Origin of the sequence: Flavobacterium yafengii (assembly GCF_030010375.1) — a bacterium.
GTDB classification, from domain to species: domain Bacteria; phylum Bacteroidota; class Bacteroidia; order Flavobacteriales; family Flavobacteriaceae; genus Flavobacterium; species Flavobacterium yafengii.
Genome location: NZ_JASCRY010000005.1, coordinates 57,672 through 115,342 on the forward strand (window position 1 = coordinate 57,672; position 57,671 = coordinate 115,342).

The following is a 57,671-nucleotide window of genomic DNA, read 5'->3' on the forward strand; positions in this document are numbered from 1 at the left end:
TTGAGTTTCTTCTACGGAGCAAAAATTGGTATTTTGGGATTAAATGGTTCCGGTAAATCTTCTTTATTGAAGATTATAGCTGGTGTTGATAAAAATTATCAAGGCGATGTTGTCTTTGCACCGGGTTATACAGTGGGATATTTAGAACAGGATCCTATTTTAGATGATAGTAAAACGGTTATTGAAATTGTAAGAGAAGGAGTTGCTGAAACGATGGCAGTTCTCGACGAATTCAATAAAATCAATGATAGTTTTGGTTTGCCGGAAGTCTATGAAAATGCGGATAAGATGGAGCAATTGATGGATCGTCAAGCACTTTTACAAGATAAAATTGATGCATTGGGCGCTTGGGAAATTGATACCAAACTAGAAATTGCCATGGATGCTTTGCGTACGCCGGAAGGAGATACGCCAATCAAGAATTTATCTGGAGGAGAGCGCCGTCGTGTAGCTTTATGTCGTTTGTTATTGCAACAACCTGATGTATTGCTTTTGGATGAGCCTACGAATCACTTGGATGCCGAAAGTGTACTTTGGTTGGAACAACACTTAGCACAATATGCCGGGACTGTAATTGCAGTAACGCACGATAGATACTTTTTGGATAATGTTGCGGGTTGGATTCTTGAACTGGACAGAGGAGAAGGTATTCCTTGGAAAGGGAATTATTCATCTTGGTTGGAACAAAAATCAGGACGTATGGCTCTCGAAGAAAAAGTAGCTTCGAAACGTAGAAAAAACTTAGAACGAGAGTTGGACTGGGTTCGTCAAGGTGCCAAAGGGCGTCAAACGAAACAAAAAGCGCGTTTGCAGAACTACGATAAGCTTTTGAATGAAGATCAAAAACAATTGGATGAAAAACTGGAAATTTATATTCCGAATGGTCCGCGTTTAGGAACCAATGTAATTGAAGCTAAAGGCGTTTCTAAAGCATTTGGCGACAAATTGTTATACGATAATTTAAATTTTACTTTGCCACAAGCAGGAATTGTAGGGATTATTGGACCAAACGGTGCCGGTAAATCCACTATTTTCCGAATGATTATGGGGGAAGAAAAACCAGATGCTGGAGAATTTTTAATTGGAGATACCGTAAAAATCGCTTATGTCGATCAAGCGCACTCTAATATTGATCCTAATAAGTCCATTTGGGAAAACTTCTGTGATGGTCAGGAATTGATTATGATGGGCGGACGCCAAGTGAATTCACGTGCTTATTTAAGCCGTTTCAATTTTGGCGGAAGTGATCAAAACAAAAAAGTAGCTACACTTTCTGGAGGGGAACGCAACCGTTTACACCTTGCCATGACTTTGAAAGAAGAAGGGAACGTACTGTTATTGGATGAGCCAACGAATGATTTGGACATCAATACGCTTCGTGCTTTGGAAGAAGGTTTAGATAATTTTGCAGGTTGTGCCGTAGTAATTTCGCACGACAGATGGTTCTTGGACAGAATTTGTACGCACATTCTGGCTTTCGAAGGAAACTCTGAAGTGTATTATTTTGAAGGTGGTTTCTCTGAATATGAAGAAAATAAAAAGAAACGTTTGGGTGGTGATTTAACTCCAAAACGATTGAAATACAGAAAGTTAATTAGAAGTTAAATTCTAATTAATTTAATAATAGCAAGAGGATGACCATTGGTCATCCTCTTTTTTTGCGCTATTTTTTTATTTTTTTATCGGAATTCATCATAATTAAAACTGCGGCAACCAGTCCTATGATTACTAAACCAAATACGATAATCATTATAAATGAACCGTTATCCCAAGAAAAAAGTGTAGTGTCTTTCATGATTAATTAAATTTAAGATTGTCCAAATATATTATTCTTACAAAATAAAAGCCATGATAATTATCATAATTGGGCATTTATTCTAAAAACTTACCTTGGAGCTCTTTTGTGGGAATCAGGCAAGTTTCCTTTTTTCCATACCATTTGTATCGGTTCTTAGCGATATAATCGTAAATGTAATTATTGAACGCTATGGGGAATATCGAAAATATAGCGGCAAAATAGAATAGTCCACTTAAATTTTTTGCAATCTCTAAAGCAGCTTCTGATTTGTAATAATAAGCGAAACCCGGTTGATACAGAATAATACTATCCGTTTTTTGTGTTTCAATTCCTAAATGTTTAATGATTTTTTGACCTAAATCAGATTGTAAGGCAACGAACCTGAAAACATCTTTTGAATCATGCTTAATAATCATTTGTACTGCCGAATCACACAGATTACAAACGCCATCAAAGAGGATAATTTTTTTGTCTTTAGGAATATTGAGCATAATTTAAAATTTAAAATTCAACATTTAAAATTATTAACGGAGTTGAAATTTATTTTCGTCTGAACACTCCTTACTTTTTCCCCGCTTCAACAAATTCAAGTGCTTCCAGACTCACTTTTGAAGTAAAGACACCGTAATTAACCGTTGCTTTGTTTTTTTCAATAGAATCAATTGTTCCCACCGCTTTTCCGTCAAACATTCGCACGCGATCACCTACTTTTAGGATAGGTTTTGGTTTCTCAACCACCACTTTTAATTTCTTCTCTTTCTTTTCTTTTCTGATTTCTTCAACCTGAACGGTCACTTCTTGAATGACTTCTTTTTTCTTTTCAATCAGTGCTTTTGACTCTTTGGTTGTGGCTTTTTTGCGTTTTGAATTTTCGATTTCAATGATTTTCAAAAATTCTCCAAGGAGTTCTTTCTTGTTCTTATTATTGAAATATTTCTCCGAAATGTCTTCAATTTTTTGACCAATGTAAATTGTTTTCTGGTTGCTGTCATACAATTCCTGATAGCTTTCCAGTTTTTGCTTGATTTTTACATTGATATTCTCCATTTTTTTGCCTTCTTCACGCGCTTTGGTTTCTTCTTCTTTCAGCGTTTGAGAAGTTTTTTCCATCTTGGAACGTTCTTTCTGAAGGGTTGCAATGGTTTTGTCGAAACGTACTTTTCCAACTTCAATTTTCTTTTTGGCTCGATTGATTAAGCTGAAAGGAATTCCGTTTTTTAAAGCCACTTCAAAAGTGAATGAACTTCCTGCTTGTCCCAAAGCTAATTTATACATGGGTTCCAATGATTTTTCATCAAAAAGCATGTTGGCATTGGTGGCAAAAGGCAATTCGTTAGCCAGAATTTTTAGGTTTGAATAATGGGTTGTAATAATCCCGAAAGCTTCCCGATGGTAGAATTCCTCCAAGAAAATTTCGGCTAAAGCACCTCCTAATTCAGGGTCAGAACCCGTACCAAATTCATCAATAAGGAACATTGTTTTTCTATTGCACTTCTTTAGGAAGTAGTTCATGTTCTTTAATCGGTAACTGTATGTACTTAGATGATTTTCAATAGATTGATTATCTCCAATATCTGTTAAAATTCTATCAAATAAAAACGTTTCACTACGTTCATGTACTGGAATCAACATCCCGGATTGCAGCATTAATTGCAGTAATCCAACAGTTTTTAACGAAATGGTTTTTCCTCCGGCATTAGGACCTGAAATCACTATGATTCTGTTTTCCTGACCCAATTCAATGGTTTGCGGATGTGTAATTTCGTTTTTCTGTTTGTTATTCAAATACAGAATAGGATGGTAGGCATCTCTAAAATAAAGTCGGCGTTCTTCTGTAATTGTTGGTAAAATCCCATTGATTTTATTTGCATATTTTGCTTTGGCGGCAATTACATCAATATCACTAAGGAAATCCTGGTATTTGATTAACAGCGGTAAAAAAGGACGAATCTGATTCGATAACTGTTTTAATATTCGGGTGATTTCTTCTTTTTCTTCGTATTCAAGATTACTCAGTTCTCGAGAATATTGTAAAGTAGCTTCGGGTTCAATATAGGCGATACTTCCTGTTTTTGAACTGCCCAGAATCGATCCTTTTACTTTACGGCGATACATCGCTAAAACAGCCAAAACACGTCTGTTTTGCACAAAACTTTCTTTGATGTCGTCTAAATATCCTAAAGCATTGTATTGCGTTAATGCTGAGCCGAAACTTTGGTTTACTTTCCCGCGAACCGCATTCATGCTTCTGCGGATGTTCAATAAATCCGGGGAGGCATTGTCTTTTATTTCGCCATATTTGTCGACAACTTCATCGACCATCACAATGATTTCTTTGGTCAGTTCGACTTGGTTTGCTCTTGCATTTAAATTTGGATAATAATCCTCGAATTTTCTCAAAAAACTCAATAGGAAATTTACCGTTGAAGAAATCGTGGCGATTTTTCTAAAACTGCCTACTTCTAAGAAACTGTCTTCAATGGCTAGAAATTTTATCTCATGCGTGATGGCGTCAAAACCATGATTGGGAATGGCATTGTTATTTTGGAAAGACGAAACATATTCAGATGTTTGCATTAAGGCTTGCATCAAGGTTTCCTTGTCTTTAAAAGGGGTTATTTCTAATGCTTTTTGTTTTCCAATGTCGGTATTACAAATTGTCGAAATGGTTTCGAGAACAGTTGGAAATTGTAAATCTTGTAATGTTTTTTCGGTGATGGATATCATTTTATGATCTAAGTTGTAAAGGTTCAAAGTTACAAAGATTCAAAGTGAAATGCATTAATTTTTTTAGCGGACTTTGCGAAAAACTTTGCGAACTTTACGGCAAAATAAATTACATGCAAATCAATCTCAATCCCTCTTGGCAAACCATTTTATCTGATGAAATCAAGAAACCCTATTTTCAGGATTTAATGGAAACTGTTGCGGAGGAATACAAAAATCATACCTGTTATCCTCCAAAAGAATTGATTTTTACTGCTTTTAATTATTGCAGTTTCAAAGATGTTAAAGTGGTTATCATTGGTCAAGATCCGTATCACGGCAAAGGCGAAGCGAATGGTTTGTGTTTCTCTGTGAATGATGGTGTTCGAATTCCGCCCTCGTTACGTAATATTTTTCGTGAAATGAGTGATGATTTGGGGACTATTTTCATGCCCACTTCCGGAAATTTAGAAGCTTGGGCAAAGCAGGGTGTTTTATTGTTGAATGCCTCGCTGACAGTTAGAGAAGACAATGCCAACAGTCATAAACACTTGAAATGGAATGTTTTTACTGATGCTGTAATCCAAAAAATTTCGAAAGAAAAAGAGCATGTTGTTTTCTTGCTTTGGGGAAATTTTGCCCATAAAAAAGGACTCAAAATCGACCGAAACAAACATTTGGTTTTAGAATCCGGGCATCCTTCGCCTATGAGCGCAAATCAAGGAAAATGGTTTGGGAATAAACATTTCAGTAAAACGAATACGCATTTAAAACAAAACGGATTGAAATTAATTAACTGGATTTCAGTGGATTAATCATGTGGTTTAAAGATATAAGTACTTATTTTACACTGTTTTGCGTGAGTGATGGAAGTGGAGCTCTTTTTTGAGAGGCGTTTTAGCCTCTAAAAAAAAGCGGGAACGTACAGCACGACCCGAAGTTGCGAGGAGGAACGACGAAGCAATCTGCAGGGTCACGCCCAAATTAAAATAATGTTATTGGAAGGATTTAACAATAAATAGCACTAATTACGCCTATTTTTTAATGATATCCTCTAAAACGGCTTTATCAGAGTAATTAATAACTTTCAAAGTAACCTCTTGGTTTTTGATTGTTTTTCCTTCGATTACATACAATTTTCCTTTTTTGAGTTCGATATTGCTATTGTCAAAATCTACATCACCATATTGTAATGTGTTTTTTATATCGGCAGTATCAATCCATTTTTCAGCCAAAATCTGTGATGCTTTATCCGAATAATGGAATGGTTTATTTCTCAAATCATTTAAGACTCTTGCATTTGGAAAATAATTACAACGGGTATCTTTCCCACTAAAAACTAACGCTACAAAAAACAATCCGATAACTAAACCTACTAAATAATAAGCAAAACGATGTATAAATTTCATGAATTAAATTTTTGGCAAAGGTAGAAGAAAGTTTTCTTAAAAAACAATTAAATTAATGTCGTTGTTTGGTAAATCAAACCAATCGCCAATGGCACTATTTGTGAGGATTCCGTGGTACATATAAACACCATTTTTTAATCCTTTATCACAACGAATAGCGCTTTCTATACCGCCATCTGCAGCAATTTGCATCAAATAAGGTGTTATGATATTGCTAATGGATAACGAAGCCGTTTTAGAATATCTAGAAGGAATATTGGGTACGCAATAATGCAATACATTGTTTTTGATGAACGTTGGTTTCTCGTGTGAAGTCACTTCTGAAGTTTCAAAACAACCACCGGTATCAATACTGACATCCACAATTACAGCGCCGTTTTTCATGTGCTCCACCATGGTTTCCGTAACAATAACGGGACAACGTTCTTTTCCTCGCATGGCGCCAATAGCGACATCACATCGTCTTAATGCTTTCAGTAAGGATTTTGGTTGTATGGTAGAAGTAAAAATACGCTGATTCAAATTATTCTGTAAACGGCGTAATTTGGTAATGGAATTATCAAAAACTTTGACATTGGCACCTAAGCCAATAGCGGTTTTGGCGGCAAATTCCCCAACTGTTCCCGCGCCAAGAATTACAACATCGGTAGGAGGAACGCCGGTAATGTTCCCGAATAACAATCCTTTTCCGAATTCATTGGTAATCATCAACTCGGCAGCAATTAGAATCGAGGCTATTCCGGCAATTTCGCTTAACGCTTTCACTGCAGGATACGTACCATCTTCATCTTTTATGTATTCAAAAGCCAGTGCGGTAATTTTCTTTTTGGTCAAAGCCTCAAAATAGACTTTCTTTCGGGTTTTTAACTGAATCGCTGAGAGCAGAATCGTTTGCGGATTCATCATTTCAATTTCGGCAAGTGTTGCCGGCTCTACTTTCAATATCATGGGACAACTAAAAACTTTCTTTGTGTCACTGGTAACTTCAGCACCGGCATCACAATATTCTTTATCCGTATAACTGGAATTTAATCCTGCGCCAGCCTCAATCATTACCCGATGACCATGATAGGTCAGCGAGTTTACAGCGTCTGGAGTAAGACAAATACGGCGTTCCTGATAACTGGTTTCCTTTGGGATACCTATAAAAAGCTCGCTTTTCTTTCTTGCAACTTCAAGTTTTTCCTCTTGAGGTAATAGCTGTTGTTTTGTGAATGGCGTTATAGTAATTGACATTGATGTTGTTAAATTAAGGGTACAATTTACGTAAAAACTTTTAGAAAAAGTATAATATTAGCGCGGATAAATACAAGCGGATTCGTTACAAAAATTAGTGCATGATTCTTTCCATTTTTATATCGGCTCTTTCATAAACACCACCTTCCAAAGGAACTTCTACGAAACCAAATTTTTCATACAAATGAATCGCAGGCAGTAATTTCCTGTTCGAATATAAAATCAGCTTTTCAATTCCTTTCGCCTCGGCAACAGCAAGGCAATGCAGCATCAGTTTTTTACCAACTCCCAAGCCTTGAACGCCATCCGTTACTGCCATTTTACTCAATTCAAAGGTCGTGTTGTCGATTTTTATTAGTGAAACGGTACCTACGATGGCATCATTGTATTTTGCATAAAAAATCATTCCGCCTTTATCTATAATCTGCCCTTGCGGATCCGAAAGTACGATTTCGTCTTTGGGTTCCACCTTGAAATATTTTTTCAGCCATTCCAAGTTCAAGGTTTTTATAGGCGCAGCTAATGTTGCTGAAAAAGGGATAATTTCTACAGTATTATCTAAACTCATAATTACATTTAACTTAAGGTTAAAGATCTTTTTCCATCAGGAAGCAGTGAAATAGTTATAACGGAATGTGTTTCAGGAATCAAATTTGGAATCTTCTCCGCCCATTCAATAAAACACCAATTTCCGGAATACAAATAATCATCAACACCCATATCTAAAGCCTCTTCTTCTTTGTTTAATCTATAGAAATCAAAATGATAAACTAGCTGATTGTCATTGGCTTCGTATTCATTAACTAAAGAAAAGGTTGGGCTGCTTGTTGCGCCGGTTACGCCAAGCATTTTACACAATTGCTTGATCAAAGTGGTTTTCCCAACGCCCATTTCTCCATGAAACAGAATTACTTTTTTGGGGTTTTCGGCTATGATTTTTTGCGCCACTTCTTCGAGTTGGTCGATAGAAAAAATGATATTCATTCTTTTAAAATTGTTTAAAGTTTAAAGTTTAAGGTTCTACCAAAAAACTGAAAACTGAGACTGACTACTTTTTTATTTCGGATTAAAAACTAAAAACGGAATAATCATTTCTTCCAATGAAATTCCACCGTGTTGATACGTATTTTTGTAATAACTCACATAATGATTGTAGTTGTTGACATACGCCAAAAACAAATCATTTTTTGCAAAAATATAAGAACTGCTCATATTTATGGTAGGTAAGCCAACATTTTTTGGTTCTTTTACCGCATAAACATCTTTATGTTCGTACGTCAAACTACGTCCGGTTTTGTAACGTAAATTCAAACTGGTGTTTTTATCACCCACCACTTTCGACGGGTTTTTTACGTTTATCGTTCCGTGATCGGTAGTCAAAATCAATTTGAAACCCATTTTTTGAGCCTGTTGAATGATTTCCAAAAGCGGAGAATTCTTAAACCAACTCAATGTCAGCGAGCGATACGCTTTATCATCAGAGGCTAGTTCTTTTACCACATCCATTTCTGTTTTGGCATGAGAAAGCATATCTACAAAGTTGTAAACTATCGTAACCAAATCATTATCTTTTAAGGCTTTAAAGCTTTCGGCTAATTTTTTTCCACCGGCAAGACTGGTTATTTTAAAATAATCTTCCTTGATATTCAAGCCCAAACGTTTCAATTGCGCCGTCAAAAATTCTGCTTCAAAAAGGTTTTTCCCACCTTCTTCCGGGTCATTTTTCCAATATTTCGGGAACTGTTTTTCCATTTCCAGCGGGGTCAAACCGGAGAAAATAGCATTTCTCGCATATTGCGTCGCCGTAGGAAGAATAGAGTAGTAGGGTACTTCTTTTTCCAGTTTGTAGTAATTCCCCACAACACTTTCAAAGGCTTTCCATTGGTCGTAACGCAGGTTGTCAATCACTACAAACAAAATAGGCTTGTCTTTTTTCTTAAGTTCAGGAAGTACTAATTCTTTGAATAACGTGTGCGATTGAACCGGTTTATCCGCTTTTGGTGCAAACCAATCCTCATAATTGCGCTCAATGAATTTTCCAAATTGTGAATTGGCTTCTGTTTTCTGGGATTCCAAAATTTCAACCATCCCCTGATCGTCAATATTTTCCAATTCCAGTTCCCAAAAAATCAATTTCTTATACAACTCAATCCAGTCTTCATAGGAATTCACCATCGCCATTTCCATAGTGATTTTTCTAAATTCCTTCTGATAATCCAACGTTGTTTTTTGCGAAATCAATCGGGAATGATCCAAGTTTTTCTTTAAACTCAACAAAATCTGATTCGGATTCACAGGTTTGATTAAATAATCGGCAATTTTAGAGCCAATGGCTTCCTCCATAATGTATTCTTCCTCACTTTTGGTAATCATAATCATGGGAACCGAAGACTTTTTCTCCTTCATTTCTGACAGGGTTTCTAAACCGCTCATTCCTGGCATATTTTCATCCAAGAAAACAATATCAAAATTGTTTTCCTCAAAAATTGTAATCGCATCAAGTCCGTTGTTACAGGTAGTTACCTCGTAATTTTTCTTTTCCAGAAATAAGATATGTGGTTTCAAAAGGTCGATTTCATCATCCACCCAAAGTATTTTTATTTTATCCATAATTGTATAAACAAGTGTTCTAAAGTACTAAATTAAAGTGCCAAATTACATTTTTTTGTAACGGCTACCTGCTAATATTATGATAATTTTTTAACACACTTACGCTACATTTTATAAAATTACAATTCGCTTTAGTTTTATTTTGGGTTTGGTTCTGGGCGTGTCCCATTCTCCGTAAACTCCGTCTGGGTCGGGCTGTACGCTTTATCTTTTTCGTCAGTTCGAGTTTGCATTTTCAAGCAAGTATCGAGAACACGAAAAAGGATGCCGCTTCCATCCCTCACGCACTTTCCGGAAAGATTTGATTACTTATAAAAATTAAATTAACCCAACAATAATAAAGGATTTAGGGTATGTATCTCAAGTTTATATTCATTAGACAGTAATGATTATTCTTCTATTCCTTTTTTTAATACCATTTATATTGAATAAAAAAGCTGCCCAAAATTACTTTTGGACAGCTTGTAATAAAATATATTTATTCGTTTACTTATTGGGGTTGTGTAACAGTATTCATTTGTAAAGTTACGGCAGTTTGTGCCAACATTCTTCCGTTTATTGTTGCGCCAGTTTGTAAATTAATCCCCGTCATTCCCAATATAGTTCCTTCAAAATGGCTAGTAGTTCCGCATGTAACCGCATCTGCAACTACCCAAAAAATATTTTTGGCTTGTGCACCCCCAGTTAAAGTAATTCTAACCCCGGAGCTCAATTTAAGAGTTCCTGCAACTTGGAAAATAAAAACATCTGTTGAACTACCAGAAATAGTAATATCTGTAGGTATGATTAATGCAGTTGACCATTTATATAATCCAGGAGTAAGTGTTTTTCCTCCAATATCCCCTGCACCCAAATTTAAAAAATCAGGATTAGATCTTCCAGCAGCATCTGTATATGCGGTTTCCATATCTCCAATAGCAACTGTTAATCTTGTAGCATTAGTGATACTACATGGAAGTGGTCCCGCAGCATCAACCGTATATATTGTCCCTACAACTTCGTTACATTCAACTAAAACAGCACTACCAGTAATTGGACTGGATCCAATGTCACCAGTAATAGTTGATTTGTAAACATTTGTAATTCCTGTTTTTGAAAGAATTGCAAAATCCCCTGCAATTCCAAGATTGACAGCATTCAATGAACTAACTTTTGATGGAGTATTAACTGATTTAACAACTGCAGAAAGGTTAGATGACATTTTAGGAGTTAAAGCAGCAGAAGTTCCAGAAGGAGTAACAATATCATTATTTTGATCACAACTAGACATTAAAACAACCAATAGCACTGCTATGATTGGGAATAATTTGTTTTTTTTCATTTTTTTTGTTTTATGATGTGACTTTATTGTCAAGAAACGAAGTTAACTGACTTATTATCAAATAAGTTACATGATTTTAGTTAAATGTTGTTTAATTATCATTTATAGTGAATATTAATAATTATTATTGCATAATCGCTGGGATAAGTCAACACTTTGATAGCGTAGAAATTCTTTCCGTGCCCACAAAGATTGGTTGGCAATTTGAATGCTAAATAATTATAGATGTACTTGTGTTAATGGTCACGGATTGCAAATGAGCACGATCAGACACTATTATTTACAAACAAAAACAGTAAAACTATTAACATTAAAAACAGTAGGAAATGAAAAAGAAAACAGTGTTAATTATAGGGTTTCTAATTTCATTTGGACTTGGTTTTTACATGAATATTTTGGTTTCAAATAAAAACGGCAACAACATTGTGATTAAGCAGGAGAAAGATAAAAATAACATTAAAAAAGAGGGAAATATGAAATTAGGAGCCTTTTCAATGAGTCTTAGTGTCAAGGACATTCAAGTATCACAACAGTTTTATGAGAATCTGGGGTTTTCAGTATTTGCAGGTAGTTTAGAAAAAAATTATATCATAATGAAAAATGAGAATTCACTAATCGGACTTTTTCAAGGAATGTTTAAAAATAACATTTTGACTTTCAATCCAGGCTGGGATGAAAATGCTAATAACATAGCAAAGTTTGACGACGTTAGAGTAATTCAACAGGAACTAAAAAGCAAAGGTCTCAAAATAGATCCTGAAGTGGATGAGAAAACTTCTGGCCCCGCTGGTTTTATGGTAACCGATCCAGATGGAAATGTTATTTTAATTGACCAACACCGCTAATTTATTTTTACAATTGTATAGTTAGAGTATATCTTTCGATTCTAGAAATGCGGCTTGTGTTTCTAAATATGACGGATTCTAAACAAAAAAAAACACAATTAAATTCTAATGTTAGATAAAAAATACTATGTAAACGGACAAATAGCCCATGAGTTAGTTGGGGACCAATTGACTTATTTTTTCAAAAACGGAAAAGTAAAAGCAAAAGGCACTTTTATTAATGGATTGATGGAAGGAGAGTGGCTGTTTTATAGGGAGACCGGACAGCTTTGGCAAATTGGGAACTTCAAAAACAGCAAGAAAAATGGCTCTTTTATTCGGTATGACAGAAACGATCAAGTAGAATATCAAGAGACTTTTGAAAACGATACGATTATTAAAAACAAAAAATGAACACTATAATTCTCAAAACGGAACGATTAATTCTAAGGCCAATTTCACTATTGGATTTGGATTATATTCACGAATTGCATTCTTTGAAAGAAACAGATGAATTCAATACGTTAGGAATTCCTGCAGCTATTGAAGAAACAAAACTACTATTAGAAAAGTGGATTTTTGAAAACAATAAAGAGCTTATGACCAATTTTACTTTTGCGGTCGAATTAAATACTGGAAACCAAATTATAGGATTAATTGGAATCAATTTAGGAAAGGTAAAATATAAAAATGCAGAAGTTTGGTTCAAATTTCATAAAGATCATTGGAACAAAGGCTACGCTACAGAATCTTTGAAAAAAATTCTCCGTTTTGGTTTTAATGAACTTCATCTTCATCGGATTGAAGCAGGTTGTGCGGTTGGAAATATAGGTTCTATCAGCGTTTTGGAAAAAACAGGAATGACAAGGGAAGCCCACACCCGTAAATTATTACCCTTACCATCCGGCTGGTCCGATAATTACGGTTATGCTATTTTAGCGACTGATTAACAAAAATAAAAACTACAATATGAAATTTACAACAATCAATCTTGGAGACAATAAGATAGAAGTTTTTAATTCTTTTATGGCAAAAGAAACTATAGTATTAAACGAAAAAATAGTTTCGGAGAAACGTTCCATAACAGGAGCAACACATCATTTTAAAATGATTGAAAATGATCAAAAAGTAGCGTGCAAATTTATTTTGGGATATGGTTTAAACGGAGTGGTAATGAGTTTATATAAAGACAACAAACCAGTAATTGAGTCCCAAAGTAGTATGTTCTTTGGATTCGTATTAATTACGCTTCTTACGTTTGGATTTGTATTTATTTACAACCTGATTCTTAACTAAGAAATTTAAAAATAACATTTATAAGATTTTTAGATTAAATGACAAAACCACTGCCGATATAATAAGCAGTGGTTTTGAACAAACAGGAATCAATAATAAATGGGTAAAGTATTTAAATTAACTATTGCCAGCCACCACCAAGGGCTCTGTACAATTGAATTATCGCTTTATATTGTTGAAATTTATTGTCTATCAAGCTTAGTTCAGCATTCAAAGCATTGTCTTTTACAGTCAAAACTTCTAAATAATTAGCTAAACCGTAAGTCAACAATTCATCTGAATAATCGGTGGCTTTATTCAACGCATCGACTTGTTTTTCTCTAACGGTGAGTTTGTACGTTTCATTATTGTATTGTGCCAAAGCATCCGATACTTCTTTTCCGGCGGTCAATAACGACTGCTCAAACTGAAGATAGGCTTTTTCCTGATTGGCTTTTGCAATTTCAAACCTTGTTTTAATTTGTCTTTGGTTGAAAATAGGTTGTGTCAATCCCGTAATTACATTTGCAAAAATCGAATTGGCACTAAACCATTCTTTCAAATCAATACTTTGAAGTCCGCCGTTTGCAGTAAGTTTTAATGTTGGATAAAAATTACTTTTGGCTACATTAGTCTGTTCAAAATTTGAAATCAAGTTGTATTCTGCAGCGATTACATCAGGTCTGTTTCTCAACAATGTTGCAGGAACCCCAAGCGTAATTGTTGGTTGCATCGATTGCGTTTCAAAAGTATTCCTTTCAATTTTAGCGGAACCTTGACCCATAAGAATACTCATGGTGTTTTCAAGAATGATGATACTATTCTTTAAATCGGCAAGGATAATTTCGGTAGCATATTTCTGCGCTTCGGTTTGCTTCACGCCAACTTCGGTTACATTACCGGCATCTTTTAAAGCTATAATAGTTTCGATACTTTGGTTTCTGTTTACCAATGTTTTCTCCGCTAATTTTATTTGGGCATCAACCGAAAGCAATTGATAATAGGTCGCCGCAATGTTAGCAATCAATTGGGTTTTTACGGCTTGGTTTGCCGCAGTTGTTTGCAGATACGTAGCATTTACAGCACGCTTGTTGCTTCTTATTTTTCCCCAAATATCAGCTTCCCACGAAAGACTTCCTGTCAACTGATACTGATCCGTACTTCTGTTTTGCAACAAAGCACCAAACTGACTGTTCTTAGAAAGTTCTTGGTGCGTCCAATCTGTACTTGCAGAAAGAGTAGGAAAGTACCCCGCTTTTCCTTGTTTCATAGTTGCCTCTGCCGCTGCAATATTTTGCATGGCAATTTTGATATCCAAATTATTTTCTAACCCTTTCTTGATATATCCCTGTAAAAGCGGATCCGTGAAAACTTTGTCCCAAGCAACATTAGCCAGTGAAATGGTATCGGTTGAAACGATTTCGTTTCGGTATAAATTTTCCGTTTTTAATTCGGGTCTGTCGTATTCTTTGGCTACAAAGCACGATTGCATTACTGTTGCTGTCACTCCTAAGAGTACTATTTTATATATATTATTTTTCATCTTTTTCATCTAAAAGTGCAACATCTGATTCCTGATTTTCTATAGGAAGTGGTTTTGTAGAAATTTTTTCCTGTAGGGTTTGGAAAACAATAAACAATACCGGTATAACAAATACCCCCAAAATGGTTCCTATTAACATTCCGCCAATTGCTCCAGTTCCAATAGCATTATTTCCAATAGCTCCAGCTCCTTTGGCTAACATTAAAGGCAATAATCCGAAGATAAATGCAAATGATGTCATCAAAATAGGACGTAAACGAGCAACAGCACCATGGATAGCAGCTTGCGTAATACTCATTCCTTTTTTTCTAGAATCTACAGAAAACTCGACTATCAAAATGGCGTTTTTAGCGAGCAATCCAATAAGCATAATAAGTGTTATTTGTAAGTAAATGTTATTACTTACATCGAATAAATAAGCAAATAGGTACGCTCCTGCTAAACCAATTGGTAATGAAATTAATACGGCAAAAGGCAACATATAACTTTCATATTGAGCTGCTAACAAGAAATATACAAAAACCAAGCACAATAAGAAAATATACAATGTTTGACCGCCTGCACTAATTTCTTCACGAGTCATTCCTGAAAACTCATAACCATAACCAACAGGTAAGCTTTGACTTGCCACTTCTTCAACGGCTTTAATGGCATCACCAGAACTGAAACCTTCATTTGGAGCACCTGTGATTTTTACAGAGGTAAATAAATTGAAACGCTCAATTGCCTGTGGACCAAATACTTTTACTAAAGTCACAAATTCTGAAATAGGAGCCATCTGACCGTTATTATTTCTAACCAATACTTTATTTAATGATTCAGGATTACTTCTAAACTCTGGATCAGATTGATAAACTACTCGATATTGTTTTCCAAATTTGTTAAAATTAGATGCATAAACTCCACCATAATATCCTTGCATAGTTCCTAAAACATCAGTAACTGTTAAACCTGATTTTTTTATAGCAGCAACATTCAAATCAATTCGGTATTGTGGGTAATTTGGAGAAAAAGAAGTAGCCGCATATTTGATTTCGGGACGGCTGTTTAAAGCAGCCAAAAATTTATTATTTACTTCACTTAATTCTTGAATACTACCTCCTTTTTGATCTTGTAATTGAAATTCAAAACCATTGGTAAAACCAAAACCAACAAGTGTAGGACGAGCAAAATAGAGTACTTTTGCATCTTTAATTGTAGCTGTACGCTTAAATAATTCAGCTACAACAACTGTTATTTCCTGATTGGCATCTTTACGTTCTGCCCAGGTTTTTAATTTTACAATGACCATTCCGTAGTTACTACCAGTACCACTTATTAAACTACGACCTGAAATTCGAAGAACTTCTTGTATTTCAGGAATGTCTTTTACTTTATTTTCAATTTGCAATAATACTTCCTCTGTTCTTTCTAATGAAGTACCTGGTGGAAGTGAAACATCCGAAAGAATGGCACCTGTATCTTCACCAGGAACAAAAGCCTTTGGTGTAATATTTAATAACAAGATAAAAATTCCTGCAAAAACTGCAATTCCTAAAAATGCTAACCATTTGCGTTTTATAAAAAATTCAACTGATCTTTTGTACTTAGCGGTTGTTGTTTCAAATCCAGCATTAAATGCTGTATAAAAACGCTCCATAAAACCCTTTTTCTTTGAACTTTTATCGTGTTCCTTCAAGAAAATAGCACATAATGCAGGAGAAAGCGTTAGCGCGTTAATTGCTGATAATACAATTGAAACGGCTAAAGTTAATCCAAACTGTTTGTAGAAAACTCCTGCTGAACCACTGATAAACGAAACAGGAATAAATACAGCCGACATAACAAGTGTGATAGAAATAATCGCACTACTGATATCTTGCATGGCACTGTGAGCCGCTTTTTTTGGATTGTGTTCCCCAGCTTCCATTTTGGCATGGACGGCTTCAACCACTACAATGGCATCATCAACCACAATTCCGACGGCAAGCACTAAGGCAAAAAGTGTTAATAAGTTAATGGTAAAGCCAAATAGACTTAGGAAAAAGAAAGTTCCCAAAATAGCCACAGGTACTGAAATTGCAGGTATAAGGGTTGATCTCCAATCTTGTAAAAAGATAAAAACGACAATAAATACTAATAAAAAGGCTTCGATTAATGTATGAATAACTTTTGTGATAGATTCATCTAAGAAGTCATTTGCATTAATTAATGTAGCATATTTTACCCCTTTAGGAAAATTTACTTCGGCTTGATCTAATACTTTTAGAGATCCTTCAATTACTTCTTGTGCATTAGATCCTGCAGTTTGTGCAATTGCAATTGCAATAGATTTGTTTCCGTTTGTATATGCATTACTAGCATAATTTACAGCTCCTAATTCGATTTTTGCTACATCACCTAACTTAAGGATTTCTCCATTTTCGGTTGAACGAACAATAATTTCTTCAAACTCTTTTGCATTTTGTAAACGCCCTTTGTATTTTAGTGTATATTGAAAAGATTGGTCGCTACTTTCACCTAATTGACCTGGAGCTGCTTCAATATTTTGCTCTGCTAATAGCGTTGTAATATCCGAAGGAACTAGTCCGTAAGCGCCCATTACATCTGGCTTAAGCCAAATACGCATAGAGTAGTCTTTTTGACCAAAAATCATTGCTTCTCCAACTCCAGCTACACGTTTTATTTTTGGTAAAATATTGATATTGGCATAATTTTGAAGAAAAGTATCATCATAATCAGGATTTTCACTATACAATGATAAAATCAAAATATTATCACTTTGTCTTTTTGAAGTTGTAACACCAGCTCTTGTAACTTCTTGGGGTAATAATGGCGTAGCACGTGATACACGATTTTGTACATTCACAGCTGCTAAATCAGGATTTGTACCTAATTTAAAGTATATATTAATGGCTGCCGAACCATCATTATTTGATGTAGAAGTCATGTAAGTCATGTCTTCAACACCGTTGATTTGTTCTTCCAATGGAATTACTACCGAGTTCATTACAACTTCGGCACTTGCTCCTTGATAATTTGCTGATACAGTTACCGTAGGTGGCGCTATTTCTGGATATTGAGATACTGGAAGTGAGGTTAACCCTAAAACTCCCAAAATTACGATGATAATAGATATCACTGTTGACAATACCGGTCTGTCAATGAATTTTGAAAACATATTTTGTTATTTATTCAATAGTTAGTTTGTCAATTATTTTTTTGCTGGATTGATTATCGTTTTAAAATCAACTACTTCAGGTTTAATAAGGGTTCCTTCAGTTACAATACCAACTCCTTCAATAAGTATTTTATCGTTTATATTTAATCCGCTATCAACTACAAAAAATTTACCTCCAGGAATTGCACGTACTTCAATTGGTACAGCTTTCACTTTGTTATCTTTATCCACAACAAGTGCAACACGTTTGTCTTGTAATTCTAATGAAGCATTTTGTGGGATAATAATAACATTTTCTAAATCTGTAGGGATTTGAATAGTTCCACTTCCTCCAGAACGCAATAATTTATTCCCGTTTGGAAAACTTGCTCTTACATTAAAGGAACCTGTTTGTGCATTGGCTTGTCCACTAAAGGTTTCAATTTTACCCTTTTGTTCATATTGCATACCATTACTCAAAACCAAATTTACAGCTTCCATTTTGTTTATTTTTTCTTGAAATGACTTTCCTTGAGCATTCATCATGATATCCAATTGTTCTTTTTCATTTACTGAAAAATAAGCATAAATGGTACTAACATCTGAAATACGGGTTAAAGGTTCAACTGTTTGACTGCTGACATAACTTCCCAGTCTTAAAGGTAAAGTCCCTACAATTCCATTAACCGGGCTTTTTATAGTAGCATAATTAATTCTGGCAACGATACTTTGATAGGTACTTTTAGCACTTGCCAAATTTGCTTTTGCAGTTTCTAATTGAACATCACTGATTATTTTCCGTTCTACCAAAGGGATTAAACGATTTACTTCCACTTGAGCAGCAGCAACTTTTGCTTTTGCAGCTCCAGCTTCTTGTGTTGCTGTTTGTGTCTCTAATTTAAAAAGCAATTGACCTTTTTTAACTTCTTGACCTTCTTGTACATATATTTTTTCTATATATCCATCTACTTTTGCACGAATGTCAATATCAGTAATACCTTCCAAAGTGGCAGGATATTCTGCTAATAAAGTAGTATTTGATGTTCCTATTTCGACTACCTTATAAGGCATAACCGGAGGTGCTGCTTGAGTTGTTTCTTTTTTACAGGAGAGCAAGCTTATTGATAACAAAATTGCGCTTATAAAATATTTCTTTTTCATACGGGAATATTTACTAAAATTGATTAATTATTATTTTTACTGTTATTGATTTCTATTTCTTTGAACTTGTCAATAGTTTTAATCAAAAGTTCCTCTACTTCACAAACATGGGCTTTATAGGCTTTTACATTATCCATGTTGCATTGTTCTTCTGTACAAGAAACTGTTTGCTCTCTGTAGGTGATTAATTTATCTATTATTTTTTTTTCAAAAGCAAGGATTTTGATATAATTAGAAAGTCTTTCACTGAATGGACATGGCTTAAAATATTTTTTGCGATCACCGCATAAAGTATAATAATTTATTTTATCCATTTTTAGAAGCAGATTCAAGTTGGTTGAAATGGAGCTTTTACTGGCACCCATTTTTTCGACTATCTCTTCAAATGTTAATCCGGTCTTGCAGCCATCTATTATTAGTAATCCAAGAATTCGGGAACCCAGTGGCGGTAAGTTGTATAATAGCTCAAAATGAATTCCGAACATCTCGATAAGTTCTTCTCTCTCTTTTTGTATTGCAATCATGATTTTTTTGCAAAAGTAGAGTTAGTTCGTAGTTTACCGAACTAAACGAACTTAAAATTATGTTAATTTTTAAGAAAACGATTTCTCTAGAATTTACTGCCTTTAGAATAAAAATCTAAAGTTTAACCATCAATTAGTTATATTTAAATTAAAAGTTAGTTCGTGAAAAAAAAATGCTTAATATTGAAAAGAGAACAATTACCCTATATTTATATTTTATTAAACCAAATGAATTTAACTATGAAATCTAAAAACTTCAAGAACTCTTTTTTAATGATTGCCTTATTTTCTGCAACGGCAGCTATGGCGCAACACAAATATGTGAATACTCCGCCGGAGGTTTCCCCAATGCCGATGAAACCCGAAATGACAGAAGTTTGGGAACCGGAAGTAAAAGTTATTACACCTGCAAAAACTCTTGGAAATGCACCTTCGGATGCCATTATTTTATTTGACGGTAAAAACTTAGATCAATGGGTAAGTCAAAAAGACGCAAGCAAACCTGCAGGATGGAAAATTGTTGACAAAGATTATATGGAAGTTGTTCCGGGTTCTGGAGCCATTCAAACCAAAATGACTTTTGGTGATTGTCAGTTGCACTTGGAATGGAGCGCACCAGATGTCGTTTTAGATGGAGGACAGGCAAGAGGAAACAGTGGGGTGTTTTTCCAAAACAGATACGAATTACAAATATTGGATTCCTACAATAACAGAACGTATAACAATGGTCAGGCGGGAAGCATTTATAAAGATCATCCACCATTAGTAAACGTTGTAAAAACACCATTAGAATGGAATGCTTACGATGTAATTTATACGGCACCAAGATTCAAAGCTGATGGTAGAATTGATGCTCCGGCAAGAATCACTGTGTTTTTGAATGGTGTTTTGGTACAAAATAACACGACCATAAACGGGTTGACACTTTACATAGGTTTACACAATTATCCGTCGTCTCATGGCGATGATGTTATTTCGCTTCAAGATCATGATTCTAAAAATCAATTCAGAAATATTTGGATTAGAAAACTTTAAAAAGTATACCAACGGAGCGCTACAAACGCTCCGTTTTTTTTGGCTCCAAATCAGCATCAGGAACGTTTCTGTTTTGAAATCTAATTTACTTATATTTGTTGACCTTAAAAACAAACTTTATAGTGAGTCAAATCAATAAGCTAAAAATATTTAATGATCCCATTTATGGATTTATTACCATTCCAAATGCCTTAATCTACGATTTAGTTCAGCATCCCTATTTTCAACGTTTGCGTCGAATTTCCCAAATGGGATTGTCGTATTTAGTATATCCGGGAGCAAATCATACCCGTTTTCATCATGCTTTAGGTTGTATGCATTTGATGCAAAAAGCAGTCGATGTATTGCGTTTCAAAGGAGTTTCAATATCTCCCGATGAAGAAAATGCGTTGTATATTGCTATTTTATTGCACGATATAGGTCATGGTCCTTTTTCGCATGCTATGGAAAAAAGCATTGTTGAAGATGTACATCACGAAGAAATATCGCTATTATTCATGAACCAATTAAACGTGGAATTTAACGGTCAGTTAAGTTTGGCAATTCAGGTTTTTAAAGGGGAATACAACAGGAAGTTTATGTTACAATTGATTTCCAGTCAGTTGGATATGGATCGAATGGATTATTTGAAACGTGATAGTTTTTACTCGGGCGTGGCAGAAGGAAATGTCAACTCGGAACGATTGATTCAAATGATGAATGTGGTGGATGATTATTTGGTAATTGAAGAAAAAGGAATTTATTCTGTCGAAAAGTTTTTGATGTCTAGGCGTTTGATGTATTGGCAGGCGTATTTGCACAAAACGAGTTTAGTGGCAGAGTTAATTTTGATGAAAATCTTAAAACGCGCCAAAGAATTAACGTTAAAAGGTGTGCAATTGCCTTGCAGTGAGCCGTTATTGTTTTTCATGCAAAACAAAGTTACGATTGATACTTTTGATGCTGAAACCTTAGATTTATTTGCTCAATTAGATGATTTTGATATTATTGGAGCTTTAAAATCTTGGCAAAAACAGGATGATTTTATACTGTCGTCTTTGAGTAAAATGATAGTAAACCGAGATTTATTAAAAATAAAATTAACAAGTGAAAAAGTAGCGATTGAAGAATTACAGCCGCTAAAAGAACGTTTTGCATTGGAAAATAATATTTCATTATTAGAAACCAATTATTTTATTTTTAAAGGGAAAATAAAAAACCAAGCGTATAGCAAAGAAGCCGAACCGATACGAATTTTGAAAAAAGACAGCACAATTGAGGACGTTATAGAATCTTCTGACCAGCTGAATTTAAAATCGTTATCTAAATTAGTGACCAAGTATTATATCTGTTTCCCAAAACAACTGCTATAAAAAGGTCATTTAAAATCTATTTTTTTATATTTTTGTCGCGATGAAATTTACAGCAGAACAAATAGCAGGGATTTTAGAAGGAGAAGTTGTAGGGAATCCCATGGCGGAAGTTTTTAGATTGTCAAAAATCGAAGAAGGCACTGAGGGATCGCTTACTTTTTTATCAAATCCTAAATATCTTAATTATATATATTCCACAAAAGCTTCAGTAACAATTGTTAATGAGACCTTTGTGCCAGAATCACCTTTGACAACCACATTAATAAAAGTGCAAGATGCGTATGCGGCATTTTCTAAATTATTAGAGTTTTATAATCAGGTGAAATTGAATAAAAGTGGAATAGAGCAGCCTTCTTTTCTCTCACAAAGTGTAAAATACGGAGATAATTTATATCTTGGTAGTTTTAGTTATGTGGGACAGAATGTAGTTTTGGGTGAAAATGTAAAAATATATCCAAATTGCTTCGTTGGAGATAATGTGGTAATAGGGGATAATGTAGTATTGTTCGCTGGTGCAAAAATCTATTCGGAGACCGTAATCGGGAATAATTGCACGATACATTCCGGAGCTATAATAGGTGCTGATGGTTTTGGTTTCGCCCCAAATCCAGATGGAACGTATACTAAGATTCCGCAAATAGGAAATGTAATTATTGAAGATAATGTTGATATAGGTTCTTGTACTACAATAGACAGAGCTACAATGGGATCTACAATTATTAGAAAAGGAGTAAAGCTTGACAATCAAATTCAGATTGGGCATAATGTTGAGATTGGTGAGAACACCGTAATTGCCGCTCAAACAGGTGTTGCAGGTTCTACAAAAATTGGGAAAAGTGGCATGATTGGCGGACAAGTTGGAATCTCTGGACATTTAACTATTGGTAATAATGTTCGAATCCAAGCACAATCAGGTGTGGGACGAAATATAAAAGATAATGAAATCTTGCAAGGAAGCCCTACATTTGGATACAATGATTTCAGTAAATCGTATGTTCATTTCAAGAATTTGCCTAAAATTGTTGCAGAAATAGAAGAATTAAAAAAACAAATATTAAACCAAAAAAATGGAAACAATGGTTAAACAGAAGACCATCAAAACAGAAATTTCGCTAACTGGAGTTGGATTACACACAGGAAAAGAAGTAAAAATGACTTTTAAACCTGCTCCAGTCAATAATGGTTTTACTTTTGTTCGAGTAGATCTGGAAGGGCAACCTATTATTGAAGCTGATGCAAATTATGTTGTGAACACGCAAAGAGGAACCAATCTAGAAAAATTAGGTGTAAAAATTCAGACACCTGAGCATGTTTTAGCAGCACTAATTGGTTGCGATTTAGATAATGTAATCATAGAACTAAATGCTTCTGAACTTCCTATAATGGATGGGTCTTCAAAATATTTTGTTGAAGCGCTTGAAAAAGCAGAAATTGAGGAACAGAACGCTAAAAGAAATGTATACGTAGTAAAAGAAGTAATTTCTTTTACAGATGAAGCTTCTGGCAGTGAAATATTGGTAATGCCAAACGATCATTATTCGGTTACTGCAATGGTAGATTTTGGTACTAAAATACTTGGTACTCAAAACGCTACTATGAAAAGCATTTCAGATTTTAAAACGGAGATATCTGAGTCAAGAACTTTCAGCTTTTTACACGAATTAGAATCATTGTTAGAAAATGGTTTGATAAAAGGGGGTGATTTAAATAATGCTATTGTTTATGTAGATAAAGAAATTTCTGCTGCAACGATGGAGAATTTAAAAGTTGCTTTTGGAAAAGACGAAATTACGGTTAAACCAAATGGAATTTTAGACAACCTTACTTTACATTATCCAAATGAAGCGGCAAGACACAAATTACTTGATGTAGTAGGTGATTTAGCTTTAATTGGAACAAGAATTCAAGGGAAAGTAATTGCAAATAAACCTGGGCATTTTGTAAATACACAGTTTGCTAAAAAAATGGCGAAAATCATAAAAATCGAACAAAGAAATTATGTTCCTGTTTATGATTTAAATCAAGAACCTTTAATGGACATTCATAAAATTATGGCTGTTCTACCTCATAGACCACCATTTTTATTGATTGACAGAATCATTGAAATGTCTGAAACTCATGTTGTAGGTATGAAAAATGTTACAATGAATGAGAATTTCTTTGTAGGACATTTTCCTGAAGCTCCAGTTATGCCGGGTGTTTTAATTGTTGAAGCAATGGCACAAACGGGAGGAATTCTGGTATTAAGCACTGTTCCGGATCCTGAAAATTATTTGACTTATTTTATGAAAATTGATAATGTTAAATTCAAACATAAAGTATTACCTGGTGATACTTTGATTTTTAAGTGTGATTTAATTACGCCTATCAGAAGAGGAATTTGTCACATGCAAGCAAACGCTTACGCAAATGGGAAACTGGTTGCTGAAGCAGAATTGATGGCACAAATTGCTAAGAAACAATAGATTTAGATTAGAATTGGAATACTACATTTGAGAAAATGCAGTTTATCCTTTTATTACTCTAATAAATATAAAAATAAAAAATAGCTGATGAATCAACCACTAGCCTATGTTCATCCAGGCGCCAAAATTGCCAAAAATGTTGTCATTGAACCATTTACAACCATTCACAATAATGTAGTTATTGGAGACGGAACTTGGATTGGTTCGAATGTTACCATAATGGAAGGCGCAAGAATTGGAAAAAATTGTAATATATTCCCTGGCGCAGTTATTTCGGCGGTTCCACAGGATTTAAAATTTGGTGGAGAAGATTCTTTAGCAATAATTGGAGACAATTGTACGATTAGAGAATGTGTAACTATCAATAGAGGAACAATTGCATCTGGTCAAACTACTTTAGGAAATAATTGTTTGGTAATGGCAACTGCGCATATTGCTCATGATTGTCACATTGGTGATAATGCTATTATTGTAAACGGAGTAGCTTTGGCAGGTCACGTTACCGTAGGTAAATTTGCGGTTATTGGTGGCTTGGCAGCAATTCATCAATTTATTCATATTGGAGACCACGCGATGATATCAGGTGGATCTTTGGTAAGAAAGGATGTTCCGCCTTTTACAAAAGCAGCAAAAGAACCTTTGTCGTATGTTGGAATTAATTCTGTAGGATTAAGAAGACGCGGTTTTACAACTGAAAAAATTAGAGAAATTCAGGATATTTACAGAATTCTGTATCAAAAAAATTATAATACCACACAAGCTTTGGGTATTATTGAGGCAGAGATGGAAGCGACACCGGAAAGAGATGAAATTATTGATTTTATTCGAAATTCATCAAGAGGAGTAATGAAAGGATATTCTGGGAACTACTAAAAATAAAGTAGTTTCAGTTACCAAAAAATAAAAATAGTAATAAAAAACAAACAATATAATGGCATCTACATCAGATATTAAAAACGGATTGTGTATTAAATACAACAACGATATTTACAAAATCATTGAATTTCTTCACGTAAAACCAGGAAAAGGTCCTGCTTTTGTTAGAACAAAACTTAGAAGTTTGACTAACGGAAAAGTATTGGACAACACTTTTTCTGCAGGTCATAAAATCGAAGAAGTTAGAGTAGAAAACCATAAATTCCAGTTTTTATATCCAGAAGGTGATGAATTTCATTTTATGAATACAGAGACTTTCGAACAAATTACTTTGAATAAAAACATTTTAGATTCACCAGATTTATTGAAAGAAGGAGAAAATGTAATGGTAAGTATCAATACAGAGACTGATTTACCGCTTTCTGTAGATATGCCAGCATCTGTTATTCTTGAAGTGACTTATGCAGAGCCAGGAATTAAAGGAAATACGGCTACAAATGCAACAAAATCAGCAACTGTTGAAACTGGTGCAACTGTAAATGTCCCTTTATTTATTAATGAAGGAGATAAAATTAAAATTGATACTGCGTCAGGTTCTTACATGGAACGTGTAAAAGAGTAGATTACAATGTTCCGTATTCAGCTTGTAAATGAGCTGAATACGGAATATTGAAACCGAATATTAAATTTATGAAATTCCAAAAAGTTTACTCTTTAGAAGAAATTGCAAATATCATCGACTGTGAATATGTTGGTGATGCTAATTTTCCTGTTTCGGGAATGAATGAAATTCATGTTGTCGAATCTGGAGATATTGTTTTTGTGGATCATCCTAAGTATTATGACAAAGCATTAAACTCAGCAGCAACTATTGTTTTAATCAATAAAAATGTAGCTTGTCCAGATGGAAAAGCATTATTGATTTCAGACGATCCTTTTAGGGATTTTAATAAATTGACGAACTATTTCAAGCCATTTCAATTTTCGAATGTTTCAATAGCCGCTTCAGCTTCAATAGGTGAAGGAACTGTAATACAGCCCAATACATTTATAGGAAACCATGTTGTTATCGGGAGGAATTGTTTGATTCATTCTAATGTTTCCATTTATGATCATACAGTTATTGGTGATAATGTAATAATTCACGCGGGAACTATTCTTGGTGCTGATGCGTTTTATTATAAAAAACGTCCTGAAGGATACGATCAATTACTTTCCGGTGGAAGAGTGGTCATTAAAGACAATGTTGGAATTGGCGCTCTTTGTACGATTGATAAAGGAGTAACTGGCGATACCACTATTGGTGAAGGCACAAAAATTGACAATCAAGTGCATGTAGGCCATGACACGGTGATTGGAAAAAAATGTTTAATTGCTTCACAAACCGGAATTGCGGGTTGCGTTATTATTGAAGATGAAGTTACTATTTGGGGACAAGTAGGGACCACCAGCGGAATCACAATAGGAGCAAAGGCCGTTATTCTTGGTCAAACCGGAGTTACAAAATCAGTAGAAGGAGGTAAATCTTATTTTGGAACGCCAATTGAAGAATCAAGAGAAAAATTGAAGCAACTGGCCAATATAAAAAAGATACCGGAAATTCTTACTAAACTAAAATAATATGTCTGCTAAAGAAGTCGTTCAGAAATTTTACAAATCAGATGCTTTAATCGATAGCGAAGTCATGAAAGATTTTTTGCATCCAGAAGTGGTCGTTGAATGGAATAGTAGCAAAGGATTCATTCAATTGGATTATAATTCTTTATTAAATTTATCTAATGATTTAAGTAAAGCCTATGTTCGTTCTAAAGTTCGAATTAGTCATATTATTGCCGAGAATGATGTGATTTCGGTACGGTACTCTCATTTTGTGAAAACGATTGAGAATCCAAGAGAAGAAATGTTATTGGCGCATTTTATGGTTATTTGGCAAATAAAAGACAATAAATTATTTCGAGGCTATCAAATGAGTCAATTATCATAATTTAGTATCAAAAAACTGAATACTGAATACCGATTACTGATTACTATTTTATACTTTTGCATAACAATTTTAAAAACTACATAAAAAATATATCATGAGTGTTTTAGTTAATAAAGATTCCAAAATAATTGTTCAAGGTTTTACAGGAAGTGAAGGAACTTTCCATGCTTCTCAAATGATTGAGTACGGTACTAACGTTGTTGGTGGTGTAACTCCAGGAAAAGGGGGAACAACTCACTTAGACAGACCCGTTTTCAATACTGTAAAAGATGCTGTAGAACAAGCAGGAGCTGATACAACTATCATTTTTGTTCCACCGGCTTTTGCTGCTGATGCAATAATGGAAGCTGCAGATGCAGGTATAAAAGTAATTATTGCAATTACTGAAGGAATACCTGTTGCTGACATGATAAAAGCAAATAGTTACGTAAAAGAAAGAAATGCTCGTCTAATAGGACCTAACTGCCCAGGAATAATTACTCCGGGTGAAGCTAAAGTTGGTATTATGCCAGGTTTCGTTTTCAAAAAAGGAACTGTTGGTATTGTTTCTAAATCGGGAACATTAACATACGAAGCAGCTGACCAAGTGGTGAAACAAGGATTAGGAATCACTACTGCCATTGGTATCGGTGGAGACCCAATCATTGGAACTACTACAAAAGAAGCGGTTGAATTATTGATGAATGACCCAGAAACAGAATGTATCGTAATGATAGGTGAAATTGGTGGACAATTAGAAGCGGATGCTGCTCATTGGATCAAAGCGGATGGAAACCGTAAACCAGTTGTAGGTTTCATCGCAGGAGTTACTGCTCCAGCAGGACGTACAATGGGACATGCAGGCGCTATTGTTGGTGGATCTGACGATACTGCTGAAGCTAAAAAACAAATCATGAGAGAATGTGGTATTCACGTGGTAGATTCTCCAGCTGAAATTGGTAAAAAAGTAAAAGAAGTTTTAGGTTAATCTAAACTCTAATTAAATATTCTAAAAGCCTCACAATTTGTGGGGCTTTTTTATTATAAATTGAATTAAAGAAATATCTTTGCACTTTATTAAATATTTCTGTTTTTGCAGATTCAATTGTAATAAGAACAAACATAAACGAATGGTTTCTAATGGGCCTCACGATTTTGTGGGGTATTTTTTTGTCGAAGCCAATTCAAATTAAAATAAAAAATATGTACAAAGAGTTAAAAAAATTCAAAGTTACCAATCAGTTTTCATTTACTACAGAGGATAGTTTAGCAGAAGTTTGCAATGCTTCAGAAGGATCTGGAGTATTTTTAGTGTATTCTGTAGGGGATGAAAAAGAATTAATTATGGTTGGTTCTACTGGAACTATTCAAAATGACGGAACTTTGAAAATTAAAAATGGTGGCTTGAAAGATAAAATTGTAGAAGGACACCAATTTGCAAAAACAGGAAGAAAGTATTCTTGGCCAGCACAAATGAAAATCGAAGATATCACTACGCTTGAAGTGGTTTGGTATGAGACATTTAATGATAAGACAAAAGTGATTCCAACATTTGTAGAAGGACAAGTTTTACAAAACTTTCTTGACGAAAATGGAAGATTGCCAAAATGGAATGTAGCTTTTTAATTATTTAAAGACTGCTTTTCAACATCTTAATTATAATTGCGCTACATTTTTATGTGGCGCTTTTTTTTGAATTATCTTTTTTTGAAATAAAATTGGGCTAATTTCATAAATAATTAATTACTTTTGCACCCGTTATCACGAATCCTTCAATAGGATAGCAACCTGCAACAACAAGCAAGGTGCTAAAACGATAAGCCAAATCCTTTGGAAAAAATGTTGTTTTAATCATTTTTATATTTTGGTTTTTTGTTTGTCGTGGTAATGGATTCATCTTATACCATTATTTATGACAAAGAAAACACAACAAAAAGGAAATGCATTAGCATTACTACCTTTATTCATTTTTATTTTAACCTTTTTAGGAGCTGGAATTTGGCTTAATGATTTTTATGCATTCCCATCTCCAATAGCAGTTTTAGTTGGTATTATTGCTGCTTTTTTATTATTCAAACAATCAACAGAAGACAAAGTTAATACTCTGATTTCCGGTTGTGGCGAAAGTAAAATAATTACCATGTGCTTGATTTACTTGCTTGCAGGCGCTTTTGCTACAGTCACAAAAGCAATGGGAGGTGTCGATTCAGTGGTGAATTTAGGAATCAACAATATTGATGTAGCTTATTTTCCATTGGGGATTTTCCTGATTGCTTCTTTTCTTTCTACCGCAACAGGAACTTCGGTTGGTGCAATTGTGGCATTAGGACCAATTGCGGTAAGTCTTGCTGAAAAAAGTGGCTCTCCACTCGCATTAATAGCGGGTTCTTTATTGGGAGGTGCCATGCTAGGGGATAATCTATCGATGATTTCTGATACAACCATTGCAGCCACTCAATCTTTGGGATGTGAAATGAAAGATAAGTTTAAAATTAACCTATTCATTGCTTTTCCAGCTTCGGTAATTACTATTTTTTTACTTTTCTATTTAGGGTTGAATTCAGAAGTCACGGCAGTTGCTATTCCAAAATCCAGCTATGAACTACTCACAATTTTACCGTATTTATTAGTGATAGTCCTTGCTATACTTGGGATTAATGTTTTCACGACTTTAATCATCGGAATTGTGGTAGCAGGGATTATTGGAATTATTGGTGCTGATTTTACCGTTTTAGTATTCGCACAAAAAATATATGAAGGCTTTACAAGCATGACTGATATATTCTTGTTATCCATGCTAACCGGTGGTTTAGCGGCATTGGTAGAAAAAGCAGGAGGAATTGATTTTGTCATTCATAAAATTAAATCCAGGATAAAAAACAAGAAATCCGCTCAAATGGGAATTGGAACTTTAGTGAGTTTTACCAATATGGCTATTGCCAATAATACCGTTTCTATTGTTATCACAGGTGCCATTGCCAAAGAAATTAATGATGAATATAATTTAAGTTCCAAAAAAACGGCAACTTTACTAGATATTTTTGCTTGTATTGTACAAGGAATTTTGCCTTATGGTGCTCAAGTCTTGTTAATTTTAAGTTTTGCCAATGGAAAACTGAATTTCTTAGATTTACTCAGTAACGCTTGGTATCTCTTATTTTTGTTTTTAGTTACTTTAATTGCTATTTACAGTAATTTTTGGGATAAATGGATGCATAGATTTTTGAAAGTTTAAGCTTTTGACATAAAATTTTTGAATTGAATTGTTATATTTGTCTTATAAAAAAAATACAAACGAACGATAGAATATGAAATTACTAGAAGGAAAAGTAGCCATAATTACAGGTGCGAGTCGCGGAATTGGAAAAGGAATTGCTGAAGTTTTTGCAAAACATGGTGCAAATGTTGCATTTACATATAGTTCCTCTGTAGAATCAGCTTTGGCATTAGAAAATGAATTGAACGCTCTTGGAATTAAAGCTAAAGGATATCAATCAAATGCTGCCGATTTTAATGAAGCACAAACTTTTGTAGACGCTGTTTTGGCTGAATTTGGGACAGTTGATATTTTAATTAACAACGCCGGAATTACTAAAGACAACCTTTTGATGCGTATGTCTGAAGGAGATTTCGATCAAGTAATTGATGTTAACTTGAAATCAGTTTTTAATATGACCAAAGCCATTCAACGTACTTTCCTGAAACAACGTTCTGGTTCTATAATCAATATGAGTTCAGTTGTAGGAGTGAAAGGAAATGCAGGACAAACTAATTATGCTGCTTCTAAAGCGGGAGTTATCGGTTTTTCAAAATCCGTAGCTTTAGAATTAGGATCTCGTAATATTCGTTGCAATGTAATTGCTCCAGGTTTTATAGAAACAGAAATGACCGCTAAATTAAACGAAGATGTTGTAAAAGGATGGAGAGACGGAATTCCGTTGAAACGTGGAGGAACGACTGAAGATGTTGCTAATGCGTGTCTTTTCTTTGCTTCAGACATGAGTGCGTATGTAACTGGACAGGTTATGAATGTTTGTGGAGGAATGCTTACCTAAAATAATTATAAATTATAAATTATAAATGATGAATTTTAAATGGTGAAAGAATTCAAAATTTAAAATTCATCATTTAAAATAAAAAAAGAATGACAACAAACACGCTATTATTATTACTTCTTTCTATACTAATAGCTTGCGGTTTGTCGTTTTTTCAATATATCTACAAAGCCAAAAACAAATCGAAAATCGGTTGGTTTTTGGCTTTTTTGCGTTTTTTATCCATTTTTGGACTTTTATTGTTGTTGATTAATCCAATACTAACCAAAAATACGCTTGAAACCATAAAAACTCCTTTGCCAATTGTTGTTGATAATTCGAGTTCCATTTCTTTTTTGAATGCGAATGAAAAAGCAGTTGAATTGTATAAAAAAATACAATCAAATTCAGCTTTGCAAGAGAAATTCGACGTACAATCGTATCAGTTTTCAGATGATTTTGAACCGACTGAAACATTTGATTTTAAAGGAACTCAAACTAATATTGATGTTGTTGCCAAAAATCTAAAAAGCATTTATAAAAACGCAATCTATCCAACGGTTTTAATTACGGATGGAAATCAAACTTCAGGGAATGATTACGTCTATAGTTTTAATGCTGTAAATAAAGTATATCCAGTAATTGTAGGTGATACAACAACTTTTTTAGATTTTAAGATCAATCAGCTCAACGTTAATAAATACGCTTTTCACAAAAATAAATTTCCTGTAGAAGCTTTTTTACACTATTCAGGAACTAAAAGTGTAACAGCAGATTTTATCATTTCACAAGGAAATTCAGTATTCAGTAAACAATCTATTACCTTTTCGCCTTCCAAAAAAACGGCAACTGTAAGTGTACTTTTACCGGCTGATAAAATAGGATTACAGGTTTTTAAAGCCTCTATTTCATCGAAAGAAAAGGAAAAAAATACGTATAATAATACCAAGAATTTTGCGGTTGAAGTTATTGACCAAAAAACAAATATTGCTATTGTATCAGCTATAAATCATCCTGATTTAGGGGCGCTAAAAAGAGCCATTGAATCCAATGTACAACGTAAAGTAACGATTGCTAAACCAAATGAAATCAAAACATTACAATATTTTAGTGTTTTGGTTTTATACCAACCGACAACCGAATTCAAAACCATTTTTGAGAGTAATAAAGGTGCCGGAATCAATACGTTTATTATTACTGGAAACAACACCGATTTCAATTTTCTGAATCAACAGCAGGATAATTTGAACTTTAAAATGAGCGGACAGAAAGAAGATTATTTGTCGGTTTTTAATGCGCAGTTTAATTTGTTTGCAGCTGACAATATCGGGTTTGAAAATTTACCGCCTTTACAAAATGCTTTTGGAACCGTAACTACAAAAGGTGCGGTGTCTGTTTTGCTTTCATCCAAAATTAGAACAATAGATACCAATGCGCCTTTACTGGCTTTTGCAGAAAATCAAGGCAGGCGAGCCGCATATCTTTTGGGAGAAAATAGTTGGAAATGGCGCTTGCAAACACACGTCAACAATCAATCTTTTGAAAAATATGATATTTTCATGGATAAGATTATTCAATTTTTAGCTTCCAATAATTCTAAAAAATCATTAGTGGTTGAACATGAAAGTTTTTATAATTCAGGTGACCCCATTGAAATAACTGCGCAATATTTCAATAAAAATTATGAGTTTGATGAAAAAGCCCGTTTGACTATTGCGGTAACAAATACCAAAACCAAGCAAACGAAAAACTACGATTTATTGAAAGGAAATAATTCGTATAAAGTCAATCTTGACGGATTGAAAGCCGGCCCTTATGCGTTTACGGTAAAAGAATTGAATTCTAAAACGACGTATTCCAGTAGTTTTGAAATTCTTGATTTTGATATCGAAAAGCAATTTGTTAATCCCGATGTAGAGAAATTGACACAATTGGCCACGCAAACACAAGGAAAAGTATTTTTCCCGGATCAAGTAGATGCATTGATTAAAACGCTTTTAGAAAATGAAGAATATAAAGCGATAGAAAAGAACATTGTCACAAAAAGGCCTTTGATTGATTGGATTTGGTTACTGGTTTTGATTTCAATTTTACTGGCAACCGAATGGTTTGTTCGAAAATACAACGGATTACTGTAATACAATTAAACAACATGGATTTTAGACTAAAAGTATTTTATACTGTTGCCAATCGGTTGAGTTTTACAAAAGCTGCAACGGAATTGTTTATTACACAACCTGCGATTTCCAAACATATTCAGGAATTAGAAGAGCAATATAAAATCAAATTGTTTGATAGAAATGGTTCTAAAATCTCACTGACAACTGCCGGTGAAGTATTATTAAAACACACTAAAAACATTTTTGAAGTATACCGCGAAATAGATTTTGATATGAGCACGCTGATTAATCAACGTTCTGGATTGTTGCGATTAGGAGCCAGTACAACTATTTCTCAGTATATAATCCCGCCGCTTTTAGCTCGTTTTCATCAAAAAATGCAGGATGTAAAAGTGAATTTACTGAATGGAAACACGGAACAAATAGAAAACTCTTTATTAAAACAGGAGATTGAAATAGGAATAGTTGAAGGACAATCAAAAAATAAATCCATTAAATATACGGAGTTTTTAAAAGACGAATTGGTTTTAGTCTGTAAGAGTTCCAATCCATTAGTCAGTCTTGACGAAGTGAATCAAGAAGATCTTAAAAGGATGCATTTTTTAATGCGGGAACAAGGTTCAGGAACACTTGAAGTTATTGAACATGCGTTGAAACCATTTGAAATTAAACTATCAGAATTAAAAATTGAAATGCAATTAGGAAGCACCGAAAGTATAAAATCCTATTTGATGAACTCTGATTGCGTGGCTTTTATATCCATTCATGCAGTAAAAAAAGAACTTAAAAACAATGAATTGGCTATACTGGACATTAAAGACCTGATTATAGAACGTTTCTTTTATATCATTACGTTGCAAGGAAAAACCGATTCGCTTTCGGATTTGTTCATCCAGAACATTTCGAATCATTATAATTTAAAGTTATAGCAGATTATAATTTGCGATTGGCATAAATAGATTTATCTCTCCACCTTTGTATCGTAATAATTTAACAACTTTACATTGGAAACGCATCAAAAAGTAATTCAAAAAGAATCTTTTATTTTTTTTAAAGTAAATCCCAAATTGCAGCAACTCATTTTTGTTGTATTGATATTGTTCTGCACAACAATTTTTGTTTCTCCGCTGATTGCTTTAGTATTAGGATTGATTGTAGCCAACCTTTTTGGACATCCTTTTTTAGAATTGAATCATAAAGCCATCAATTATCTGTTGCAATTTTCAGTAGTGGGACTAGGATTCGGAATGAATGTCCACAGTGCTGTTTCCGCAGGAAAAGAAGGCTTTTTGTTTACTGTCATTTCTATCTTCAGTACTTTAGTTTTAGGAACTTTTCTGGGAAAATGGTTTAAAACGGAGAAGAAAACATCTCATTTAATTTCTTGTGGAACTGCAATTTGTGGTGGAAGTGCAATTGCTGCTATTGCTCCCGTAATCAAATCAAATGAAAAACAAACCTCCGTTGCTTTGGGAGTGATATTCATTCTGAATTCGGTGGCTTTATTTTTGTTTCCCGCCGTGGGTGATTGGTTGGATTTATCACAAAAAGAGTTTGGATTATGGTGCGCCATTGCCATTCATGATACCAGTTCTGTGGTGGGAGCAGCCAGTAAATATGGTCCCGAAGCATTACAAATTGCCACAACAGTAAAATTAGCCCGCGCGTTATGGATTATTCCTGTAGCATTGATTACTGCTTTTGTTTTCAAAAATAAATCTGGAAAAATAAAAATTCCTTATTTCATCGGATTGTTTATTTTGGCGATGATTACCAATACCTATCTGCCACAAATGGAGAGTATAGCACCACATTTGGTTTCAGTTTCCAAAATAGGTTTGACGGTGACTTTGTTTCTTATTGGAGCCGGATTAAATAGAACTGTTTTAAAATCGGTGGGATTGAAACCGCTTGCGCAAGGAATTTTGCTTTGGACATTCATAGCAATCGCTACTTTGGTCTCGATTATTTATCTAAAATAGTTTTATGATGAAAGGTTTTTCGTTTGATGACATGAAATTGCAATCGGATATAATCATACAAAAGCGCAATTAATAAAAATGTTGCCGCAACAAAAAGGGTTTTCATTTCCAATAAATTATAAAGAAAACCTCCTGAAAAACAGCCGATAAAAAAGAACGCAATAATGGATAATCTCAGATAGATACTGGTTTTTAATTTTTTCTTTTCTTCAGGTTTTTTATAGAAAAATAATTGAGACAATTCAATTCCTAAATCGGTAAAAAGTCCTGTTAAATGGGTTGTTCGGACAGTAGATTGAGAAATTTTGGTTACCAAAGAGTTTTGTATTCCCATGGCAAAAAGCATCGAAAAAGCAATCCATTTTCCTTCAGAACTGGATAATGCTGATTGTGCTCCGAAAATTCCAACACCAATCAAAACAATCATTTCCAGTGAAATAGGAATGACATGAGATAAATTTGGATGTTTTTTCGAAATCAATTCCGCTAAAAAATTAGAGGTAAAAGCACCAAACAAAAAGAAAATAGTAAACACAAAAAAGGTAATTGCGGCTGCATAATCTCGCTTCATGATTTCTTCGGCAAAGTAGGCGAAATGGCCTGTAACATTGGTAGTTAATGTTTGTATCGATAAAACTCCCGTAACATTTACAATTCCGGCTACAAAAGATAATAAAGTGGCTAAACGAAGATTATGAATAAAAGTTCTGTTTTTTCCTTGATGTCGAAACATATTTGTAGTTTTCTTTTTTTAATTAACAGAATCTTAAACCCAATTTTTTCTAATAACGATTTAAAGAAATACATTTGCATTTCAAAAAAATAAATTTAATGAAAAATTTTAAAATTAGACCTACACTTATCGCGTTATCTACTCTTGGAGTTGCTTTTTTTCTTTTGTCATGGGGAGTTATCGGTCATGAACGAATCAATAGAGCCGCGGTAATGGCCCTTCCAAAACCATTACAAACCTTTTTTTACAATCACATTGATTTTATTACACAAGAATCTACGGTTCCTGATTTGAGAAGAAATGTTTTGAATGATAAAGCAGAGCCACCTCGCCATTATTTTGACATGGAGAATTTTGGTGCTGTGGAGACTTTTCCTAAAAACATGGAAGAAGCAAAGCTAAAATACGATGAGAAGTTTTTGACTAAAAACGGAATATTGCCTTGGTATATTCAAGATATGATGGTCAAATTGACTAAAGCTTTCAAGGACAAAAGAAAGAACGAAATATTATTTATTGCAGCTGATTTAGGTCATTACATTGCAGATGCACATATGCCGTTGCATACTTCTGACAATCACGATGGACAAAACACCAATCAAAAAGGAATTCATTCCTTATGGGAGAGCCGTTTGCCGGAATTGTTTGCCAAAGACTATAAATTGAATGTAGCGCAAGGAAAATATTTAGAAAATGTAGACAAGGCAACTTGGGATATCATTTTTGACACGCACAGTTTAGTGGAACCTTTATTGGCTACAGATAAAAAACTAAGAACTGCAACTGCTGAAAACAAAATGTACGTAACGGATGCAGCTAGAAATGTTGTCAAAAACAAATATGGAGGAACGTTATATACTGATGAATATGCCGCTAAATTACACACAGATTTAAACGGAATGGTTGAACAACAAATGAAAAAAGCCATTACAGCCACAGCAAGTTTTTGGTACACGGCTTGGGTAAATGCAGGAAAACCGGATTTAAGTACTCTTGATGCTGCCGAACTTACAAAACGTAACAGTAAAACTTTAAAAAAGGATTTGAAAACTTTTGAAAAAGGGAATCTTTTTGGTTTGACAAACGAAAAAGAGTAACGTTCTATTTTCAATTAGAAAACGGGTGAGATTTTAATTTTACCCGTTTTTTTATGCTAATTAATTTTTTGATATTTCTTTTTCTTCAACATATCAGAGGCTGTTTGATAGTAGGAAATCGTTTCCTTTACTAAATCCGTTCTTTCTTTTGTGAGCGGTATTTGATTGTAAAATATTTGAAAATCAGGAGCCACCTTCTGGTTTGGTCTCAAAGTCAATTGAAATTGTTTTACTTTTTGTTTTGCAGAAATAATCGTCAAAACATTGTTTTTTATTAATCCTAAATCCTGGTAGGTAGCAATCAAAGCTCTGGGTTTGTAATCTGGTTTTAAAACATCCTGACCATAAAATTTACTTTGGTAATCAAAATTCAATAATCCAAATAGAGTTGGCATAACATCTATTTGCGACATCAGTTTCGTATATTTTTTCGGTTCAATAAACTCAGGACTATAAATGAGGGCTGGAATTCTATATTTATCTACCGGAAGCTCTGTTTTTCCTGCACTGGAAGCACAATGATCGGCTAAAATGACAAAAACGGTATTGGCAAACCAAGGTTGTTTTTTGGCCATTTCAAAGAATTTTTTCATCGCATAATCTGTATATTTTACACCACCGTCACGAGATTTTGCATCACCCGGAATATCAATTTTTCCATTTGGATAGGTGAAAGGTCTGTGATTGCTCACGGTCATAATATGATTAAAAAACGGCTTATTAGCTGCTGCTTCTTTGTTCATTACCTTGATTGCTTTGGTATAGATATCTTCATCACATACCCCCCAAATGTTTGCAAAAGTGATTTCATTTGGTTTAAATGTTTTTTTGTCAACAATTTCATATCCATTTCCTGTGAAGAAATCTTCCATATTATCAAAAAAAGCATCGCCTCCGTACATAAATTTTACAGCATATCCTCTTTGTTTAAATATGTTTCCCGTAGAAAATTTATTTTTATTGTCTTCTCGTTTTACCACACTTTCGCCAGCGGTAGGAGGAAAACATAAAGTAACGGCTTCAAGTCCGCGAACCGTTCTGTTTCCCACAGCATATAAGTTTGTAAAAACTAAACTTTTGGTTGCCAAACTATCTAAAAACGGAGTAATATTCTTTTCGTTACCATACATTTTCATAAACTCAGCACTGTAACTTTCAATAGTTATCAGAACCACGTTTTTATGATTTTCGGCAGCTTCATTTTTTATCTGTCTCCAAGTGGTTTCTCCTGAAATGGAAGGAATTTGTTGCTTTAATTGAGCAAAGGCTTCACTATTAGGAACTGTTTTGTAAAATTTGAAATAATCCAACTCACTATGCATAAATGCCAGGTAAAATTTGTAAATACCATTTGCCTGAAGTTCATTTGTAAAAACATTATGTGAGTTTTCTTTAGTGGACAAAAATGGTATTGCCAGTAATGAAAGGGCAAATAAAACTAAATAAATCCCGGATAATTTTATTTTTTCTACAAAAGCAGGAATACTTTCAATGTAGTTTTTTGATTTTTTTACAATCAGAAATGTCACAAATCCTGCAATTATAAACAGTGCTGAAAACAATGGAATCACAGGATAAGATTCCATAATATTTCCAATAACTTCATTGGTGTAAACCAAATAATTTACTGCAATAAAATTATATTTTACGCCAAATTCATTCCAGAAAAAGTATTCGCTGATTCCATTTTGTAAAATTAAAACCACGTAGATAAAAATTACAAAGGAGAACAACCAAAACCTGATTTGGCTTCGGTATTTAGGTAGGAAAAGTAATGTTCCAAATAAGATTGTTTTTATAGCAATGAAAGCGATACCAACTGTTGGTAAAGCACCACCATATTCATTAAGTATGGTTTTGCCTGATGAAACATAAAGTAATGAAGTTACGAGCAATCCAAAAATAATATATCCGTAGGGTTTTAAATATTTAGAATTGGATATGAAAATAAGATAGAGCCATAAGAAGCCACTAAGTAAAACAAAAATAAAAAAGTCAGATATAAACCCAAAAACAAATAAAGACAGCGTATCAGTCCAGATAAATGATGTTTGTGTTATGGGATGAAAAAATAGGATAAACCTTAAAAAAAAGCTTACGACAATGTAGAAGAGTAATAAATAATAAAAAGGAGATGACTTTTTGAGAAAATTCATAGTGCTGTTTTTACATACAAAAGTATACATAATTTTTAACGCTATTTTTTAAGAATTGCTTAATATTTTGTCAAAATACTGCCTTAGTACAAATAGATTTGTCAATTTTAAATGAATACTATTAAATTTTTAAAACTATCATAAAAATATTTTTCATCTGTATACAGGTTTTTTTTATTTTTTATAAAAAAAAACTAGAACTATTTTTTTTGCGTATGTAATCATATTAACCAACCTAATATAAAATAATCATGACTAGAAAAGAATTTTTTGCGAGAGTAGGATTTGGAGCAGCAACTGTTTTATTGCCAGCCTGTTTAGCCGGTTTGGCTACGAGCTGCAGCTCAGATGAATCAAATGATAGTGGTTCTTCAATACCAACACCAACTGCTACAAGTAATTTTACTGTTGATACCAGCACAGGAGTATTGGCCACAAATGGAGGTTTCATTGTTATGAAAGGAATCATCATTGCACGGACTAATACCGGGACTTTTTTGGCGGTATCTTCTTCATGCACTCACGAAGGTGTAACGCTTGGTTATGATAAGTCAGGGAATGTATTTGTTTGTCCAAGGCATAATTCTCAGTTTACAAGTACTGGCAAAGTAATTTCGGGACCTGCCCCATCCAATTTAAAACAATATCAGACTACTTTGTCAGGGACAACTTTAACCGTTATTGTCTAGTTCAATACATTTAAAGAATCATGTATATCTGTAAATAAGTCGTTAAATTAATTCTGTCTTAATTTTCACTGTCAGAAAACTATACTTCACTAGAAATAAATACTTTTACAGTATTAAAACAGATTTAAAAGATGAAAAAACAGGTCTTGTTCTTGTTTCTTTTTATAGGAACGTTAGGATATTCTCAAAACTGGAAAACTAATTTTGAAGAAGCAAAAACACAGTCAATTTCTGATAACAAAAATATCCTTCTTGTTTTTTCAGGATCAGACTGGTGTGCTCCATGCATTAAATTAGAGAATACGATTTGGAAATCAGAAGAATTTAAAAAGGAAGCTGACCAAAAATGGGTTATTTATAAAGCTGATTTTCCAAAGAAAAAAGCAAATCAACTAGTGCCAGAGTTAATGGAAAGCAATAAAAAATTGGCTGAAAAATACAATAAATCAGGAAATTTTCCATTAGTGTTACTTTTGGACAAAACGGGGAATGTATTAGGAATCACAGGTTTTAAAAACGTTTCTCCGGCTGATTATATTAAATTAATCCATTCATTTGAAAAATGATAAAGAGCATAATTTCCCTATGTTTATTATTTACAACTTTCATTTCTGTTGGTCAAATCGCCCACAAGAGAAAGTTGTCGATGTTAGGAAGTCCGTTTGAGGTCACTGCTGTTGCAAATGACACTATAAAAGCCAATGAATATATTGATTTGGCTGTAGCCGAAGTAAAACGAATTGAAAATTTAATATCAGATTGGATTCCGACTACACAAATTTCTGAAATCAACCGCAATGCAGGAATTAAACCTGTAAAAGTAGATGCTGAAGTTTTTGAATTGGTCGAAAGAGCTATTAAAATTTCCCAAATTACCAATGGCGCCTTTGATATTTCGTATGCTTCCATGGACAAAATATGGAAATTTGACGGTTCAATGAAAGTGATGCCAACAGAAGAAGCTATTAAAAAATCGGTGGCAAGAATTGGTTACAGAAATATTATTCTAAACAAGAAGGAACAAACCATTTTTCTAAAATTAGAAGGGATGAAATTAGGTTTGGGCGGAATTGGTCAAGGCTATATTGCTGATAAAGTGAAAAATTTATTGGTTTCAAAAGGTTGTACATCAGGAATTGTAAATGTTTCCGGAGATATTAATACTTGGGGAAAACAACCGGATGGAAAACTTTGGAATGTGGGTATTGTAAATCCTTTGAATAAAAATAAAGTTTTTGCCACATTTCCATTAGAAGACAGTGCTGTAGAAACTTCAGGAAGTTATGAAAAGTATGTTATTTTTAATGGTATACGATATTCCCATATAATTGATCCCAGAACCGGTTATCCGGCAACTGGCGTAGTCAGTGTATCTGTATTTGCAAAACAAACTGAAATTGCTGACGCTTTAGCTACAGGAATTTTTGTTCTTGGAGTAGAAGTGGGATTGGATTTAGTAAATCAACTTAAAGGTATTGAATGCATCATTGTTGATGATAAAGGCAAAATCCATTCGTCAAAAGGAATTGACATCAAAAAATATAATTAATACAAAAGATATTCAAAATGATAAAGACTATAACGGTTTTGTTTTTTGTACTGCTGATTTTACAATCGTGTAGTTCAGTAAAAGAATATGAAAAAGAAAAAATAAATGATCCTGACATGAAACTTTCCGCAAGAACTGCAGAGCGATATGAAACTTCCTTTCAAGTATATCGTGAAGCAGCCGCTGGAGCCAATGGTGGTAAATCAGGCGGTGGTTGCGGTTGCAACTAATTTACAAAAACAACAATTTATATAGTAAATAGTAATTTCTATACAATGAAAATAAAATTTTTATTTCTTTTAGGATTAATAAGTAGCATTGCCTTTTCGCAGGACAAAACTACCGCACCAGCATTTAAAAAACGAGTATTAGAAAGTACTGAGGTCGATTTTTTAGCCAGTTATTACAATCAGGACGGTTCAAAATCAGCTGTTTCAGGAGGTATAGGTTCTGAAAAATTAACGGATGTTGCCTCAAATATTGTAGTTTCAATGCCATTAAATGATGATGATGTTTTAACAATTGATTTAGGAATATCAGCCTATTCGTCAGCCTCATCGAGTAATATAAATCCGTTCAATGCTACAGGAGCTTCTGGCGGTGATGATGATAGATTAGCTGCTCCAACGCCTAGTGGAACTCCTTGGCAAGCTTCTTCTGGTGCTTCCAAAAGTGATCAATTAGTGTCAATTGTTGCTAATTACAGCCATAGTAGTGATTCCAGAAATTTTATTTGGAATACTGATGTTTCTTTTTCAAATGAATATGACTATACTTCAGTTGGTTTTGGAGGAGGAATTGCAACTCTTTTTAATGAAAAAAATACAGAATTAAGCTTGAAAGCCAATGTGTATCTTGATCAATGGCGACCTATTTATCCAACAGAGCTTCATGAATATTCAAAATATGGTGCTAATTTTTTAAATCAAGGCTATTTTAATGGCGTATCGGTTTTGGATCAAAATGGACAAACTACAACAAATTATTTGCCTTCAGCATTTCAAACGGTTAATGGCGTAAATAGAAACTCTTACTCAGCTTCAGTGGGTTTCTCTCAGGTTTTAACTAAAAAACTGCAATTTTCAATCTTCTTTGATGTTTTGCAACAACAAGGTTTATTATCGTCCCCTTATCACCGAATTTATTTTGCTGATAAAGCTAATTATTACATCGGTCAGGCACAATACATTAATAATTATGAAAGTTCAACTAATACCGGTGTTTATAAACTGGCTGATGATATAGAAAGATTACCAGATTCAAGATTTAAAATTCCTGTTGGAGCACGTTTGAATTATTACATTAATGAACGATTTATATTGAGAACCTATTACCGCTTTTATTCCGATAATTGGGATATTCAATCGCATACCGCAACGATTGAACTTCCTATAAAATTATCAGATAGATTTACTGTTTTTCCAATGTATCGGTATTATACCCAGACGGCTTCAAAGTATTATGCGCCTTATGAAACCCATTTATCAACAGAAAAATTTTATACTTCTGATGCTGATTTGGCTACATTTGATGCAAATCAATACGGTTTTGGAATCAATTACACTGATATTTTTACTGGTGCAAAAATTTGGAAATTTGGTTTGAAAAATATTGATTTTAGATTCAATCATTATGAAAGAAGTGACAATCTAAATGCTAACATTGGTACAATTGCATTTAAATTTGTAATGCAATAAAAACCTAAATTTATAAAATCATGCACATATTAATCGTGGAAGATGAAGCTGGTATTGTTCAATTTCTTCAGCAAGGATTAGAAGAAGAAGGATATACAATCACCAGTGCTTCGGATGGTTTAAAAGGATTTGAGCTGACTCAAAAAAACAATTTCGATTTGATTTTATTAGATTGGATGTTGCCAAAAATGACAGGACTGGAACTATGTAAATCCATTCGATTAAAAAACAGTCATACGCCAATCTTATTTTTGACAGCCAAAGATACGGTGCAAGAAACTATTGAGGGTTTAAAAGCGGGCGCTAATGATTATATCAAGAAACCATTTAGTTTTGACGAATTGCTGGAACGCATCAAAATTCATTTCAGAAACCAAAATGAAGATGAAATTCTTACTCTTGGAACAATTCAAATTGATATTGCCAAACATAGTGTTTTCGTAAGTGATATTGAAGTAAATTTGACCCAACGTGAGTTTGATTTGTTGAAATATTTGGTCAAAAACAAAGGCAAAGTATGCACCAGAACTCAAATTATTGAAGATGTCTGGGACATTCATTTTGAATACGATACCGGTGTTATTGATGTTTTTATGAATGCAATTCGTAAAAAATTGAATTTAAAAATTGAACAAGACTACATAAAAACTGTTCGCGGTGTAGGCTATATTGCTAATGACTAAATAAAAATGCAACAACTTTCCTTCAAAAATAGAATTGCCTCTAATTATATCGTTACTACAGCTTTGTTGATTTTTGTAGTTTTCTTTATTATCTATTCTATTGTTAAATTCAGTGTTTACAGCCATGTAAATAATGATATTACCAGTGAAGTAGAGAAACATCTCACCGAAATTGAAATTGTAGGCAATAGTTTTCATTTGATTCATGAAGAAGAATGGAAAGAACGGGAACACAATACGCTTGATGTAAATCCCGTATTTATTCAGTTTGTTGATCAAAATAGAAATGTGATTGAAAAATCGCCTAATCTTAAAAAATCCTCTTTATTATTTAATAAAGAAAATGGGGAGAACAAGCTTTTTGATACCAAATTAGCGGATAATTCTATTCGACAAATACAAGTTCCCATTTATCAAAAAGCAAAAATTATTGGGTACATCATAATTGCAATGTCCTTAGAAGATGCTACAATGGTACTTAATAATTTATTTGAAGTATTGCTTATTGCTTATCCTTTAATTTTGATAGTGCTGTTCTTTATTGCACGATTTATTGCTGGAAGGAGCATAAAACCCATTAGTTCCATTATTACTACCTCAAATATTATCACTAAAGACAATCTGACTTCTAGAATTCCGTTACCACAAAACCGTGATGAATTATTTGTTTTATCTCAAACCATCAATAATTTATTAGACCGAATAGAAACTGCTATCGAAAGAGAAAAACAATTCACTTCGGATGCATCGCATGAATTAAGAACGCCTTTGACGGTTATCAAAGGCACATTGGAAGTTTTGATTCGCAAGCCCAGAAATCACGCAGAATATGAAGAAAAAATTAATTTTTGTGTTACAGAAGTCGATCGTTTGAATCATCTAGTGGATCAGTTGCTTTTATTGGCTCGATTTGAAAATCAAAAACAAAGTTTAAATATAGAAAAAGTCTATTTGAATGCTATATTTTTAGATACTACTGCCAGAAATTCTACTGCGATTCAGTCTAAAAAAATTAATGTTTCAACAAATTTCCCTAGAGATTATTACATAGAAACGGATAGTTATTTATTTTTAATTGTTGTTAATAATTTGATTTCTAATGCTTTGAAATATTCGAATCAAGAAGGGAATTTAACAGTTAATATAAAAAGCGTAGCCTCTAAAATTGAATGCCACATCATTGATACCGGAATAGGAATACCTACGGAGGATTTAGAAAATATTTTCAATCAATTTTATCGTTCAAAATCAAATGAACATCCTGAAATAAAAGGGACTGGATTGGGCTTGTCTATTGTAAAAAGACTGTGTTCATTGCTCAATATTGACATTACAATTACCAGTGAAGAAAATGTAGGAACACGGGTTGTATTAAGTTTATTTGAAGCAGACCTTAAGTAATTCTTAAGTAAATCCTTATCTTTAAATCTTAGATTTGTAAAAAACAAATTAAGGTAAAAATGCTCGAAAAAATTATTGCTTTTAGTTTAAAAAACAAACTGATTATCTTACTCTTTACTTTAGGAGTTTTTGGATTTGGTTTGTTTTCTGTATTCCAAATATCCATTGGAGCAGTTCCAGACGTAACAAATAACCAAGTTCAGGTAATCACAACTTCTCGTAACCTTTCTACACAAGATATTGAACAGTTTATCACGTATCCTGTAGAAATTGAAATGGCTAATTTGCCTGGTGTCAAAGAAATTCGTTCTATTTCAAAATTTGGTTTATCTGTTGTTACGATCGTTTTTGATGAAAATTTAGGAACCTATCTTCCAAGACAACTTATCGCGGAAAAAATCAAAACAGCTTCTGAGAAAATCCCGCAAGGTTTTGGAACACCAGAAATGGGTCCAATTACTACAGGACTTGGCGAAATCTACCAATACACTTTAGAAGTAAAACCTGAATTCAAAAATAATTATTCGGTAACTGATTTGCGTACCATTCAAGATTGGGTGGTAAAAAGGCAACTATCTGGAATAAAAGGTGTTGTAGAAATCAATACTTGGGGTGGTTTTCTAAAGCAATATGAAATTGCCATTAACCCGTCGAGTTTGAAAGCAATGAACATCACTACTGCTGATGTTTTTACGGCGCTAGAAAAAAATAACAGTATTGCTGGTGGTGCCTATATCGAAAAAGTAAATCAAAGTTATTTTATTCGAGGCGAAGGAAAGGTAAATTCACTGCAAGATATTGAAAATATAGTCGTTAAAACCACGAATGGATTGCCTGTTTATATCAAAAATGTAGCTCAAGTTCGGTTTGGTCATGCCAATCGTTTTGGTGCAATTACGGGTAATGGAGAAGGCGAAAAAGTTTTGGGGCAAGTCATGATGCTCAAAGGAGGAAATTCAAAACAAGTTATTAGCGATGTCAAAGACAGGGTAATTGAAATAGAAAAATCCTTGCCTGATGGCGTGTATATCAATGGTTTTCTGGAACGTAGTGAATTAGTAGGAAAAACTACTTTTACCGTTGCCGAAAACTTGATTTTAGGATGTTTAATTGTGATTTTTGTCGTGGTTTTATTATTAGGAAACTGGCGTTCGGGATTGGTGGTAGCTTCTGTAATTCCGTTGTGTTTATTATTCGCCATTTCGTTCATGAATATTTTTGGCATCGATGCCAATTTAATGAGTCTTGGAGCCATTGATTTTGGAATTATCATTGATGGCGCCGTAATTATTGTCGAGTTTATTGCTTTTCAAATTGCCAGTAAATCAGCTCATTTAGTGAATCTTAACAAAGAAGAACGCCAGCTGGAAATTGACCAAATCACCTATAAAAGTGCTTCCAAAATGATGAATTCGGCTATTTTCGGCCAATTGATTATTCTGATTGTTTTTATTCCAATTCTATCCTTATCCGGAATTGAAGGTAAAATGTTCAAACCGATGGCGATGACTTTTAGTTTTGCATTATTAGGTGCGATGATCTTTTGTTTTACCTATGTTCCGGTGGTTTCTTCTTTATTTTTAAAACCAAAAGAAGAAAATCCAAATTCATTATCCAGTAAACTAATTCGTAAACTCAATTCCGGGTATTTGCCCATAATTACTTGGGCGATAAGCAATACCAAAAAAGTATTATACGGAGCATTAGGATTGTTATTGCTGGCCATTGGATTATTTGCAACCATGGGAGGAGAATTTATTCCTACGCTTGACGAAGGGGATTTTGTGATTCAGCCCGTTTTAAAAACTGGAACTTCTTTGACAAAAACAATAGCGATAACGACCAAAATAGAGAAAATAATCCTTAAAAATTTCCCGGAAGTTACACAGGTTGTCAGCAGAATTGGAGCTGCCGAAGTGCCTACAGATCCAATGTCCATGGAAGAAAGCGATGTTATTGTAAAATTGAAACCCAAATCAGAATGGACTTCGGCTTCCACTAAAGATGAATTGGCAGATAAAATAAAAGCAGCATTGGAAAAAGAAATCCCGAATATGGAAGTTGAGTTTACGCAGCCTATCGAAATGCGTTTCAATGAATTAATTTCTGGAACCCGCTCAGATGTGGCAGTTAAAGTTTTTGGCGAAGACTTAAATATTTTGGCACAGAAAGCGCATGAAATCAAAAATGCTATTGCAAAAGTAGAAGGCGCTTCGGATATTATTATCGAAAAAACAGAAGGTTTGCCACAAATGTCAGTCGTTTATGATCGTTCGAAAATTGCCCGTTACGGTTTGAATATTGCTGATTTGAACGAAATGATTGCTCTTGGCTTTGCCGGAAAAACCGTTGGAAATGTTTTTGAAGGCGAGAAACGTTTTGATATGGTAATTCGTTTGGATCAAGCAAACCGTCACGATATTGAAGATTTGCGTAATTTATATGTGCCAACACCAAACGGAGAACAAATTCCGTTGAGCGAATTGGCTTCAATCGAATATAGCGAAGGTCCCGCAAAAATTTCAAGAGACAATACCAATAGAAGAATTGTAGTGGGAATCAACGTTCGAAACCGCGATTTACAAAGTGTAGTTACCGATATTCAGAAAATTGTAGACACTCAAATTAAATTACCAGCCGGTTATTATGTGAAATACGGCGGACAATTTGAAAATTTACAAAGCGCCAAAGCCCGATTGATGATTGCAGTTCCTATCGCTTTATTTTTGATTTTTATCCTTTTATATTTTGCATTTGGCTCCGTAAAAGAAGCGTTAATGGTGTATTCAGCAATTCCTTTATCAGCAGTAGGTGGAGTTCTATTTTTATGGATGAGAGATTTGCCGTTCAGTATTTCGGCAGGCGTTGGATTCATCGCACTTTTCGGAATTGCTGTATTAAACGGAATTGTACTAATCGAACATTTTAAAGAACTCAAACACCAAGGCATGAAAGATATCGATGCATTAATTTTAAAAGGAACTACGGATAGATTACGTCCTGTTTTATTAACTGCTTCGGCTGCTGCATTAGGATTTTTACCAATGGCAATTTCATCTTCGGCTGGTGCCGAAGTGCAACGACCATTAGCAACGGTAGTAATTGGCGGATTATTTACGGCAACTATTTTGACGATGATTGTGCTGCCTATTTTATACAAAGTTTTTGATAGTCAAGCCTACAAAAAAGCGAAGTTTAAGAAGCATCAAAGTGCTACTTATATGATTTTGTTATTGTTGAGTTCTTCATTGGCTTTTTCACAAAATTCTAATCCGGAACTGGATAGTTTATTGGCTAAAGCAATTCAAAATAATAAAGGAATTAAAGCGGCTCAATTGCAAGTGGAAAAAACAAAAGCCAACATCAAAACGGCAAATACTTTTGATAAAACCAATATTTATTACAGTTACGATCAAAATAATTTGGCACTCAATAACGAACCTTTACGAGTATTTGGCGTACAGCAACGCTTTTCTTTTCCAACGGTTTACGGAGCGCAGAAAAAAGTATTTTCTTCTGAATATGAAAGGGAAAAAGCCAATTTTGATATTCAAAAAAACAAACTTTCTTTAGCTGTTTCTAAATCATATCAGCATATCGTTTATTTGCAACATCAAGAAAAACTGTACCACTATTTAGATAGTTTGTACCAAAATTTCTCTAAAGCAAGCGATAGACGATTTGAATTAGGAGAAACTAATTATCTGGAAAAAATTACCGCTCAAGCTAAATTTAGACAAATAAGAACCAAGCTTTCGCAAATTGAGAATGATAAAAAAGCACAATACGAGCTGTTGCAATCCTTACTTCAAAACGATGAAATAATAACAATAAGTAGCAATTCAATTGCACCTTTAAATACTTTTACTGATGCAACAAGTAAATTATTTTATACTACTTATTTAGAAAGTGTTACTGAAAATTATAAAAATCAAATAAAGCTACAAAAACAACATTGGCTACCGGATATTAATTTGGATTATTTTCAAGGAAGAAATAAAGGATTATCACAGTCGTTGTATGGTTTTCAAGTTGGTTTAGCAGTACCAATATTATTCTCTGGTAACGTTTCTAAAACTAAAGTAGCGCAGCTCGAATTACAAAGTTGGGAACAACAAAAGCAAAATGAAGAAGTAAAAATAGAGAAGTACATTAATCAAAAAAAGAATGAATTAGCGAAGCATCAGGAAGCGATTAACTACTACAATTTATACGGAAAAAAATTATCGGATGAGATTATAAAAGTAGGGAACAACAGTTATAAACATGGTGAGATTGATTTTTTTCAATACATCCAAAGTTTAGAAAATGCCACTACAATTCAAGTGGATTATTTAGATGCTATTTTACAATTCAATCAAACCCAATTAGATTTACAATACCTAAATTTTTAAAATACAACTAATGAAAAAATCTATATATATAATCGCTTTATCCCTTGTTTTATTTTCTTGCAAAGAATCGAAAACAGAGGAAGTGGAACAAAAAGACAACGGTTTGACAACTGTAACTTCCGCCCAATTCAAATCTTCGGGAATGGAGATTGCGAGTCCAACAGAGCAGGATTTTGATGTAACGGTAAAAGCATCCGGAAAGATTGACGTACCGCCACAAAACCGAGCTAAAGTGAACACTTTTATGGGCGGTTATGTGAAATCAACGACACTTTTAGTTGGAAATAAAGTCAAAAAAGGACAAGCTTTATTAACGCTACAGAACACTGAATTTCTTGATATTCAAAAAGATTATATGGAAGTGGCTGAGCAACTAAATTTTTTGAAATCCGAATATGACCGACAAAAAACCTTGTATGATGAAAAAATCACTTCACAAAAAAACTACCTAAAAGCAGAAAGTGATTATAGAAGAGCTAAAGCAATGCATCAAAGTTTACGTGCCAAATTAGTGCTCTTGAACATTAATCCGAGAAATGTAGAGAAAGGAATTTTGACTTCAACAATCACTATTTTTTCTCCAATAACGGGCGATATTGTAATAATGAATGCCAATGTGGGAATGTATGTGGCACCTTCGGATGTGATTTTAGAAATTGTCGATACGGATCACTTGCATTTAGAATTGGCCGTATTTGAAAAAGATATTTTGAATGTGAAAATTGGACAAAAGATTCATTTTAAAGTTCCTGAAGCTTCCAAAGATGTTTTTAATGCCGAAGTACATTTGGTTGGAAAATCAATAGAAGGAAATGACAGAACGATTAATATTCATGGGCATTTAGACGATGCAATAAAACAAAAACTTTTAACAGGAATGTTTGTTGAAGCTGAAATTATCATCGATTCTAAAAAAGGTTTGGCGATTCCTTCTGAAGCACTAGTAACAGAAAACAACAAAAATTTCGTACTTTTATTGGACAATGAAAAAAATGGATATTCATTTAAGAAAGTAAGCGTTACCGTAGGCAAGAAATCTGAAAAGTTTGTTGAAATACTTCCAAATACTATGATCAATGCTTCTTCAAGAATTTTGACAAAAGGGGTGTTCGATTTAGCTAATTAATAATAAGCAAATAAATATGGACTTGAACAAACTTAAAGATCAGTTGCAAACAGAGGTTGACACTGCCTTTTTGTATGATAGTATTGCGGCCATTCAATCTGACGATAATCTTTCAAGAGTATTATTGAGTTTGGGTAAAATTGAGAAAGGACACGCGAAACACATGTTTGATAAAGTGTCGACTTTGGAACCAAATTACAAAATGCCTTTGCCATCAAGAAGAGCAAAATTCCAATTAAAATTGGGTAAAATCTTTGGTTACAGTTCTATCATCAGTAACCTTTCGAGTATAGAAAAGCAATTTGCGGTAAATTCAATCAAGAATAAAATAAAAAGCGGAGAGAAACCAACAGGTTTTGAGCACAATCATCTTAATATTATTGAAGCCGTAAATAATAATGCCGCCTTGAATGTTTCGGGTGGCTTTTTATCTAAATTTGAAAGCAGGCATAAATCAGTAGGCGGAAATGCATTACGTGCGGCCGTTTTAGGTTCAAATGACGGATTGGTTTCTAATATGAGTTTAGTAATGGGAGTTGCCGGTGCGGCTGTTTCTAATAATACGATATTATTAACCGGTACTGCGGGACTTTTGGCAGGAGCAATTTCAATGGCTTTAGGCGAATGGCTTTCGGTACAAAGTTCCAGAGAATTAAACCAGCGCCAAATTGATTTAGAAACTGAAGAATTAGAAGCTTCACCCGAGGAAGAAAAAAAAGAATTAGTTTTATTGTATCAGGCCAAAGGAATGAATGTTGTCGAAGCACAAAAACTGGCTGACAAAGCTTTTGAAAATCCTCAAACGGCGATTGATGCAATTATCACGGAGGAATTGGGAATTGACAAAGAAGAATTAGGAGGGTCAGCCTGGGAAGCAGCAACAGCTTCGTTTGTGCTTTTTGCCATTGGAGCTATTATTCCATTATATCCTTTTATGTTTTTAGATGGAAAAAATGCCATTTTATTGAGTGTCGGAAGTAGTGTAATTGGGCTTTTTGGAATAGGTGCCGCAATTACTTTATTGACCGGAAAAAGCATTTTGTTTTCTGGATTTAGACAAGTTTTTTTTGGATTGGTAGCTGCAGCGGTAACTTATGGAATTGGTTCCTTGATAGGTGTTTCACTGGCAGGATAAAAATTAACTTCTGCTAAATGGAAGGATTGCATATAATACAATATAAACTTTAAATAAAAAATTATGAATGATGCTCATTTACACATGGTCGTAAACCATTTTCCAATTATCGGAACTATTTTCGGAATTGGAATTTTGATTGCAGGAATATTTTTAAATAACAGTTCAATAAAAAATACTGCTTATATTCTATTTATAATTGCAGCAATTTTTGGGGCACTTAGTATGGGAACTGGCGAAGGAGCAGAGGAGATGGTTGAAGATTTTCCAAATATTGGCAAAGCAATTATCCATGAACACGAAGAACTCGCGGAAAAATTTGCTTTAGTACTTTATGTAACCGGAGTTTTTGCATTAATTTCATTAGTAGCTGCTGTAAAAAAGTTTCGACTAGCTAAAATATTTTCATTTATCACGCTTATCTTAGCTTTAATAAGTGGAATTATATCAATAAACGTTGGGACTTCCGGAGGAGAAATTCGTCATACTGAAATTAGGGAAGACAGCGCTACCAAAGTTGTAAATGATACAAATTCTACTGGAAATGAATCGAATAAAACGAGAGATGAAAAGTAGTTTTTAACAATTTCATATCTTTAAGTTAAAATAAAAATTGTTTTTTAAGTAATTTATCTCTTATATTTGCAAAAGAATTTAAAATAAAAACAAACACAAAAATGTTTACAAATCAATTGCATCATCATCATTTTCATTATTGCCCTCAAGCGATGTGTTAATGGTATGTGTGTAAATCATCATATTCTAAAACCCGTTTGAGTACATCAAACGGGTTTTTTATTACCCAAAATTTGTACTCAATCAAAAAAATTTAAACAAAAACAAAAAAGACAAAAATGAGTACATTAAAAATTGCAATTCAAAAATCAGGACGTTTAAACGAAGATAGCATTCAAATTCTAAAAGATGCAGGTATTTCAATCGACAATGGTATCGACCAATTAAAAGCCGAAGCATCGAATTTCCCTTTAGAGGTTTTATATTTAAGAAATTCAGATATTCCTCAATATTTAATTGATGGAGTTGTTGATATTGCTATAGTTGGCGATAATTTATTAGTTGAAAAAGGAAACAATATTGAGGTAATTCAAAAATTAGGTTTTTCAAAATGTAAAGTATCCGTTGCTGTACCAAAAGCATTTGATTACAAATCCGTTCAAGATTTAGATGGTATGCGCATTGCCACTTCTTACCCTAAAACAGTTCTTGACTTTTTTAATTCTAAAGGCGTAACAGTCGATATTCACCAGATTTCAGGTTCGGTTGAAATAGCTCCAAACATTGGTCTAGCCGATGCTATTGTTGATATTGTTTCCAGCGGAAGCACTTTATTCAAGAATAATCTGAAAGAGGTTGAAGTTATTTTTAAAAGTGAAGCAGTTTTAGCTGTTTCTCCAAAAGTAAGTCCTGAATCTCAAAAAATAATCGACACCTTAAAATTCAGAATCGAATCCGTTTTAAGAGCAAGAAAATCGAAGTACATATTGATGAATATTCCAAATGATAAAATTGATGCTGTTGGAAAAATTCTTCCTGTATTAAGAAGTTTAACCGTTTTGCCTCTGGCTCAAGAAGGATGGAGTAGCGTACACTCCGTAATCGACAAAGATACTTTCTGGGATGTAATTGATCAATTGAAAGAAGTTGGAGCCGAAGGGATTTTGGTTTGTCCAATTGAGAAAATGGTTTTATAAAATCAGATTTGATAAGTTAGAAATAAAAGGTTTAAAAAGCCTCAATCTTTAAATTTTTGAATCATTTAATCTTTGAATAAAATTAAAAATGAATAAAATATACAATCCAAAACCAGAAACCTGGACTTCAATTTTAGAAAGACCTACAAAAACTGTTGATGATATTGAAGCGACAGTAAAAGAAATTTTTAAAGAAGTACAGAAAAAAGGCGATGCTGCTGTAGCCAAATATACGTCGCTTTTTGACGGAGCTAAAATCGATACAATTGAAGTTTCTAAAGCTGAAGTTGACCAAGCAATTGCATCCATTTCTATCGAGTTAAAAGAAGCAATTTCACTTGCAAAATCAAATATTAAAAAATTTCATACTGCTCAAAAAACTAAAAGAGTAGCTGTAGAAACAATAGAAGGAGTAAAGTGCTGGCAAGAAAAAAGGCCAATCCAAAAAATTGGTTTGTACATCCCTGGAGGAACTGCACCTTTATTTTCAACAGTTTTGATGCTGGCTGTTCCTGCAGAAATTGCAGGTTGCAACGAAATTGTTTTATGTTCTCCTCCTGATAAAAATGGAGCTATAAATCCCGCTATTTTGTATGCTGCAAATTTATGTGGTGTGACTAAAATATTAAAAGTAGGCGGAATTCAAGCTATTGCAGGAATGACTTTTGGAACGGAAACAATTCCTAAAGTGTATAAAATCTTTGGTCCCGGAAATCAATTTGTGACTGTGGCTAAACAATTGGCAACTCAGTTTGGAGTAGCAATCGATATGCCGGCCGGTCCATCGGAATTATTAATTGTTGCTGATGATAGTGCAGTTCCGGCTTTTGTAGCTTCAGATTTATTGTCTCAAGCAGAACACGGAGCGGATAGTCAAGTTATTTTAGTTTCTACTTCCAAAAAATTAATTGATGCTGTAGAGACTGAGATCCAAATACAAATGGAAGCTTTACCAAGAAAAGCCATCGCTGAAAAAGCAATTGCGAATTCAAAATTAATTTTTGTTGAAAATGATAAAATTGCCCTAGAATTAATCAATGAATACGGACCGGAACACTTTATTATTTGTTCTGAATTTGATGATTTTTACAGCAATGGCGTTCAAAATGCGGGTTCTGTATTCATAGGAAATTATACTCCAGAAAGCGCTGGTGATTATGCGTCAGGAACCAATCATACGTTGCCAACCAACGGTTATGCCAAGAATTATAGTGGCGTGAATCTTGATAGTTTTACTAAAGCAATGACTTTCCAAAAAATATCCCAAAAAGGAATACAAAATATCGGTAAAGCCATTGAAATAATGGCAGAAGCAGAAGGTTTACAAGCACATAAAAATGCAGTTACATTACGATTAAAAGCGATTGAAGATGGAAAATAATTTCGATATAAATACTATAGTTAGAGAAAATGTCAAGCAATTGAAACCGTATTCTTCGGCACGTGATGAATTTGAGGATTTTGATACTGCAGATATGATTTTTTTGGATGCCAATGAAAATCCGTTTGAAAATGGGGTGAACAGGTATCCGGACCCACAACAAATGAGTGTAAAGGGGATTTTGGCAAAACAGAGAAATGTCAAAACGAATCAAATTTTATTGGGGAATGGAAGTGATGAAGTGTTGGATTTGTTATTCAGAGCTTTTTGTGAACCAAGAACAGATAACGTAATCACATTGCCACCAACATACGGAATGTATGGCGTTTTGGCTAATATTAATGCAGTAGAAAATAAAGAAGTATTGCTTTCAGAAGACTTTCAACCACAAATTGAAAAAATCATGGAAGCCGTTGATGCAACTACTAAAATCATCTTTTTGTGTTCACCAAATAATCCAACCGGAAATTCATTTTCGGATGAAAGTGTAGCGTATCTTTTGCAAAATTTTAAAGGTTTAGTTGTGATTGATGAAGCGTATATTGACTTTTCAAAAAAAGAAAGCTGGATTAATGAATTAGACGAATATCCAAATTTAGTGATTACTCAAACATTATCAAAAGCGTATGGTTTGGCTGGAATTAGATTAGGAATTTGTTACGCATCTGCGGAAGTAATTTCGGTTTTAAACAAAATTAAACCTCCGTATAATGTAAACGAATTGACTCAAAAAAGAGCTTTGGAACGATTAGATGATAAAAATAAAATAAAATCTGAAATTGAATCTATAATAAGACAAAGAGAGGAGTTACTTAAAGTATTACTTAATGTAAATTTTGTCAAAAAAATCTATCCTACGGAAGCTAATTTTATTTTGATAAAAGTAGATGACGCTAATAAAAGATACGATGAATTGATTGCAAAAGGAATTGTAATTCGGAACAGAACAACCCAACCGTTATGCGATAATTGTTTGCGTCTGACCGTTGGAACAGAACAAGAAAATATGAAATTAATTGAGGTATTAAAACAACTTTAAACCTTAAACTTTAAACTTTTTTTAATGAAAAAAATACTTTTTATAGATCGTGACGGAACAATGGTTTTGGAACCAAATGATTATCAATTAGACAGTTTTGAAAAATTAGAATTTTATCCAAAAGCGTTTCAATATCTTGCAAAAATAGCTAAAGAATTGGATTTCGAATTAGTAATGGTGACCAATCAAGATGGTTTAGGAACTGATTCTCATCCAGAAATTAACTTTTGGCCAGTTCATAATTTAATTATGAAAGCTTTTGAAAATGAAGGAGTGGTTTTCAAAGAAGTATTTATTGACAAAACATTTCCGCACGAAAATGCACCAACCCGCAAACCTGCAACGGGAATGCTGACAAAATATATTGATAATCCCGAGTATGATTTAGCAAATTCATTCGTAATAGGAGACAGAATAACTGACGTGGAATTGGCAAAAAATTTGGGCTCAAAAGCTATTTTTATCAATACAGACGAAGCTTTAGGAGGCGATGAAATTGCTTCAAAAAGAGAAGAGCTAGACTCCGTTATTGCTTTACAAACTACAGATTGGAAAGTAATTTATGAGTTTTTGAAATTAGAAGAACGTTCCGCTTCAATAGAAAGAAAAACAAATGAAACGGATATTTTTATCAACTTGAACCTTGACGGAACCGGAAAAAGCAAGATCGAAACAGGAATTGCCTTTTTTGACCACATGCTGGACCAAATTGCGCGTCACGGACAAATGGATTTGGAGGTTCTAGTAAAAGGAGATTTAGAAGTAGATGAACATCATACTATCGAAGATACTGCAATTGCGCTTGGTGAAGTTTTTGCAAAAGCATTAGGAAATAAATTAGGAATAGAACGTTACGGTTTTTGTTTGCCAATGGACGATTGTTTAGCGCAAGTTGCGATTGATTTTGGAGGTAGAAACTGGCTGGTTTGGGAAACCGAATTCAAACGCGAAATGGTAGGGAAAATGCCGACGGAGATGTTTTATCATTTCTTTAAATCATTCTCGGATGGTGCTAAAGCAAACATCAATATCAAAGCAGAAGGAACGAACGAGCATCACAAGATTGAAGCAATTTTTAAAGCTTTTGCAAAAGCAATAAAAGTAGCCGTAAAACGTGATACAGAAAAAATGATTTTGCCATCAACAAAAGGAATGCTTTAAAAAATTATGAATTATAAATTATGAATTATTAAGTGTTACATCCTTAATAAAACTTAATTTCTTAATGGTTAAAAAAGAAATGAAAATAGTAATCATAAATTACGGAGCAGGAAATATTCAAAGCATTATGTTTGCTATCGAAAGATTGGGATTTAAAGCGGTTTTGAGTAATAATTGGGATGAAATTAAAGCCGCAGATAAAGTTATTTTTCCAGGTGTTGGTGAAGCTAGTTCAGCAATGAAAATGCTTTTTGAAAGTGGGTTGGAGACTTTGATTCCAACCTTGAAACAACCTGTTTTAGGAATCTGCTTAGGCATGCAATTGATGTGCAACAAATCGGAAGA

53 protein-coding genes and 1 riboswitch (2 of these 54 cut by a window edge) are annotated in these 57,671 nt (G+C 33.8%); of the genes, 38 read left to right on the plus strand and 15 right to left on the minus strand.

Annotated features, from left to right (window positions below; all coding sequences use genetic code 11):
- Nucleotides 1-1,605: the 3' portion of an energy-dependent translational throttle protein EttA gene (ettA, locus tag QLS97_RS14870; RefSeq protein ID WP_282717741.1), read on the plus strand. The gene continues 90 nt to the left of window position 1, outside the view; the window shows 1,605 of its 1,695 coding nt (coding positions 91-1,695); its start codon lies off the left edge, out of view; the stop codon is at nucleotides 1,603-1,605.
- Nucleotides 1,606-1,663: 58 nt separating this feature from the next.
- On the opposite strand, the gene QLS97_RS14875 is transcribed toward ettA, so the two are convergent.
- The 3 genes from QLS97_RS14875 to QLS97_RS14885 all read right to left on the minus strand — a co-directional run bounded on the left by QLS97_RS14875 (nucleotide 1,664) and on the right by QLS97_RS14885 (nucleotide 4,525).
- Nucleotides 1,664-1,795, minus strand: coding sequence for a hypothetical protein (locus QLS97_RS14875; RefSeq protein WP_282717742.1), 132 nt, complete (start codon nucleotides 1,793-1,795; stop codon nucleotides 1,664-1,666).
- A gap of 77 nt (nucleotides 1,796-1,872) precedes the next feature.
- Nucleotides 1,873-2,289, minus strand: coding sequence for a thiol-disulfide oxidoreductase DCC family protein (locus QLS97_RS14880; protein WP_282717743.1), 417 nt, complete (start codon nucleotides 2,287-2,289; stop codon nucleotides 1,873-1,875).
- 70 nt (nucleotides 2,290-2,359) lie between these two features.
- A complete protein-coding gene (locus QLS97_RS14885) occupies nucleotides 2,360-4,525 on the minus strand; it encodes an endonuclease MutS2 (RefSeq protein WP_282717745.1) in 2,166 nt (721 codons plus the stop codon).
- A 113-nt stretch (nucleotides 4,526-4,638) separates the two neighbouring features.
- Here QLS97_RS14885 and ung point away from each other — a divergent pair, with 113 nt between their 5' ends.
- Entirely contained in the window at nucleotides 4,639-5,319 is a 681-nt protein-coding gene (gene ung / locus QLS97_RS14890; RefSeq protein WP_282717746.1) for a uracil-DNA glycosylase, read from the plus strand.
- Between the two features lie 219 nt (nucleotides 5,320-5,538).
- On the opposite strand, the gene QLS97_RS14895 is transcribed toward ung, so the two are convergent.
- The 6 genes from QLS97_RS14895 to QLS97_RS14920 form a co-directional block, all read right to left on the minus strand.
- Nucleotides 5,539-5,913 (minus strand): DUF4258 domain-containing protein, encoded by a 375-nt coding sequence (locus tag QLS97_RS14895; RefSeq protein WP_282717747.1) that lies wholly within the window; start codon nucleotides 5,911-5,913, stop codon nucleotides 5,539-5,541.
- A 36-nt stretch (nucleotides 5,914-5,949) separates the two neighbouring features.
- Nucleotides 5,950-7,149, minus strand: a complete 1,200-nt coding sequence (locus tag QLS97_RS14900) for an alanine dehydrogenase (protein ID WP_282717749.1) — start codon at nucleotides 7,147-7,149, stop codon at nucleotides 5,950-5,952.
- Nucleotides 7,150-7,243: 94 nt separating this feature from the next.
- The gene (locus QLS97_RS14905; RefSeq protein WP_282717751.1) at nucleotides 7,244-7,717 is read right to left on the minus strand and encodes a GNAT family N-acetyltransferase; all 474 of its coding nucleotides are present in this window, start codon (nucleotides 7,715-7,717) and stop codon (nucleotides 7,244-7,246) included.
- An 8-nt stretch (nucleotides 7,718-7,725) separates the two neighbouring features.
- Nucleotides 7,726-8,133 carry a tRNA (adenosine(37)-N6)-threonylcarbamoyltransferase complex ATPase subunit type 1 TsaE gene (tsaE, locus tag QLS97_RS14910; RefSeq protein ID WP_282717753.1) on the minus strand — a complete coding sequence of 136 codons (408 nt, stop codon included), beginning with the start codon at nucleotides 8,131-8,133 and terminating at the stop codon, nucleotides 7,726-7,728.
- Between the two features lie 72 nt (nucleotides 8,134-8,205).
- Nucleotides 8,206-9,759 (minus strand): T9SS response regulator signal transducer PorX, encoded by a 1,554-nt coding sequence (gene porX, locus QLS97_RS14915; RefSeq protein WP_282717755.1) that lies wholly within the window; start codon nucleotides 9,757-9,759, stop codon nucleotides 8,206-8,208.
- Between the two features lie 490 nt (nucleotides 9,760-10,249).
- Nucleotides 10,250-11,080: an ice-binding protein gene (locus QLS97_RS14920; RefSeq protein WP_282717757.1), complete on the minus strand. Its 831-nt coding sequence runs from the start codon at nucleotides 11,078-11,080 to the stop codon at nucleotides 10,250-10,252.
- A 473-nt stretch (nucleotides 11,081-11,553) separates the two neighbouring features.
- Between QLS97_RS14920 and QLS97_RS14925 the strand changes: the two genes are divergently transcribed.
- The 4 genes from QLS97_RS14925 to QLS97_RS14940 all read left to right on the plus strand — a co-directional run bounded on the left by QLS97_RS14925 (nucleotide 11,554) and on the right by QLS97_RS14940 (nucleotide 13,200).
- The gene (locus QLS97_RS14925; RefSeq protein ID WP_282717983.1) at nucleotides 11,554-11,925 is read left to right on the plus strand and encodes a VOC family protein; all 372 of its coding nucleotides are present in this window, start codon (nucleotides 11,554-11,556) and stop codon (nucleotides 11,923-11,925) included.
- Nucleotides 11,926-12,033: 108 nt separating this feature from the next.
- Entirely contained in the window at nucleotides 12,034-12,318 is a 285-nt protein-coding gene (locus QLS97_RS14930) for a toxin-antitoxin system YwqK family antitoxin (protein WP_282717758.1), read from the plus strand.
- Nucleotides 12,315-12,854, plus strand: coding sequence for a GNAT family N-acetyltransferase (locus QLS97_RS14935; RefSeq protein WP_282717760.1), 540 nt, complete (start codon nucleotides 12,315-12,317; stop codon nucleotides 12,852-12,854). Before QLS97_RS14930 ends, QLS97_RS14935 begins: the two co-directional genes overlap by 4 nt.
- A 19-nt stretch (nucleotides 12,855-12,873) precedes the next feature.
- Nucleotides 12,874-13,200 carry a hypothetical protein gene (locus QLS97_RS14940; protein ID WP_282717762.1) on the plus strand — a complete coding sequence of 109 codons (327 nt, stop codon included), beginning with the start codon at nucleotides 12,874-12,876 and terminating at the stop codon, nucleotides 13,198-13,200.
- A 121-nt stretch (nucleotides 13,201-13,321) separates the two neighbouring features.
- Here the strand turns inward: QLS97_RS14940 and QLS97_RS14945 are convergent, their stop codons facing one another.
- From QLS97_RS14945 to QLS97_RS14960, 4 genes are read right to left on the minus strand one after another with little or no spacing between them, the layout of a single operon-like run.
- On the minus strand, nucleotides 13,322-14,722 hold the full coding sequence (locus QLS97_RS14945) for an efflux transporter outer membrane subunit (protein WP_282717763.1): 1,401 nt from the start codon (nucleotides 14,720-14,722) through the stop codon (nucleotides 13,322-13,324).
- A complete protein-coding gene (locus QLS97_RS14950) occupies nucleotides 14,712-17,882 on the minus strand; it encodes an efflux RND transporter permease subunit (protein WP_282717765.1) in 3,171 nt (1,056 codons plus the stop codon). Before QLS97_RS14950 ends, QLS97_RS14945 begins: the two co-directional genes overlap by 11 nt.
- Nucleotides 17,883-17,915: 33 nt before the next feature.
- Nucleotides 17,916-19,022, minus strand: coding sequence for an efflux RND transporter periplasmic adaptor subunit (locus QLS97_RS14955; RefSeq protein ID WP_282717766.1), 1,107 nt, complete (start codon nucleotides 19,020-19,022; stop codon nucleotides 17,916-17,918).
- A 23-nt stretch (nucleotides 19,023-19,045) separates the two neighbouring features.
- Entirely contained in the window at nucleotides 19,046-19,546 is a 501-nt protein-coding gene (locus QLS97_RS14960; protein ID WP_282717767.1) for a GbsR/MarR family transcriptional regulator, read from the minus strand.
- Nucleotides 19,547-19,786: 240 nt separating this feature from the next.
- Between QLS97_RS14960 and QLS97_RS14965 the strand changes: the two genes are divergently transcribed.
- The 15 genes from QLS97_RS14965 (at nucleotide 19,787) to QLS97_RS15035 (ending at nucleotide 35,373) form a co-directional block, all read left to right on the plus strand.
- Nucleotides 19,787-20,581, plus strand: a complete 795-nt coding sequence (locus QLS97_RS14965) for a 3-keto-disaccharide hydrolase (protein ID WP_282717768.1) — start codon at nucleotides 19,787-19,789, stop codon at nucleotides 20,579-20,581.
- A 122-nt stretch (nucleotides 20,582-20,703) separates the two neighbouring features.
- Nucleotides 20,704-21,933 carry an HD domain-containing protein gene (locus QLS97_RS14970; RefSeq protein ID WP_282717770.1) on the plus strand — a complete coding sequence of 410 codons (1,230 nt, stop codon included), beginning with the start codon at nucleotides 20,704-20,706 and terminating at the stop codon, nucleotides 21,931-21,933.
- A gap of 40 nt (nucleotides 21,934-21,973) precedes the next feature.
- On the plus strand, nucleotides 21,974-23,017 hold the full coding sequence (lpxD, locus tag QLS97_RS14975; protein ID WP_282717771.1) for a UDP-3-O-(3-hydroxymyristoyl)glucosamine N-acyltransferase: 1,044 nt from the start codon (nucleotides 21,974-21,976) through the stop codon (nucleotides 23,015-23,017).
- Complete coding sequence (locus QLS97_RS14980; protein WP_282717985.1) at nucleotides 23,010-24,398, plus strand: bifunctional UDP-3-O-[3-hydroxymyristoyl] N-acetylglucosamine deacetylase/3-hydroxyacyl-ACP dehydratase; 1,389 nt, start codon at nucleotides 23,010-23,012, stop codon at nucleotides 24,396-24,398. Before lpxD ends, QLS97_RS14980 begins: the two co-directional genes overlap by 8 nt.
- Nucleotides 24,399-24,485: 87 nt before the next feature.
- On the plus strand, nucleotides 24,486-25,271 hold the full coding sequence (gene lpxA / locus QLS97_RS14985; protein ID WP_282717772.1) for an acyl-ACP--UDP-N-acetylglucosamine O-acyltransferase: 786 nt from the start codon (nucleotides 24,486-24,488) through the stop codon (nucleotides 25,269-25,271).
- 58 nt (nucleotides 25,272-25,329) lie between these two features.
- A complete protein-coding gene (gene efp, locus QLS97_RS14990; protein ID WP_035672298.1) occupies nucleotides 25,330-25,896 on the plus strand; it encodes an elongation factor P in 567 nt (188 codons plus the stop codon).
- A 68-nt stretch (nucleotides 25,897-25,964) separates the two neighbouring features.
- Complete coding sequence (locus tag QLS97_RS14995) at nucleotides 25,965-26,894, plus strand: UDP-3-O-(3-hydroxymyristoyl)glucosamine N-acyltransferase (protein ID WP_282717774.1); 930 nt, start codon at nucleotides 25,965-25,967, stop codon at nucleotides 26,892-26,894.
- 1 nt (nucleotide 26,895) lies between these two features.
- Complete coding sequence (locus QLS97_RS15000; RefSeq protein ID WP_282717775.1) at nucleotides 26,896-27,258, plus strand: nuclear transport factor 2 family protein; 363 nt, start codon at nucleotides 26,896-26,898, stop codon at nucleotides 27,256-27,258.
- A gap of 94 nt (nucleotides 27,259-27,352) precedes the next feature.
- Nucleotides 27,353-28,225, plus strand: coding sequence for a succinate--CoA ligase subunit alpha (gene sucD / locus QLS97_RS15005; protein ID WP_091207776.1), 873 nt, complete (start codon nucleotides 27,353-27,355; stop codon nucleotides 28,223-28,225).
- Nucleotides 28,226-28,440: 215 nt separating this feature from the next.
- Nucleotides 28,441-28,863, plus strand: coding sequence for a hypothetical protein (locus QLS97_RS15010; RefSeq protein ID WP_282717776.1), 423 nt, complete (start codon nucleotides 28,441-28,443; stop codon nucleotides 28,861-28,863).
- A gap of 127 nt (nucleotides 28,864-28,990) precedes the next feature.
- Nucleotides 28,991-29,087: riboswitch (SAM-I-IV-variant riboswitch) on the plus strand.
- 62 nt (nucleotides 29,088-29,149) lie between these two features.
- Nucleotides 29,150-30,472, plus strand: a complete 1,323-nt coding sequence (locus tag QLS97_RS15015) for a Na+/H+ antiporter NhaC family protein (protein ID WP_282717777.1) — start codon at nucleotides 29,150-29,152, stop codon at nucleotides 30,470-30,472.
- A gap of 73 nt (nucleotides 30,473-30,545) precedes the next feature.
- A complete protein-coding gene (gene fabG, locus QLS97_RS15020; RefSeq protein ID WP_035672321.1) occupies nucleotides 30,546-31,292 on the plus strand; it encodes a 3-oxoacyl-[acyl-carrier-protein] reductase in 747 nt (248 codons plus the stop codon).
- 89 nt (nucleotides 31,293-31,381) lie between these two features.
- The gene (locus QLS97_RS15025; RefSeq protein ID WP_282717778.1) at nucleotides 31,382-33,409 is read left to right on the plus strand and encodes a hypothetical protein; all 2,028 of its coding nucleotides are present in this window, start codon (nucleotides 31,382-31,384) and stop codon (nucleotides 33,407-33,409) included.
- Nucleotides 33,410-33,423: 14 nt separating this feature from the next.
- Entirely contained in the window at nucleotides 33,424-34,320 is an 897-nt protein-coding gene (locus tag QLS97_RS15030; protein WP_282717779.1) for a LysR family transcriptional regulator, read from the plus strand.
- 96 nt (nucleotides 34,321-34,416) lie between these two features.
- The gene (locus QLS97_RS15035) at nucleotides 34,417-35,373 is read left to right on the plus strand and encodes a YeiH family protein (RefSeq protein ID WP_487046838.1); all 957 of its coding nucleotides are present in this window, start codon (nucleotides 34,417-34,419) and stop codon (nucleotides 35,371-35,373) included.
- On the opposite strand, the gene QLS97_RS15040 is transcribed toward QLS97_RS15035, so the two are convergent.
- Nucleotides 35,357-36,106, minus strand: a complete 750-nt coding sequence (locus QLS97_RS15040; protein WP_282717782.1) for a YoaK family protein — start codon at nucleotides 36,104-36,106, stop codon at nucleotides 35,357-35,359. The two genes, QLS97_RS15035 and QLS97_RS15040, sit on opposite strands and share 17 nt — an antisense overlap.
- A 98-nt stretch (nucleotides 36,107-36,204) precedes the next feature.
- Here QLS97_RS15040 and QLS97_RS15045 point away from each other — a divergent pair, with 98 nt between their 5' ends.
- The gene (locus QLS97_RS15045; RefSeq protein ID WP_282717784.1) at nucleotides 36,205-37,203 is read left to right on the plus strand and encodes a zinc dependent phospholipase C family protein; all 999 of its coding nucleotides are present in this window, start codon (nucleotides 36,205-36,207) and stop codon (nucleotides 37,201-37,203) included.
- Nucleotides 37,204-37,259: 56 nt separating this feature from the next.
- Here the strand turns inward: QLS97_RS15045 and QLS97_RS15050 are convergent, their stop codons facing one another.
- Nucleotides 37,260-39,359, minus strand: coding sequence for an LTA synthase family protein (locus QLS97_RS15050; RefSeq protein ID WP_282717786.1), 2,100 nt, complete (start codon nucleotides 39,357-39,359; stop codon nucleotides 37,260-37,262).
- 251 nt (nucleotides 39,360-39,610) lie between these two features.
- On the opposite strand from QLS97_RS15050, the gene QLS97_RS15055 reads away from it, so the two are divergent.
- The 16 genes from QLS97_RS15055 to hisH form a co-directional block, all read left to right on the plus strand.
- Nucleotides 39,611-40,048 (plus strand): QcrA and Rieske domain-containing protein, encoded by a 438-nt coding sequence (locus QLS97_RS15055; RefSeq protein WP_282717787.1) that lies wholly within the window; start codon nucleotides 39,611-39,613, stop codon nucleotides 40,046-40,048.
- Between the two features lie 131 nt (nucleotides 40,049-40,179).
- Nucleotides 40,180-40,614: a thioredoxin family protein gene (locus QLS97_RS15060; RefSeq protein WP_282717788.1), complete on the plus strand. Its 435-nt coding sequence runs from the start codon at nucleotides 40,180-40,182 to the stop codon at nucleotides 40,612-40,614.
- Nucleotides 40,611-41,597 carry an FAD:protein FMN transferase gene (locus tag QLS97_RS15065; protein ID WP_282717789.1) on the plus strand — a complete coding sequence of 329 codons (987 nt, stop codon included), beginning with the start codon at nucleotides 40,611-40,613 and terminating at the stop codon, nucleotides 41,595-41,597. Before QLS97_RS15060 ends, QLS97_RS15065 begins: the two co-directional genes overlap by 4 nt.
- Nucleotides 41,598-41,614: 17 nt before the next feature.
- A complete protein-coding gene (locus QLS97_RS15070) occupies nucleotides 41,615-41,827 on the plus strand; it encodes a DUF4266 domain-containing protein (protein ID WP_282717791.1) in 213 nt (70 codons plus the stop codon).
- A 45-nt stretch (nucleotides 41,828-41,872) separates the two neighbouring features.
- Nucleotides 41,873-43,294 carry a DUF3570 domain-containing protein gene (locus QLS97_RS15075; protein ID WP_282717792.1) on the plus strand — a complete coding sequence of 474 codons (1,422 nt, stop codon included), beginning with the start codon at nucleotides 41,873-41,875 and terminating at the stop codon, nucleotides 43,292-43,294.
- 20 nt (nucleotides 43,295-43,314) lie between these two features.
- Complete coding sequence (locus QLS97_RS15080) at nucleotides 43,315-43,977, plus strand: response regulator transcription factor (RefSeq protein WP_282717793.1); 663 nt, start codon at nucleotides 43,315-43,317, stop codon at nucleotides 43,975-43,977.
- Between the two features lie 6 nt (nucleotides 43,978-43,983).
- Entirely contained in the window at nucleotides 43,984-45,378 is a 1,395-nt protein-coding gene (locus QLS97_RS15085) for a sensor histidine kinase (RefSeq protein ID WP_282717794.1), read from the plus strand.
- A gap of 59 nt (nucleotides 45,379-45,437) precedes the next feature.
- Entirely contained in the window at nucleotides 45,438-49,772 is a 4,335-nt protein-coding gene (locus QLS97_RS15090; protein WP_282717795.1) for a CusA/CzcA family heavy metal efflux RND transporter, read from the plus strand.
- A gap of 10 nt (nucleotides 49,773-49,782) precedes the next feature.
- Nucleotides 49,783-50,898: an efflux RND transporter periplasmic adaptor subunit gene (locus QLS97_RS15095; protein ID WP_282717797.1), complete on the plus strand. Its 1,116-nt coding sequence runs from the start codon at nucleotides 49,783-49,785 to the stop codon at nucleotides 50,896-50,898.
- Between the two features lie 16 nt (nucleotides 50,899-50,914).
- The gene (locus QLS97_RS15100) at nucleotides 50,915-52,033 is read left to right on the plus strand and encodes a VIT1/CCC1 transporter family protein (RefSeq protein WP_282717799.1); all 1,119 of its coding nucleotides are present in this window, start codon (nucleotides 50,915-50,917) and stop codon (nucleotides 52,031-52,033) included.
- A 63-nt stretch (nucleotides 52,034-52,096) separates the two neighbouring features.
- Nucleotides 52,097-52,609, plus strand: a complete 513-nt coding sequence (locus QLS97_RS15105; RefSeq protein ID WP_282717801.1) for a hypothetical protein — start codon at nucleotides 52,097-52,099, stop codon at nucleotides 52,607-52,609.
- A gap of 278 nt (nucleotides 52,610-52,887) precedes the next feature.
- Complete coding sequence (gene hisG, locus QLS97_RS15110) at nucleotides 52,888-53,745, plus strand: ATP phosphoribosyltransferase (RefSeq protein ID WP_282717803.1); 858 nt, start codon at nucleotides 52,888-52,890, stop codon at nucleotides 53,743-53,745.
- Nucleotides 53,746-53,833: 88 nt separating this feature from the next.
- Complete coding sequence (gene hisD, locus QLS97_RS15115; RefSeq protein ID WP_282717805.1) at nucleotides 53,834-55,126, plus strand: histidinol dehydrogenase; 1,293 nt, start codon at nucleotides 53,834-53,836, stop codon at nucleotides 55,124-55,126.
- Nucleotides 55,116-56,165: a histidinol-phosphate transaminase gene (gene hisC / locus QLS97_RS15120; protein WP_282717806.1), complete on the plus strand. Its 1,050-nt coding sequence runs from the start codon at nucleotides 55,116-55,118 to the stop codon at nucleotides 56,163-56,165. The genes hisD and hisC overlap by 11 nt, the downstream gene beginning before the upstream one ends.
- A 24-nt stretch (nucleotides 56,166-56,189) precedes the next feature.
- The gene (hisB, locus tag QLS97_RS15125) at nucleotides 56,190-57,326 is read left to right on the plus strand and encodes a bifunctional histidinol-phosphatase/imidazoleglycerol-phosphate dehydratase HisB (RefSeq protein WP_282717808.1); all 1,137 of its coding nucleotides are present in this window, start codon (nucleotides 56,190-56,192) and stop codon (nucleotides 57,324-57,326) included.
- Between the two features lie 79 nt (nucleotides 57,327-57,405).
- Nucleotides 57,406-57,671: the beginning of an imidazole glycerol phosphate synthase subunit HisH gene (gene hisH / locus QLS97_RS15130; RefSeq protein ID WP_282717810.1), read on the plus strand. Its footprint extends 316 nt past the window's final position; 266 of the gene's 582 nt are visible here — the first part of the coding sequence; the start codon lies at nucleotides 57,406-57,408; its stop codon lies off the right edge, out of view.

Coding starts and splice junctions, on each gene's coding strand:
- QLS97_RS15010 (WP_282717776.1), top strand. CDS start 28,441: ATGTACAAAGAGTTAAAAAAATTCAAAGTTACCAATCAGTTTTCATTT.
- QLS97_RS14930 (WP_282717758.1), top strand. CDS start 12,034: ATGTTAGATAAAAAATACTATGTAAACGGACAAATAGCCCATGAGTTA.
- QLS97_RS14920 (WP_282717757.1), bottom strand. CDS start 11,080: ATGAAAAAAAACAAATTATTCCCAATCATAGCAGTGCTATTGGTTGTT.
- QLS97_RS14900 (WP_282717749.1), bottom strand. CDS start 7,149: ATGTCAATTACTATAACGCCATTCACAAAACAACAGCTATTACCTCAA.
- lpxD (WP_282717771.1), top strand. CDS start 21,974: ATGAAATTTACAGCAGAACAAATAGCAGGGATTTTAGAAGGAGAAGTT.
- ung (WP_282717746.1), top strand. CDS start 4,639: ATGCAAATCAATCTCAATCCCTCTTGGCAAACCATTTTATCTGATGAA.
- QLS97_RS14895 (WP_282717747.1), bottom strand. CDS start 5,913: ATGAAATTTATACATCGTTTTGCTTATTATTTAGTAGGTTTAGTTATC.
- QLS97_RS15060 (WP_282717788.1), top strand. CDS start 40,180: ATGAAAAAACAGGTCTTGTTCTTGTTTCTTTTTATAGGAACGTTAGGA.
- QLS97_RS14940 (WP_282717762.1), top strand. CDS start 12,874: ATGAAATTTACAACAATCAATCTTGGAGACAATAAGATAGAAGTTTTT.
- QLS97_RS14955 (WP_282717766.1), bottom strand. CDS start 19,022: ATGAAAAAGAAATATTTTATAAGCGCAATTTTGTTATCAATAAGCTTG.
- QLS97_RS14980 (WP_282717985.1), top strand. CDS start 23,010: ATGGTTAAACAGAAGACCATCAAAACAGAAATTTCGCTAACTGGAGTT.
- porX (WP_282717755.1), bottom strand. CDS start 9,759: ATGGATAAAATAAAAATACTTTGGGTGGATGATGAAATCGACCTTTTG.
- QLS97_RS15065 (WP_282717789.1), top strand. CDS start 40,611: ATGATAAAGAGCATAATTTCCCTATGTTTATTATTTACAACTTTCATT.
- QLS97_RS14995 (WP_282717774.1), top strand. CDS start 25,965: ATGAAATTCCAAAAAGTTTACTCTTTAGAAGAAATTGCAAATATCATC.
- QLS97_RS14950 (WP_282717765.1), bottom strand. CDS start 17,882: ATGTTTTCAAAATTCATTGACAGACCGGTATTGTCAACAGTGATATCT.
- QLS97_RS14935 (WP_282717760.1), top strand. CDS start 12,315: ATGAACACTATAATTCTCAAAACGGAACGATTAATTCTAAGGCCAATT.
- QLS97_RS15105 (WP_282717801.1), top strand. CDS start 52,097: ATGAATGATGCTCATTTACACATGGTCGTAAACCATTTTCCAATTATC.
- QLS97_RS15000 (WP_282717775.1), top strand. CDS start 26,896: ATGTCTGCTAAAGAAGTCGTTCAGAAATTTTACAAATCAGATGCTTTA.
- lpxA (WP_282717772.1), top strand. CDS start 24,486: ATGAATCAACCACTAGCCTATGTTCATCCAGGCGCCAAAATTGCCAAA.
- QLS97_RS14880 (WP_282717743.1), bottom strand. CDS start 2,289: ATGCTCAATATTCCTAAAGACAAAAAAATTATCCTCTTTGATGGCGTT.
- sucD (WP_091207776.1), top strand. CDS start 27,353: ATGAGTGTTTTAGTTAATAAAGATTCCAAAATAATTGTTCAAGGTTTT.
- QLS97_RS15090 (WP_282717795.1), top strand. CDS start 45,438: ATGCTCGAAAAAATTATTGCTTTTAGTTTAAAAAACAAACTGATTATC.
- QLS97_RS14925 (WP_282717983.1), top strand. CDS start 11,554: ATGAAATTAGGAGCCTTTTCAATGAGTCTTAGTGTCAAGGACATTCAA.
- QLS97_RS15045 (WP_282717784.1), top strand. CDS start 36,205: ATGAAAAATTTTAAAATTAGACCTACACTTATCGCGTTATCTACTCTT.
- QLS97_RS14965 (WP_282717768.1), top strand. CDS start 19,787: ATGAAATCTAAAAACTTCAAGAACTCTTTTTTAATGATTGCCTTATTT.
- QLS97_RS14905 (WP_282717751.1), bottom strand. CDS start 7,717: ATGAGTTTAGATAATACTGTAGAAATTATCCCTTTTTCAGCAACATTA.
- hisC (WP_282717806.1), top strand. CDS start 55,116: ATGGAAAATAATTTCGATATAAATACTATAGTTAGAGAAAATGTCAAG.
- QLS97_RS15100 (WP_282717799.1), top strand. CDS start 50,915: ATGGACTTGAACAAACTTAAAGATCAGTTGCAAACAGAGGTTGACACT.
- fabG (WP_035672321.1), top strand. CDS start 30,546: ATGAAATTACTAGAAGGAAAAGTAGCCATAATTACAGGTGCGAGTCGC.
- QLS97_RS15055 (WP_282717787.1), top strand. CDS start 39,611: ATGACTAGAAAAGAATTTTTTGCGAGAGTAGGATTTGGAGCAGCAACT.
- QLS97_RS14960 (WP_282717767.1), bottom strand. CDS start 19,546: ATGATTGCAATACAAAAAGAGAGAGAAGAACTTATCGAGATGTTCGGA.
- hisB (WP_282717808.1), top strand. CDS start 56,190: ATGAAAAAAATACTTTTTATAGATCGTGACGGAACAATGGTTTTGGAA.
- QLS97_RS15080 (WP_282717793.1), top strand. CDS start 43,315: ATGCACATATTAATCGTGGAAGATGAAGCTGGTATTGTTCAATTTCTT.
- tsaE (WP_282717753.1), bottom strand. CDS start 8,133: ATGAATATCATTTTTTCTATCGACCAACTCGAAGAAGTGGCGCAAAAA.
- QLS97_RS15075 (WP_282717792.1), top strand. CDS start 41,873: ATGAAAATAAAATTTTTATTTCTTTTAGGATTAATAAGTAGCATTGCC.
- hisG (WP_282717803.1), top strand. CDS start 52,888: ATGAGTACATTAAAAATTGCAATTCAAAAATCAGGACGTTTAAACGAA.
- QLS97_RS15040 (WP_282717782.1), bottom strand. CDS start 36,106: ATGTTTCGACATCAAGGAAAAAACAGAACTTTTATTCATAATCTTCGT.
- QLS97_RS15025 (WP_282717778.1), top strand. CDS start 31,382: ATGACAACAAACACGCTATTATTATTACTTCTTTCTATACTAATAGCT.
- QLS97_RS14945 (WP_282717763.1), bottom strand. CDS start 14,722: ATGAAAAATAATATATATAAAATAGTACTCTTAGGAGTGACAGCAACA.
- QLS97_RS14885 (WP_282717745.1), bottom strand. CDS start 4,525: ATGATATCCATCACCGAAAAAACATTACAAGATTTACAATTTCCAACT.
- QLS97_RS15085 (WP_282717794.1), top strand. CDS start 43,984: ATGCAACAACTTTCCTTCAAAAATAGAATTGCCTCTAATTATATCGTT.
- QLS97_RS15030 (WP_282717779.1), top strand. CDS start 33,424: ATGGATTTTAGACTAAAAGTATTTTATACTGTTGCCAATCGGTTGAGT.
- QLS97_RS15050 (WP_282717786.1), bottom strand. CDS start 39,359: ATGAATTTTCTCAAAAAGTCATCTCCTTTTTATTATTTATTACTCTTC.
- hisD (WP_282717805.1), top strand. CDS start 53,834: ATGAATAAAATATACAATCCAAAACCAGAAACCTGGACTTCAATTTTA.
- QLS97_RS15095 (WP_282717797.1), top strand. CDS start 49,783: ATGAAAAAATCTATATATATAATCGCTTTATCCCTTGTTTTATTTTCT.
- efp (WP_035672298.1), top strand. CDS start 25,330: ATGGCATCTACATCAGATATTAAAAACGGATTGTGTATTAAATACAAC.
- QLS97_RS15070 (WP_282717791.1), top strand. CDS start 41,615: ATGATAAAGACTATAACGGTTTTGTTTTTTGTACTGCTGATTTTACAA.
- QLS97_RS14875 (WP_282717742.1), bottom strand. CDS start 1,795: ATGAAAGACACTACACTTTTTTCTTGGGATAACGGTTCATTTATAATG.
- QLS97_RS15015 (WP_282717777.1), top strand. CDS start 29,150: ATGACAAAGAAAACACAACAAAAAGGAAATGCATTAGCATTACTACCT.